This window comes from Streptomyces sp. NPDC002935 (genome assembly GCF_040611295.1).
Lineage (GTDB): Bacteria > Actinomycetota > Actinomycetes > Streptomycetales > Streptomycetaceae > Streptomyces.
The window spans coordinates 59434-115321 of sequence record NZ_JBEXNW010000011.1 but is presented as its reverse complement, the minus strand read 5'-3'; the positions used below and the strand labels follow the sequence as shown (position 1 = coordinate 115321).

Below are 55888 nucleotides of genomic sequence, written 5' to 3'. Positions count from 1 at the left end.
CCGCTGCCGTACGCCAGCGGTGTTCGACGCCGTGGCCCGGTATCACCGTCCCTGATGTCGAGCCCGCTGTTTCAGCGCCTCCGCCAGGGCGGGGAGTTCCTCGTGCGCCAGCCGTCCCAGCAACGCGCCGGCGAAGACGACGACGCCCACACCGACCAGCCAGGACTGGACGACCAGGACGGTACCGAAGGGTCCGTAGGTGACGGCGCTGGACGCGATCAGGGGTGAGAAGACGAGACGCGAGAAGGCCCGAAGTCCCAGCAGCCCGAGAGCCGTCAGGGCCGCGCCGGGCAAGAGGGCGCTCAGGGCGATCCGTCCGCCGAGCAGCATCCACTGCGACCACCAGAAGAACAGGACGGCGCTCAGCGTCGCGGTCAGCGTGCCGGCGGCCGAGTGGCGCCATAGTGTGGTGGTCGCGGTGACGTAGAGGGATCCGATGAGCACCGCGAGCCACAGCACCTGGCGCCATCTCGCGTACCAGCGGGCCGGAGGCAGGTTCCAGACCTTCTCGTAGCCGGTCTGCACCGCCGCCCCGAAGCTCAGTCCGAAGACGGCGAGAGCGGCGAGGCCGAAGGCGGTCGTGGTCTGCAGGACCTGGCCGGGCCGTGCGAACAACTGCGCCACCTGCTGTCTGGCGGCCCTCGATACGCCGAGCCCGTCCCCCAGCCACTGCGCGAACCCCCGTCCGTGCGCCGGATCGGCCGCGGAGACGACGATCAGGAGGGGCACGAGTGTGAGGAATCCGAGCGCCGCGAAGCTCAGCGACCGCTGCCCCAGTTCGATCTCCCGGCTCCGCCGCCATCCCCGGCCGACGGGGGATTCGCGCAGCACGCGACACAGCCGTACCCGTGCGGACGGGAGGTCGTGGTCGTCGGCGGCGGTGGGAGCCTTCTTCGGCATGCAGGTCGACTATCACAGATGACGACATCGCCAACAGCCTTACGGGGGAGCCAGGTTGGCTCCGGGTGCCCGGCGAGCCCGGCCGGAAGTGGAGCGGTCCGGCCGGGAGAGACGCACCGACGGGTGATCAGCCCAGTGCGAACTTCTGGGCGGCGGATGCGTTGCAGTCCCAGATCCGCAGGCGGGTGCCGTTGGCCGTGGCGCCGTCGGGGGAGTCCAGGCAGCGGCCCGACTGCGGGTTGAGCAGGGAGCCGTCGGCCTGTTGCTGCCAGATCTGACCACCGGCCGCGTTGCAGTCCCAGAGTTCCACCTGGGTGCCGTTGGCGGTGCCGTTGCCGTTGATGTCGAGGCAGCGGCCCAGCGTGTGCAGCCGGCCGTCCGAGCTGTGGAACCAGTGCTGGTCGACCGCGTACGACTGGCAGCTCCACAGCTGTACGGCGGTGGCGTTGGACCCGTTGTCGTCCCCGGCCACGTCAGCGCAGGTGCTGCCCGGTCCTATGACGGGCGCGCCCGCGTTGACGGCGAACTTCTGGGCGGCGGACGCGTTGCAGTCCCAGATCCGCAGGCGCGTGCCGTTGGCCGTGGCGCCGTCGGGGGAATCCAGGCAGCGGCCCGACTGCGGGTTGAACAGCGAACCGTCGGCGCGCTGCACCCACTTCTGGCCTCCCACCCCGTTGCAGTCCCAGAGTTCGACCTGGGTGCCGTTGGCGGTGCCGTTGCCGATGATGTCCAGGCAGCGGCCGATGGTGGCGAGGGACCCGTTGGCGTTGTGCGTCCAGTGCTGGTCCTCGGCATAGGACTGGCAGTTCCACAGCTGTACGGAGGTGCCGTTCACCCCGGTGTCGTCCGCGGCGACGTCGACGCATTGGTTCCCGGGTCCGGTGATGGTGGCCTGCGGTCCGTTCGGGACGTTGGTCTGGCCCGAGTAGCCGACCGAGACGATGTTCGCCTGCACGGCGTTCTCGGCCGCGTCGGTCGGATAGCCCGACACCATGACGCCCTCGAAGAATGTCCCCATGTTCCAGTTGCTGTTGTCGCCGCCCGTGCCCAGGATGATGCCGCCCTCCTGCTGCATCGGCCGGTACCCGCCCCGCGAGGGCAGCGCGCCGTCCCACCAGGTCGTCAGACCGCCCGACTGCGCGTTGCCTCCCTTCAGCGCGTACGTGGTCTGCCCGTTGTTCTTGAGGACGGCCGTCACGTACGTGCTGTTGTTGCCCTTGTTCGCGGTGTTGGAGCCGTTGTCGCCCTGGAACATGCCGTTCTCCAGGTCGGCTTCGATCCAGGGCCCGGAGCCGGAGCAGGGCGCGAAGTAGCAGGTGGTGGCGATGGACACGGCGTCCATGTGGCCGTTGCCCGTGTCGGCCGGTGTGGCCTCCGCGTTGCCGTAGTCGAAGCAGCAGGCGGAGCCGACGTGGGTGCCACTGGCGACCATGTAGGCGCCTTCCGGCTGCCCGTTGACGGCGGTGCCCGACGCGGCGCCGTGGGAGCGGTAGCCGACACCGGGGGAGACCCAGATCCCGTACACCTTGTGGCCGCCCGCGGTGACCGACAGTTCACTCGCGTCCGCGCCCCGGTCGGCGCCCATCCCGGCCGTGCCCGCCGGGCCGGGGAACAGGTCGTTGTGGCGGGACGTCTGGTCGTACACCTCGGAAATACTGCACGTGCTGTTCGCGCAGAAGGTGTCCTGCCGCTCGGCGTTCGCATAGCCGCCGGCCGACAGCGGTCCGATGTCGGTTCTCGCGCCGTCGGAGGCGCGGGTGACTTGATAGAGCGGGCCGTTGTAGGCCGAGAACAGCGCACGTGTCGTGCTGTGGGCGGCGACGCACGGGGTGCCCGCGCCGGCGTAGATGTCGCAGGGCTGTGATCCGGCCGCCTGGGCGACGCCGGGCAGGCCTACCAGGAAGGTCACCAGGAGGCCGACGGCGGCGGCGACGGACAGCAGGGCGCGACGCAGCCGACGGAGTCGGGGTACCGGCCCGGTCGCCGGAGACGGGATGAGACGCGAGGAGGCAGATCTTCTTCTGCGCATGTGTGCTCCCGGGGTGGAGGGTGGAGCTACAACTCGCCCTCGGAACAGCCGAGTTCAGGCTGCCTGACGACTGTGACGGAAGTTACGCGCGCTGGTCGATTGCGTCAATATTTGTTGCTTTTCTTTTTGGTCGCCTCTTTCCTGTGTCCGAACATGTGGCTTTGCGCGACCGGCGGCCGACGCGGCGGCCTCCCTGGCGCATCCTCCGCGCGACGCCGGAGCGCCGGTGCGGCGAGGACGTATGCGGTGGTGCCGACGGGTGCCGTCGGCCACGGACCCCTCCCTGACCGGTGCCGGGTCGGCCCGCCCTGCCCTGACGGTCGTGCCCGGCATCGATCCCCGGAGGTCGTGATCAACGGCCGCGAACGAGTCGGAAATTGAAAAGGATACGACGACCGAAAAACGCCCACGGCGGCCCGCCGGAGTTCTTTCGATCAGCATCGCTGTGCAACATTCGGACGAGGTCGAGTAACACCCTTGGAGGGGAAACGCGTTGTCGCCCACCACGGGATCCGAAAACCGATCCCTGAACGTTCTCACGCCGTCCAGTGACGAACGGCTCACCACTGAATGGGCCGGTGGAAAAGGGAAGAACCTGCACACCCTGACCGTGTCCGGATTTCAAGTACCGCGATGGTCGATCCTCGGTCTGGACGTATTCGCCGAATTCTGCCGTGGCAGCGGACTGGACGAGCACCTGGCACGGCTCCTCGACGACGGCTGGGAGTCGAGAGCCCGTCAGATCGCCACGGAGATCGCCCACCTGATCGAGGCCGCACCGCTCGACGACCGCCTCACCGACGCCATCGGACTGGCCTACGGGCTGGCCGGCGGAGGCGCGGTCGCCGTCCGCTCGTCCGGCTCGCAGGAGGACGGCGCACGGCACTCCTTCGCCGGACAGTTCGACAGCTTCCTCAACGTCCGCGGACTCGGCGAGGTCATCGACCACGTCCGCCGCTGCTGGGCCTCCGCCTTCTCCGAACGCTCCCTGCGCTACCGCGCGCAGCACGCGCTGCCGCCCGACGCCGGTGGCGTCGCCGTCATCGTGCAGCACATGGTGGCCGCCGAGCGCAGCGGCGTGCTGTTCACCGCCGACCCGACGACCGGCCGCACCGACCGGCACGTCGTCAGCGCCGTCCACGGTCTGGGGGAGGGGCTGGTCTCGGGCGCGGTCGACGCGGACACCGTCGTCCTGGACGCCGCCACCGGCGAGCCCCTGACCACGGTGATCGGCGACAAGCAGGAGCGCCACGACGCCGGATCCGGACCCGGCTGCCGGGTGTCACCCGTCGCCGACGAGGACCGCGCCACGCTGTCCCTGACCGCCGTTGACCTGGCCCGGCTGCACGAGGCCGGGGTCCGCGTCACCGCGCACTACGGTGCCCCCCAGGACATCGAATGGGCCATCGCCGAGGACACCCTGTGGATCCTGCAGAGCCGACCGGTCACCACCCTCGCCCCGGCCGCCGGTCCCGCCCCGAAGCCCGGGGGAGACCTGCGGATCTGGGACAACTCCAACATCATCGAGAGCTTCAGCGGCGTCGTGTCGCCGCTCACCTACAGCTTCGCCGCCGACACCTACGCGAAGGTATACGACAGTTACGCCCGCGCCCTGGGCGTCCGCGGCGAGCAACTGCGCGAGGTGCGGGAGTGGACCCCGCACCTCCTGGGCTATGTCCACGGACGGGTCTACTACAACCTGTTCCACTGGTATCGCATGGTCCGCCTGGCGCCGCTGTACCCGCTCAACCGGCGCGTCCTGGAGAAATCCCTCGGCGTCGCGGAGAGTATTTCCGACGAAGTCGCCGACACACTCCATCCGTTCACGCCCCGGTCCGGACTGCGCGGCCGGCTCTCGCGTCTGGCGCGCACGGTGATCTTCGTCGGGAGATTCCTCACCATCCGGAAATCCGTGGAGATGTTTCGGCGGGATTTCTATCGCGCGTACGCGGTATTCAACAATGTCGACTACGACGCGCTTCCCGGTGACGAGACCTATCGTCGATTCCGGCGGCTGCAACGGGAACTCATCGAGAAATGGGGCCCGTTGCAGACTCTGGACGCGACCATCCTCCTCTCCGTGGGTCTGCTGGCCCTGCTCACCCGCAGATGGCTTCCGGCGGCCCCCGAGTGGTTCACCTGGGCCGCGGCCGCCCCCGGCGGCGCCGTGGAGTCCGCCGAACCGGTGTGGGCACTGCGTGAGCTGGCCGCCCTGGCACACGCCGACACCCAGATCCTGCACCTGCTGGAACACGTCCCCGACTCCGAGGTCCACCGGGCGCTGCGCGACGCCGGACACACCCGGTTCCTGGCCGCCGTCGACAGGTACATCGCCGACTACGGCTACCGCAGCCCCGACGAACTCAAACTGGAGGTCCCCGACCTGCGCGAGAACCCCGCGGGACTGTTCACGCTGCTGCGCGACGCGCTGCCGGACACCGTCGACGGCCGCGCGCCTGACCGTGGCGGCGAGGCCGACGCCTACCTCGACCAGCACCTGCGCGGCCCACGCCGCCTGGTGTACGAACGGGTGCGGGGCAAGGCCAGGGCGGCGCTCGCCGACCGGGAACGGCTGAGGTTCTGCCGTACCCGCGCGTTCGGGGCGGCCAAGCGCATGCTGCGCGCCCTGGGCCGCGATCTGGCGCGCGCCGGTGCCATCGACGCCTGGAACGATGTGTTCCTGCTGCGTCTGGAGGAGATCCGGGGCGCCTACGAGGGCATGATCGCCCACACCGAACTGCGGGACCTGGTCGTGCTGCGCCGCAGACAACTGGCCGCCGACACCGCCCTGCACGCCCCGTCCCGGTTCACCACCCGCGGCGCCCCCTACTGGTCGGGCAACCTGGAACGGGCCGGCTGGACCAGCGGCCCCGCCGCCCGCACCGGTGCCCGCGAACTGCGCGGCGTCCCCTGCTGCCCCGGCCTCGTCGAAGGGGCCGCCGTGGTCACCGACACCCCGCGAGACATCGGCGGCGGCATCCTGGTCGCCTACCGCACCGACCCGGGCTGGGTGACCGCGCTGCCCTCGGCCTCCGCCCTCGTCATCGAACGCGGCAGCCCCCTCACCCATGTCGCCGTCGTGGCCCGGGAGTTGGGCATTCCGACCGCCGTACAGGTCAAGGGCGCCACCACCGAGATCCGCACCGGCGCCCGGCTGCGGGTCGACGGCGCCGCCGGGACGGTCACCGTACTCGCCGACCCACCCGGCGACAGCACGACCGTCGCGCCGGACAGCCCCCGAACGGAGACACTTCCGTGATCCTCACCGAGGACCGACTGCAGGACCTGCTCGACAAATCCCTCGCCGAACTGCCCTGCGGCAGCGAGTGGGCCGTGACCCTGGAGGGCTCCATCGCGGAGGGCTTCGGCAACCCCTCCTCCGACATCGACTTCCTGCTCGTCGGCCGCTCCGACGACGACCTGCCGACCATGCCGTCGGTGCTGTTCGTGGACGGCCGACGCGTGGAGATCCGCACCCGGTCGGTGCGTCAACTCGCCGACCAGTTGCGCGCGGTGGAAACGGGAGCCGTACGGCCCGGCCGACTCTCCGAGGATCTCCTCAACCGCTGCCAGCGGGTGCTGCACAGTCATCCACTGCGCGGCCACGCCCTGGTCGAGGAGGTGAAGGCGAGGCTGCCCGTCGAGCGGTTCCGCCGGATCGCCGCCGACTGGTGGGCGCACCGGGCCCGTCAGTCCCTGCGGCACGCGATGGCGCTGCTGTGCCTCGGCGAGAGCGACGAGGCCGTCGACTGGACTCGCTCCGGACTCGTGCAGAGCGTCAAGTCCTGGGCGGCCGGCCTGGGCGAGACCTATTTCGAACCCAAGTGGCTGTCCATGCAACTGGACCGGACCGGCCGGACCGACATACGCGACCGCTACTGGGAGCTGGAGACCGCGGTTCCTCGGCCCGGTGACGCCGACGCCGCCCACGCTCACCTGACCGCCTGCCTCGCCTTCACCGAGGAACTCGGACTCACCGGCGTACCCCGCCAGCCCGAGCGGCTCACCGTCGAACGCGTGGTCGGCGTCACCACCTGGCAGACCGGCGAACGCGTCCACGTCATCCGCGGCCGACGCGACGTGTTCGTCCTGGGCGACGACGCCGGAGCCGTCTGGCGCTCCCTCGTCCTTCGCAGGCCACTGCCCCGCGTCCTGGCCACGACCGCCGACACCGGCGTCGCCGACCCCGGCCCGCTGCTCGCCGCCTTCCTGCGCTACGGGCTCATCCGCCTCGCCTGGAAGGGCGGCGGCACCGTCACCCCCTCACTGCCGCTCGCCGCCCCGCCCGGCCCCGTGACCCCGCCGCCCTCCACCGCACAACCGCTGCTCTCGGTGCGCGGCGCGGCCGTCGACGGACCCCGCGCCATCGACCTGATGCCCCTACCGGCCGACCGGTTCGCCGCCGCCGCCATGGCACTGGTGTGGTCCAACGTGGTCGTCGAGAACGCCGTCGAGGATCTGACCGGCGCCCTGCAACGCGGCCAGTGGCGGGTCGCCGAACTCACCGCCCGCCGCGCCGTGCACGCCGTGCTGCGCGGACTGGCCAGCGCCCACGGCGTCAACCCGTTGCCCGCCGACTCCGACCTCGTACGCCGCATCGACCTGCTTCCGCCCGCCACCCGACCGATCGGGGTACGCGCCGGGGAACTGCTCAGGCGCGGCGTGGACTCGGCGGAGGACGGCGACACCCTCCTCACGGACCTGCGCTCCTACATCGCGCTGGTACGCGGCGCCATGGGCGCCGACTCCTTCCCGCTCTCCTTCGAATCCGCGGACACCTGGCGGGCGACCCTGAAACTCGGCCACGACTGGCTGCGCGTCGGCGCCCATCTCGGCGCGGAGCTGCCCATCGAAGAGGCCCGCGACCTGCTGGCCGGCCAGGGAGCCCAACCCCACCTCGCACGGTGACGCCACCAGGACCCCGGACCGCACCGCACCCGACGTTCCGCTCGGAGGTTCCATCGATGTCCGATCCGATGACGGTACTGGTGACCGGCGCCAGCGGCTTCGTTGGCGCGGAGGTGACCGCCCGGCTCACCGCCGCCGGCCACACCGTGCTGGCGCTGCTCCACCGCAACGGCGACCTCGTCCGCAACAACGGCAGAAAGCTCACCCCCGGCCCGGGCACGCTGACCCGGCTCACCGGCGACATCACCCACCCCGCCCTCGGCCTGACCGAAGACGACCGGCGCCTCGTCGCCGCCGCCGACCGGATCGTGCACTGCGCCGCCGTCACCGACTTCGGCCTGCCGCAGGACCGGTACGACCACATCAACGTCGAGGGCACCCGGCACATCCTCGGCCTCGCCCTGACAGCCCGAACTCCCCTGGTGCACGTCAGCACCGCCTACGTCTGCGGGGAACGCGACGGCACCGCCCGCGAGGACGAACTCGACCTCGGCCAACGTCCCGGCAACGGCTACGAGAAGAGCAAACTCGCCGCCGAGACCATGGTCCGCAAGGCCGCGGCGGACGGCCTTCCCGTCACCGTGGTGCGCCCGAGCATCGTCACCGGCGCCACCCGCACCGGCCGCGTCCGCGACCTCAAGACCATCTACCCCGTTCTCCGGGTCCTCACCCGAGGGCTGGTGCGCACCGTGCCCGGCCACTACGACGCCGTCCTCGACCTGGTCCCGGTCGACCGCGTCGCCGACCTGGTGACCGAGGCCACCACCCGTTTCCCGGACGCCGAGGGCCACACCCTGCACGCCGTCGGCCACGAGCTGACCCTGCGGGACATCTCCGACGTCCTCGCCGAGTACCCGTCCCTCCAGGTACCGCGGTTCGTCCCCCCGTCCGCGTTCTCCGCCTCGGCCCTGCCCGACCGCGAACGCCCCTACTACGACCGCGTCGTCTCGCTGTACGACACCTACTTCCGGCGGCGTGTCCGCTTCGACGACACCCAAGCCGCGGCCTTCGGCCGCCGTCCGGCGCCCGCGGGCGGACGGCCCTACCTGCGCCGCCTCCTCGACCACTGCCTCGCGACCGGCTACCTCGGCCCGGCCCCGCGCCGGCAGCCGGCCGCCGCCCGACCCGACGGGAGCACCCACCGATGACCCCCGCCCACCTCGCCGAGTCCCCGCACGGCATACCCGTGTCGCCTCTGCTGACCTGCCACCCCGCCAAGCAACGGCTGTACGGCGCCGACACCTTTTACCAGGAGAGTCACGAACAACTCGCCGCTCTCACCGACGACATCACCGGCTTCGCCCACCGCCACGCCGCGCTGCTGCTGAAGCCGGACGCCGTCGTGGCCCGCAGGCTGGACGCCGCTGTGGACTGGCTGACCGGGCGGGGCTTCAGGATCGTCGGCGCGGCGGTCACCCGGCTGACCCGCACCATGATCCGCTCGCTGTGGTACTTCCAGTGGAACCTCGCCACGCTCCACCGCAGGCGGCTGGCCGCACTCTTCCTGGAGGACGCCGACGCCCTCGTGCTGCTCGTCCGCCCCGACCGCGACCTGGACATCCCCGCCTCGGTCGAACTCACCCGGCTCAAGGGGCCGACGGACCCGGACGCCCGGCAGCCGGGCCAGCTGCGCCACCTCCTCGGCAGTTACAGCTACCTGCTGAACCTGGCGCACACCCCCGACGAACCCGCAGACGTCCTGCGGGAGTTGGCCGTCCACTTCGACGACACCGCACGCGACCGCCTGTTCCGTTCCGCCCTCGCCGACGAGGACCGCACCGCGGACGCCCTCGATCTGACCGGCCGGCTGTACGCCGACACCAAGCCCCGGGACCTGGACTTCGATCCCGCCGTCGCACGGCTGCGCGACGCCGTGTCCCGGCACCGGGGCGCCGACCCCGCGGCCACCCCGCGCGCGCTGCTGGAGACGGCGTGGCAGCAGGGGATCGACCTCGACCCCTGGGACACCGTCATCGTCGGTTCCAAGGTGCTCCCCATGCGGCAGCCCGGCCGCGCACCCGTGCTGGACGGGGCCGACGTGGACACCTGGCGCCGCCACCTGGACACCGTCCGCGCCACCCCGAGCTGAGGAGCGGCCCATGCAGTTCACCCGGACACTCCCCAAGGAACTGGTGCACCGCTCCGCGGCCGCGGAGGTCTTCCTGACCGACGCCGAGCGCCACACCGAGGACGAGATGCTGCTCGCCGCGCGGCTTCCCCGCCGCCACGCCTTCTACGACGACACCATCGGCCCCCGCGTCCACCACGATCCCCTGCTGCTGTTCGAGGCGTGCAGGCAGGGCATCTTCGTGGTGGCCCACCGCTATCTCGACGTCCCCCTCGGGCACAAGTTCCTGCTGCGAGCGGTCGAGTTCGAGGTGCAGGACCCGACAGCCCTCACCCACGGCGACCGTCCCACCGAGGCGGTCATCACCACCCGGGTCGAACACCGGTTCCGCACCCGGGCCGGGGTGACCGGCCTGCGACTGCGCTTCACCCTGACCATCTGCGGACGCGAGGCCCTGCTGGCCGGCATCGACTACTCCTGGATGCCCCCGGTGGAGTGGACGCGTCTGCGGGCCGGACAGCGTCGTGCGCTCGGCCTGCCCGCGGTGCCCGTCGCCCTGACCGGGCCGCACGTAGACCCCGCCCTCGTCGGCCGACGCGCCCCGGCCAACACGGTCATCTCCCCGCCCCGCACCACGAACGACGGCACCCGCACGGCAGACCTGGTCGCCGAGACCACGCACCCGACCCTGTACGACCACTGGGTGGACCACGTGCCCGGCATGCTGGAGCTGGAAGCCTTCCGCCAACTCGCCCTGACCGCCGCCGTCGCCGCCGGTACCGTCCGCGCCCCCAGCGCGCTGCCGATCGCCCTGGCCGCGCGGTTCCGCTGCTTCGCCGAGATGGACCTGCCGCTCGAGTGCCGGACCGCTCCGGTCCTGCCAGGCGCCGACATCGAGTGCACCCTGCGCCAGCCGGGCGCCCTGGCCGCCGAGGCCCGGATCAGGCTCGCCGACCCGGACACGGCCGGACTCGCGCGCGCTCATGCGGCACCGGCGGGCCACGGTGCCGCATGAGTCCGGCCCCACCCACCCGAAACGCACCCGACCGAAGAGAGCCGCAGTGACCACCGTCGCCGCTCCCCAGGTGCCCGCGAGACTCGGCCGCTTCGTGCTGCGCATGTTCCGGCCGCACATCTACGTGACCTACGGACTGCTGTGGGCCCTCGCCCTGGAGAGCTCGGCGGTGACGGTGACCGGCACGGTTTGGCGTCCGTCCGGCGCCACCTGGGTGCGGGTCGTCAGCGTCGTACTGGCGCTGCTGTTCCTGCGGATGGTGGACGAGCAGAAGGACCTCGCGCACGACCGCGTCCACCACCCCGACCGGCCGCTCGTCACCGGCGCGATCACCGTGGCCGAACTGCGCGGCGCGATGGCGGTGATCACCGCGGTGGTGGCAGGCCTCAACGCCGCACTGTCGGCCACGGCCGCCCTGCTGATCCTCGCGGCTCTCGGATACGGGCTGTTCCTCGCCGTGCTGGAAAGGCTGTCAACCGCCGTACGCGACCGGCAGCTGCTCAATCTGGCGGTCACCTACCCGGTGCAGGTGCTGCTCGGCGGCTACGTCTACGGGTCGCTCGTCGCCGAGGGCACTGTCACCGCGGACTGGCGCGGCGCCGCGCTGCTCGCCCTGTGCGCCGGTGTCTTCCTGCACTTCGAGTTCGCCCGCAAGACGGCCTGGGAGGCGCCGCCCGGTGGCCGCCTGTACTCGGCGGACCTCGGCCCGCGCCGCAGCGCCCTGGTCACCGCGGGCTTCGCGGCCGGGGCGGTCGGCTGCCAGGTCCTGCTGTTCGCCCCGCGGGGCCCGCTCGGGCTGCTGCCCTGCCTGGCGGCCGTCCTGCCCGCCTGGGGCACCCGGCGGTTCCTGGCCGCAGGCCGTGGCGCATGGCCTGTGCCGGCCGCGACGGGCTTCGTCGTGATCACCTACCTCGCGCTGGTCGTCCGGGCGGTGTTGCAGCCATGACCGAGGAACAACCTCTGTCCTGCGAAGAGTTGCTGACCACCACGCGATGCGTGCGGCGCGGCCTGGACCTGGACCGGGCAGTGGACCCGGACCTGGTCAAGGACTGTCTGCGCGTCGCGCTGCAGGCCCCCAACGGCAACAACCGGCAGAACTGGCGATGGATCCTGCTCACCGATCCACGGATCCGCGCGGACGTCGCCGAGGTGTACCGGGCCGCGTTCCACGACCGCAACGCCGCGAAACTGGAGCGACCGGCGGAGCTGCCCGAGGAGACACGCTCCGTGATGACCGCCGCCCAGGCGCTGGCCGACCGGCTGCACCGGGTGCCCGTCCTGGTCATCCCCTGTCTCGAAGTGGCCGACGGACGGCTCCCGGCGGGCAACCAGGCGGGCCTGTGGGCATCGTTGCTGCCCGCCGCCTGGAGCTATGCGCTGGCCGCCCGGAGCCGCGGTCTGGTCACCGCCTGGACGGCGGTCCACCTGGACCGTGAGCGGGAGGTCGCCGACCTGCTCGGGCTGCCGCCCACCGTCCGGCAGGGCGCCCTGCTGCCGACGGCCCACCCGACGCGCGCCACCTTCTGGCCGGGGCCACGGCTGCCGCTGGAACAGGTCCTGCACCACGACGGCTGGCAGGGCACCCGACGGGCGTACACGGCCGGGTGAGGCTCCGGCGTTGCGACGGGATGAGCCCGCCGGTCCCGTGCCCGCCCCAGCCTTGTGCGGGGCCTGGGTGGAGGCCTGACGGCGTTCCTCGACGGGCAGCCGCCGGCCCGCGCCGATCAGCCGACCGTCGGGCTGGGCGTCGGGGAGGCTGTGTTCACGTTCAGGTCGGGCCGGTCGGTGAGGACGACGACCGGGGCGCCCGGCTGAGGCGGGGGCGGTGTGAGCTGGTCCTTGGGGAGCGTCGGCGGGGCGCTCTGCTGGGCGATGACCTGGCCGAAGTTGATGGTGCCGGTCTTCTCCATCACCGTGATGTGGTCGAGGACCGTGTCGTTCGCGAGGTTCGCGAGCTCGCGTACGAGCGAGTTCTCGGTGGTGGCGCGGACCTTGGCGATGACCGAGAAGATACTGCCGTGCGTGACGCGCAGGATGTTGGCGGTGGTCGAGTCGAACTGCTTGCCGTTCAGGGCCGCGGAGGTCGCCACGAACTGCTGCTGCTGCGGAGACGCCTGGTTCGGCAGAGTGATGTTCAGCTGTAGGGCGACCTTGCGGTCCAGCTCGTCGAGGCGGGCGTGTCCCACGATCAGGTGCTTGCCGGCCTCCCGCATCGCCGCGGTCGAGCCCTTCTTCAGCGCGATCTCGCCCAAGGGGTACTCCCACAGCCCGGCCGCGCGGACCTTGACGACGAAGTCGCGGTCGGCCTCGGTGAGCGGGCCCCACTGAGTATCCGCGATGACGCGGGTCTGGGCGCTGGACGTGGTCTGGACGCCGAGCATGGCGGGGTAGGCGAGCGCGGCGAGGGTCAGGGTCAACGCGCCGCCCACGAAGACCGTTCCTGCCAAGTTGCGTGAGACGGGCATGATGCCTCCTGACGTGAATATCGGATACCGCTGTGGATACGGCCGCGACGGGCCCAGTGATCATCGCCCTGGGCAAAAATTTGACCCTGCTGTGTGTTGTGCGCCACAAGCGGCTGGGCGTGCGGGGACCGGTCGACGATTCCGGCGCACGTGAAGCGGTCGGAGGTCAGGTCACGGCAACCCGCCGACGCCATCGAAGAGTCCTCCATCAATCGATTGATCGGCGCGATCCAGCGGCGTATTCTCCCGGCCATGTCCGACTCGCCACCCGCCGACCCACCACCCGCCGATGCCAGTCGTGAACGCATCATCGCGGCCGCCACCTCCCTCTTCGCCGACCACGGCTACGACGGCACCAGCACCCGTCGGATCGCCGCCGAGGCGGGGCTGAACATGGCCACCGTCGCCTACCACGTCGGTGGCAAGCCGGACCTCTACCGGGAGGTCATGCTCCGGGCCCACCTCGCCGAGCAGCGGGTGCTGACGGACGCGCTGGTCGCGTTCCGGGCGCTCGCGCCCACCGATCCGGCCGGAGCCGTCACCGGCCTGGTCGACCGGTACCTCGACTTCTGTCTCGACCAACCGCACATCCCGGCCCTGTGGATGCGCCGCTGGCTCTCCGACGCCGCCGAGTTCGCGGATCTGGAGGCCGCCTATGCGCGCCCCCTGATCGAGTCGGTCCGTGACACGGTGCGCGAGGTCGTCCTCGCCGCACTGCCGACCGGGTCCGCCGCGCCGGCCGACGTCGAGATGACCGTCTGGACGGTGCTGTGGAACACCCACGGCTTCTGCCGCTCGGGCATCCGCGCCGAGGTCCCGCGCTTCCGCGCCCACCTGCGCGCCCTCGTCCTGCGTGATCTGGGGCTCGATGCCCAGGATTCCCGCGACCAGGGGCGCGGATGACGACGGCCCTGGTCCCCCCGACCACCGACGGCGAACTCACCCGACGCCGCCTCTTCGTCTACGGCCTCGGCTCGGTCGGCACCGGCATCTTCTCCACCGTCCCCGGCCTGCTCCTCCTCTACTTCATGACCGACGCGCTGGGCGTCCCCGCCGGCGTCGCCGGACTCGTGGTCACTCTGCCCAAGGCCTGGGACGCCGTGTTCAACCCCATGGTCGGTGCCGCCAGCGACCGTGAAGCCGTCCGCACCGGCCGACGTACCCGCCTGCTCGTCGCGGGCGCGCTCGCCCTGCCCGCCGCGTTCGCGGCGATGTTCCTGTCCCCGATGACCGGCACCGGTGCGGCGGTCTGGGTGACCGTCACCTTCGTTCTGGCCGCGAGCACCTTCTCACTGTTCCAGGTGCCGTACGTCGCCCTGCCCGCCGAGATGTCGTCCGTACCGGCCGTCCGCACCCGGATCATGGTCTGGCGGATCGTCTTCCTGACACTGGGCATCCTCGTCGCGGGCGGCGCGGCCCCCCTCGTGGTCAGCACCGCAGGCGGTGGCCGTACGGGATACGGAGCGATGGGGCTGACCGTGGGCCTCGTCATCGCGGCGGTCCTGTTGGTGCCCGCCCTCGGTACCCGCTGGGTGCGCTCACGACCCGGCCCCGAACCCCTCGGCCTGGTCGCGGCCTTCCGCACCGCACGGGGCAACCGCGCGTTCTTCGCGTTGCTGGCCTCCTTCGTGCTGCAGGCGGCCGCCGTCGCGATCATGCTCGCCGCCGCACCGTACGTCGCCACCTACCGCCTCGGCGGCTACCGCCTGACCTCGATGCTCTTCGTCTGCCTCGTCGCACCCAGCGCCGTCGCCGTCCCGCTCTGGGCCAAGGCCGCCGGACGCTGGGGGCGGCTGCGCTGCCTCACCTTCGCGACCTGCGGCTACGCCGTCGGCGCGGCGGCCCTGCTCCCGGCCGTCGGCAGTGGCAGAGGCACCGCGGCGGTCGCCTCGACGCTCGCGCTCTGCGGGCTGCTCGGCGTCTGCTACGCGGCCCTGCAGGTCCTGCCGCTCGCCCTGCTGCCCGACACCGTGCACGCCGACACGGCCAGGACCGGCCACATCCAGTCCGGCGCGTTCACCGGACTGTGGACCGCCGGTGAGACCGTCGGCCTCGCGGCCGGGCCCGGCGCCTACTCGGTCGCCCTGGCCGCCACGGGCTTCGTCTCCTCGACCCTGGACCATCCGGTCGCCCAGACCGCCACCGCGCGAACCGGCATCCTGCTGGGCTTCAGCCTGATCCCCGCCCTCCTCATGCTGCTCTCCCTGCCGGCCCTGCGCGCCTACGGCCGCCGCCGCGCCCAGCAGGAACACGAAACGGAAACCACCTGATGACGATTCCTCAGCAGGCTGCTCCCTCCGCCGGTGCCGCCCACCCCGGCCTGCCCGAGACCGGCCGCACCGGCGCCGACCTCCTCGCCGAACTCGCCGTCCTCACCGCAGCCGACCTGCCCACCCGAGGCGGACACACCACCGCCTACGTCTACGACAGCGGCCGTCCCGAGGTACGCGACGCCGCCGAGCAGGCCTACCTGACGATGATGGAGGTCAACGGACTGGACCCGACCGCGTTCCCCAGCATCGTCGCCCTGGAACGCCAGGTCGTCGGCGCGACCGCCGCCCGTCTCGGCGGCGACGACGCCACCCCGGGCATCTTCACCAGCGGCGGAACCGAGTCGATCATTCTCGCGGTGAAGGCCGCACGGGACGCCCGCCCGGACATCCTCGCCCCGGAGATCGTCGTCCCGGTCACCGCCCACGCCGCCTTCCACAAGGCCGGCAGCTACCTCCGGGTCACCGTTCGCAGCGCACCCGTCGACCCCGCCACCTACCGGGCCGACCCCGCGGCCATGGCGGCGCTCTGCAACGAGAACACGGTTCTCGTCGTCGCCTCCGCCCCGTCCTACGCCCACGGCGTCATCGACCCGGTCGCCGAGATCGCCGCCGACGCCGCCGCCCGCGGCATCCCCTGCCACGTCGACGCCTGCGTCGGCGGCTGGCTGCTGCCCTGGCTCACCGAGGCCGGGGCTCCCGTACCGGCCTTCGACCTCTCCGTCCCCGGCGTCACCTCCCTCTCGTGCGACCTGCACAAGTTCGGCTACGCCCCCAAGGGCGCCTCCGTGCTGCTGTTCCGCGACGAGGCCCTGCGCCTGAACGCCTACTACGCCTGCGCCGCCTGGCCGGGATACACCGTCGTCAACTCCACCATCCAGAGCAGCAAGGGGGCCGGACCCCTCGCCGGAGCGTGGGCCACGCTGCAGGCCCTCGGCGCCGACGGCTACCGCGAACTCGGCCGCGCCGCCCTGGCCGCGACGCGCCGGCTGATCACCGGTGTCGAGGCCATCGACGGCCTCACCGTCCTCGGCACCCCCGAAGCGACTCTCGTCGCCATCGGCACCGACCCGACCGCCGACGCCCCGCTCGACCTCTTCGCCCTCGCCGACGAGACCCGCGCCCGGGGCTTCTTCCTCCAGCCCCAACTCAGCCTCGACGGTCTCCCGGCCAACCTGCACCTGACCCTCACCGGGGTGAGCGAGCACGGCGTCGAGAACCTGCTCGCGGTCCTGCGGGAATGCGTCGACGTCGTCCGTCCGCTGGGCCCCCCGACGCCCCCCGCGGACATCGTCGACCTGCTCCAGCAGGTGGATCTGACCGAACTCGACAACGCGTCCTTCGCGGCACTGCTCCCCGCCGCGGGTGTCGACCTGACCGGCGACAACGCGGCCCGGATGGCCCCGGTCAACCGCCTCCTGGACGCCCTCCCGGCGGCGACCCGCGAGATCATCGTCACCCGCTTCCTGTCGGCCCTCTACAGCCCGTACTTGGGCGACTGAGAGCCACTCCGACCGAGCTGTGACGGTGCGGGCTGCCGAGCCGCGAGGGCCACGACCGCCCCGCGACGGCCGGGTACGGCGAGGACGTACCCGGCCGTGATCGTTCGCGCCCGTCCTCCTCGCCGGGACAGGGAGGCGACCGCCGGGCTCACCGGGCGACGCGGTGCTTTCGGCCGCCGCGGCGGAAGCGCAGGCCGGCGTAGGCGAGATCGGCGAGCAGGACGAGGCAGCCGATGATCAGCAGGTAGAACAGGCCGTGGGCAGCGAACCCGATGATGCCCAGCACGAGGGCCACAAGGATCAGGAACAGGAACAGGGTCATCGGCTCTCCCGGCGGCTACGGCGGCTTCGGAGGATCAGCGACGGGCGAGCCGGCGCTCGCCCTTGGCGCCCGGCGTGTAGTCGAGCTCGTAGTGGGCGAAGACCGCCGGCTCGTCCTCGGCGGGCAGCACACCGTCCGTGTCGATGAAGGGGGCCTTCTTCACCAGGCTCTTGTCGTGGACGACCCTCAGGTAGCCCGGCCCGACGGTGGCGCCGTCAAGGGGTACGAACACCAGGCGACGGCGCGTGGGCAGGCCCACGGTCACCGTGGCGAAGGAAGGACTGTCGGTCGCCGTGTCGACGTAGACGGACTCCAGTACGCCGATCCTGTGGCCACCGGCGTCCACTACGTCGTGACCACGCCATTCGCGGATGTCACCTGCCTCGAACATCATGAACCTCCACAGGGGGAGTACCCCCGATCGCGGGCCTGACGCCCAGGTCTCCCTCGTCGCGCCGCCGGGGAATCGGCGGTCATGCCCATCTGAAGTCCCGCCGGGCGTGTCCTGGCGGGGCTTTTGCGTGAGGTACCTGCTGTCTCACGCTCGTGCAATTGCTGTGCCCGGTGGACCCTCAGCGGGTGGAGGCAGCGGGTGGGGAGGGCGATGCGGCGTTCGGAGGTTCGCCTCGACGTTCACCGACCTCTTGGCCCAGGCCGAACTCTTCACCGAACGCGTTCCACAGTCGGCTTCCACCCGTTCAAGTGCCGTTCAGCGCACAACCATCAGCCGTTGTCGCATGTCTCGCAGGTGAGTCACATCCGCGCGCACGCGTCTCGACATCGCGCGCGCCTGAAGGAGGAACCGTGGGCATCCGCCGACCCGCCATATCGACCGCCGTAGCCGCCGCGCTGATCGGATCGTTCAGCGTGCCGATCATCGCGGGCACCGCATCAGCGAGGGACGGCGTCGCCAGCGTGCGCGAGGACTTCAACGGTGACGGCTACCAGGACGTCGCCGTCGCAGCCCCCGGCGGAACGGTCGGTGGCCATACGTGGGCCGGCTACATCACGATCAGCTACGGCTCGGCGCACGACCTCGACCCCGCCCGCACTACGGTCATCACCCAGGACACCCCTGGTGTGCCCGGCGTCTCCAGCGACAACGCGCTCTTCGGCTATGACATGATCTCCCGCGACCTGGACGGCGACGGCCTGACCGACCTGGCCCTCGTCACCCGCGAATACCGACCGGAGAACAACATCGGCGGATCGGTGATCGTCCTGTGGGGCCGAAAGCTCGGCATCTCCGGCCAGGGCGCCGTCCGCATCGACGCACCGGCGAACGCCCAGGTCGGCGAAGACATCACCGCGGGCGACTTCGACAGCGACGGGCACACGGACCTGTTCATGGGCAACAGCGAAGACTCCTACGACTACCACGACGTGCTCTACGGCCCCATCGACCGGGACGGCTCTCCCGCCCGCGAGCAGCGGGTGCAGGTGTACAGCACCGACAACACCATCGACTCCACCGCCGCGGGCGACTTCAACGGCGACGGCATCGAGGACCTCGCGACCTTCTACGTCTACGAGAACCACGCCGAGGGCGGCAAGCTGTGGCTCGGCACCAAGGACGGCCTGTCCACCGTCCCGCAGCGGCTGACCTCCTCGGCCGGCACCGCCGTCGCCGACTTCGACCAGGACGGCTACGCAGACCTCGCCACCCGGATCTTCCCCAACGGCGACACCGAGAACGAGGAAGACCCCGGCACTGTCAAGATCTACTACGGCTCGCCGTCCGGCCCCAGCCAGACCCGTACACAGACGATCACGCAGAACACGGCGGGCGTGCCCGGGGTGAGCGAGAAGAGCGACCAATTCGGCGGCCGGCTGAGCGCGGGCGACGTGAACGGCGACGGATATCCCGACCTGGCCGTCGGCGTCCCCGGCGAGGCGATCGGCTCGAAGGCGAAAGCCGGCGCCGTGGTGCTGCTCAAGGCAGGCAAGGACGGGCTCACCGGCACGGGCGCGCAGGCGTTCCACCAGGACACGGCGGGCGTGCCGGGCGTCGCGGAGTCCGGCGACCTGTTCGGCGGTTCTGCGCGACTGCTCGACGTGACGGGCGACGGCAAGGCGGACCTGGTCGCGGGCGCGCCGGGCGAGAACCTGGGTACCGTCGTGAACGGCGGCGCGGTATGGCTGCTGCGCGGCACCGCCTCCGGCATCACGGCCTCGAAGTCGGTCGCGGTGAACCCGATGGATATCGGGGCACCGGCGGCGAAGGCGTTGTTCGGCGAGAACCTGAGCGGTGACAACGGCCTCGGAATGGTGATCCCCTAGAGCTCATGGGGAAGGCAGCCGGGAGACGTGCGGGCTGAAGCACTTTCGCCATCCCTGGTGGTCGGGGACGGGACCGAGGACGCGAATCCGGTACAGGGTGTGCACCTTGAAGACGGACCTCAGTGGTCATTGCTGCTCGTGGTGACGTGGCCGACTTCGGGGAGTCCCTTGTCGTTCGCCGAGGTAGGGGCCATCCGTGTCACCGCGTTGGGCATCGCGCCGACTGTGAACACGCGGACCAGGTCGTCGACGGCGACGGTGATGAAGGAGGCTTCGAACGGCACCCGGCCGGGCAGCGGGATCACGTGGAACCCGGCCTCGAGATTGCCGTCGAAGACCCGCATCGAGGTGCTCTTGGGCTCGGGAGGCGTGAAGGAGGTGTGCCATAGAGCCTCGACGGTGACGTGCGCGCGTTCTTTGAGTGTGAGCTGCGCGCACCGGCGGACGGCGGCGTAAGCAATCTCCACACCGTCCGGGCCTCGTCGCTCGTCGGAGGTGACGGCCTCGACCTGGGCGGCGATGAGGCCGGCGATGCCGGCGAGTCCCTGGACGAAGCTCACCTGCGGGTTGCGCTTGGAGACTTCCCCGCGCAGGTATTGCTTGGTGTCGGCCGGGACCATCCCGCCGAAGACCAGTACGTCGAGGTCGGTGACGTCGTAGTCGTCGAGAACATGGTCGAACTGGTTGGTCGCGTCGGCGGTGTAGCCCTTGGCGCGCAGGATGTCGACGGTGGCGACAAGGACGCTGGGGCTGCGGCCGACCACGAGGATGCGATCGGGCTCGTTGGTGGGCGTGGTGTTCATCGTCAGATCTCCTTGGCGCGAGTAGAGGGTGGCTGCGTGCCGCGCCGACTTCTATGTTGACTCGGCCAATGTTGGCCCTTCCAACATAGACATTGTTGGCTGTCCCCACAATTGCTAATCTGAAGGCATGCCTGCGCATCCCGTTCAGCCCGGCCGTACGCCGGATCGGCTCAAGGACCGCCCGACCTGGCTCATCAGTCGCGCCTACGCGCGCTCCGCGGCATTGCTCGCCGCCGGCTTCGAAGCCAAGGGCAACGGCCTGCGCGGGTACCACTACCGGTTGCTCGCCGCACTCGAACAGTGGGGGCCCGCGAGCCAAGCCGACCTCGGCCGCGACACCGGGATCGACAGGAGCGACGTCACCGCGGCACTCAACGAGCTCGAATCACGTGGCCTCGTCCAACGCAGGGTCGACCCCGACCACAAGCGTCGAAACATCGTGACGATCACGCCTCAGGGCCTGGACATCCTCGTCGACCTCGACGCCGTGATCGACCAGATCCAAGAGGCTGTGTTGGCACCCTTGACGGCTGCGCAGCGACGTCAGTTCGTCAGCCTCATGTCACGACTGTTCGTCGTCACCTGATGGTGTGGGTTCGGTCGGATTCGGCTGGTCGCCGACGCTGGGAGGCTGGACTGAACGGGTGGGTGAGCGCAAGCGGTTTCGCGGTCAGTTCGCTGCCGCTGCCGCCAGTGGTGGTGGACCGTCTGCCACGGCGGCAGGTCGTGCGGCAACAGTCAAAGAAGTGTGGCGCACCATCCGGCCGGCCATCAGCAGCAACGCAATGACCATCAGGCTCTGCGTCATCATCCTGGCGGCAACCCTCGGCCTTTGGCTGATCGCAAAGGCGTGACAGCACCACGTGTGACTGAGCCGGGAGTTGTGTTCTCCACGTTCCGTGCGGTGGGCCGCCGACGGGTTCCTTCCCCGTACCGGATCGCCGGTGCGGGGGACCTGGCCGGCGTGACCGACGTGCATTGGCCTGTTGTCCAGACGTCCTGGGCCGACAGTCGGTGGTCTGCCGTCGTGTGGGTCCCCCTCGGGCAGAGAGGATGTTCAACTGGCCGGGTCGTCTTGTGGCTGCCAGTGCCGCGGCCAGTTCCCCGACGGGGGCGGGGGGCCTGCGACCCCGAGTTCACGCCGAGCGCATACGTAGAAGGCGTCGCGCCGTTGGCTCACACGCTGGGAATCGCGGATCCATCCTTGCGCGTCGTGGCGTTGTTCGCGCACGTGCAGTTCCAGTGTCCAGATGGCCTCATGCCAGGAACGCGCCGCTGTGATGGTCTCCACGTCACCGACCAGCAGAACGGACTCCCATACCGCGGCCCGCCGGGATTCTGCCGCGGCGAGGAGTTCGAGCCCGTCGGCCGGCGACAGCGGATCCACCACGTGGGCATACCCCAGCGCCGCGCCTATGCGTTGGGTGATCCAGATCTGCTCCTTGAGAGTGTTGCCGTAGCGTGCGTACACGTCGAACTTCTTCTCGTGCCAGCGGTCTGATTTCTCCCGGCGCCACCGTGTCCGATCCGTCAGTGTGGTGGTGGCGTAGGAGCCGGCGGCACCGACGGCCACCGCCAGTAGCGTGGCAAGCTGATCCACGAACATGCAGATCTCCCTGTGCGGTTGACGGCTGGGTGAGCAAACTGCCTCGACCGACCCTTCCCGCGCCAGGCCCGGGATACTGCCGAACCTAAACCGCTGCCTGCTGGACGGATGGCGGGGGAGACGCGGAGATCGGCCGGGCCGTCCACGCGCCCAAGGAACTGTGGACGAGTGCCGTGCCCTGGTGCAGCGCCTGGGCTGACGCCGAAATGGGGGCGAGGACGCCCGGCCGCGGGCGGTGCCACATCGTCACGAACCGTGCCCGCACAACGGCGTGCGGGGCCATGCTGCCCACGCTCGTTTCGCCCTGGCTCGCTACTCCACGAACGGTGCCCTGGACACGAGCTTCGACGGCGACGGCAGGGTGCTCACCCCCGGCGGCAGAGCCGCGGACGTGAAGCTGCAGCCGAGCGACGGCCGGATCGTCGTCGCCGGGAGCAACGGGCCCGGCGGAAACCTCGCCGTCCTGCGGTACAACCCCGACGGCGGTCAGGACAGTGGCTTCGGTACCGGAGGCGTCGCGACCGCGGACTTCGGCGGCAGCGACGCGGCCCGTGGCGTGGCCCTCCAGTCCGACGGCAAGATCGTCGCCGCCGGCGGGGGCGGACCGAACAGCTCCTTCGCCCTGGCACGCTTCGAGGGCGGCGGCACTACACCGCCGCCACCGGCCGGCGTGGACCTGTCGGTGACGAAGTCCGGGCCCGCCACGGCCAGCATCGGTGACCGGCCCACCTACAGCGTGCGGGTGACCAACAACAGCACCACGACCTCCGCCACCAATGTCTCCCTGTCCGACACGTTCAGCGGAGTCGCCGCCTCGGTCGTCTCGGCGACCACCAGTTCGGGGACCTGCACCACCACCGCCACCGGCGCGAGCTGTTCCCTGGGAACCCTCGCCCCCGGAGCAGCTGTGACGGTGACGGTCGCCGCCGAGCCCCGCGCCACCGGCACCCTCACCGACCGGGCCACGGTCAGCGCCACGCAGACCGACCCGAACGCCGGCAACAGCACCGCCACGGCGACCACCACGGTCAACAACGCCCGTGGCTGCACCCGCGTCGGCACCAGCGGCAACGACACCATCACCGGCACCTACGGCAACGACGTGATCTGCGCCCCCGGCGGCGACGACACCGTCGACGCGAGCTACGGCAACGACACCGTCCACGGCGGGTACGGGAACGACCGCCTCGACGGCGGCTTCGGTAACGACACCCTCAACGAAGGCCCTGGCAACGACAACCTGATCGGCAATTACGGCACCGACAACCTCAACACTGTCGACAGCGTCTCCGGCAACGACACCGCCAACGGCGGCTTCAACTCGGACACCTGCACGTCGGACGTGGGCGACATCCGCATCAGCTGCCCCTGACCCGCACGACACACCGACGGCAGCGGGCCCCGCACGACGAAGTGCGGGCCCGCGCCCGTTCGTCGAGCCCCCTCGCCTCAGCCCCGCGTTTCACGCGCGCTGGGCTCCGCCCCAGCAGTGCTGTCGAGTTGCCGATCCTGGCTGTCGGGCGCGGCCCTGCTCGCCGCTCTAGGTGCGCTGTCCGGGCCGGATGGTGACGGGTGGTCACGAACTGGGGCCCCGATCCGCCCGTGCGCCGCGCCAAAACGGCACGCCGCCGCCGGACGCACCGGGGGCGGGCTCACTGCTGCACCGGTTCAGCCGCGAGGGCGTCCAGCTGCTCCTTCGACCACGAGAGCCTGTCGGCTCGCAGGTCTTCGGTCACCGCGCGCACCCACTCCAACTCCGCGGCCGTCACGGCCCGCACATATTCGGTCTCCAGGCGGGTGATGCGCGGCAGACCCTGCTCCGCCTCAGCGGCCAAGGCCACGTCCAGTCCGTCGACCTTCTCCGAGAGTGCGTCGACCCGCCGCTCCAGTACGTCCGCCATCTCCTCCGGCGTGAGCAGCAGCAGATTCGAGAGCGCAGCCGGGAACTCAGGGAACTCCTGCTTGGGCGCGGAGAGCATCTCCACCATCCAGGCGCGGGCAGTCTCGCGCCCCGCCTCAGTGACCTCGTACACGGTCCGCTCGGGGTACTGCTGATCACGCTCGGTCTCGCGGACCGCGATCAGCCCGTCCCCGTTGAGTCGCTCGATCGTGCGGTAGAGGCTCGCGCGCTGCCTGACGTTGACGACCTGCTCCTTGCCCCAGTCCTTGACCAGGCGCTGGATGCCGTACGGGTGCAGCGGCTTGTAGTGGAGCAGAGCCAGGACGGTCAGGGCGAGGGGGGAGCTGCGGGGAGCAGATGGGGTCATGGACTCGATTTTAGCCTCGGAACGACTAGTTGACGAGATACTAGTTTCAATGCAACTATCAAATCGTCGACACAACACCACTGGAAAGGAACCGCAGAGATGTCCCTCACCGAGCGCATCCACTCCGACCACGACCTCGTCAAGCACCTCGGCAACTGGACCGAGGCCGGCCACTTCGAGATCAAGGCCCGCCAAGGCGCCGCCGTCCTCGACCTCCGTTCCCCCGGCCTCCCCGACGACCTCGAGATTCACCTCGACATGGACCGCGCCATGGTCAAGCTCCTGGTCGACGACGCCACCGCCATCGACCACTGGAACCTGAGGTGGACCGACCGCGGCAAGATCAAGGACTCCCAGCCCTCGTCCACTCGCGACAAGGCGGCCGGCCGCCGTATTCATCTGTCCGGCTCCGCAACGAACAGCGAGATCCGCATCCACCGCGGTGGCATCGCCGTCCTGTCGGCGATGTTCTCCCGCGCGTATCTCCAGGACGTGCGCCGCGCCCACAGGACCGGCGGCGTACCGACGATCGACAATCCGGCCAGGGGGCACCAGTCATGATGCGCATCGGCAAAGCCGGCACCGCGCTCGTCATCGGAGGCGGTATTGCAGGCCCCATCGCCGCGATGGCCCTCCGCCAGGCAGGCATCGAGGCCACCGTCCACGAGGCGTACGACTCCACGGCCGATCAGGTCGGCGGCGGCATGACCATCGCCCCCAACGGCCAGAACGCCCTCGACGCGATCGGCGCGGGCGACCTCGTCCGCGCCATCGGCACACCGGTCACCGCCATGGGGCTGCGGAGCTGGACGGGCAAGCACCTCGCACAGTTCGCCCCGCCCTCCCGCCTCCCGTCCCTGCAGTTCGTCTGGCGCGCAGATCTCTACCGGGCGATTTACGACGAGGCGGAACGCCGTTCGGTACCCATCCACCACGGCAAACGGCTGACCGGCGCGACGGACACCGACGCGGGCGTCACCGCGCACTTCGCGGACGGTTCGCAGGCGAGCGCCGACATCCTGATCGGCGCCGACGGCATCCGCTCCACGGTCCGCCATCTGATCGACCCGGCCGCACCACAGCCGAACTACGCCGGCCTGGTCTGCTTCGGAGCGCGGATGCGCGGATCCGGGCTGCCCTCCACCAACGGCGTCATGTACCTGTGCTTCGGGAAGCGCGCCTTCTTCGGCTACCAGGTCTTCGACGACTCCTCTGCGGTGTGGTTCGTGAACCTGCCGCACCGCGCCCCGATGACAGTCGCCGAGGCCCAGGCGATCGGCGCGAAGGAGTGGATGCGCACCCTGCGGACGGCCTTCGTCGACGACCGCACCCCGGCCCTCGAGATGATCAGCCGTACCGACGCCGGCCAGCTCCTCATCACGGGCCCGATGGAGAACATGCCAAGGGTCCCGACCTGGAGCCACGGCCGCATGACCCTGATCGGCGACGCGGCCCACGCCGCCTCGTCCAGCTCCGGGCAGGGCGCCTCCATCGCCACCGAAAGCGCCGTCGAACTCGCGCGCTGCCTGCGGGACCTGCCCTACAACGAGGCTTTCGCGGCGTACGAACAACTGCGCCGCCCCCGCGTCGAACGCATCATCAAGCTCGGCGCCCGCACGAACAGCAACAAGACCGCCGGCCCGGTCGGCCGCGTACTGCGCGACCTCGTGATGCCGGCGGCCATGAAGTTGATCAACCCGGAGAAGACGGCCTGGCAGTTCGACCACCACATTGACTGGGACGCGACGGCAACTCCGCTCACCTGAACTCCAGCCCGTCCTCGGCCGAGACGGGAACGGGCTGGTGCCTGTGTCAGCTCCGGCACCGCGCCGCAACGGCGGGCCCCGACCGGGACGACGACTTCAAGAAGAAGTTCCAGGCCCCACAGCCCGGCGGCCGCCGCCGACCGCGCCGTCACTCCGTACCGCGTGCTCCCCTGAGGTCGCGTCCGGTGACCATCTCGGATTCGATCCGCACGAACACCGTGTTCCGCAAGGGCATCCAAGAGGTGAGGCCGACCTGCGACAGGCGCTCCTGTTCGGCGGGATCGGTCATGACGGTGGCCCGTCCGGTGACGACCACGCTCCAGCCGGACCGGGTCGCCGCGTCGAACTCGTCCGCCTCGAAGGCGACCACGACGCCGTCGATGGCGCGGACGAGGTCCGAGTCCGACGAGGTGCGCAGCAGGACGGAGGCGTCCGTGTCCAGGCGGAAGTTGACGGGCAGGACCGCGGGCAGTGCCTGTCGGGTGTACACCACACGGCCGACCGGGACCTTGGCCAGAAGGCGTAGGCACTCCTGCCGGTCGAGTTCGTGAAGGGCGTCGTCCTGGGACATCGGCCCATCGTCTCTCCGTGCGCCGGGACCGTGTAGGGCCGGTCGGCCCTACTCCTGGGCAGGCGAAGAAAAGGGGCCTTGTCGCGGTACGGCCGGGTCCGAATCGGGGACTGTCAGCCTGTCGGCAGGGACTCATGGCCCATGTGCGGGGTGCGCCCGTACGTCGGCAGCCGCAGCCGCGACACCGGACTCGGCACCCGTGCACCGCGCCGCGGCCGGCAACGAACGGGGTCCGGAACGAACTGTCCACCGACTCGAACAGGGGGTAGGGCGTAGGGAGGACGGTCGTGGCCTGCCCCGCCGACGGTCACCACGCCCCCTCAAGAGCCGCGCACAGCCGGGAGACGGCCGCCGGATCCGGGGCGCTGCGCAAGGAGGCAACGACCTGGTGGCTCGCGAACTCGCGTTGCGCGGCGGTCACGGTCGGATCGATTGCGCACTCGGCCTGTACGTGGATGAAGTTCAAGACCGTCGCGAAGAGCATCGCGAACGACTGCGGTCCCTTGACGGTGGCGGGACCTCCGGCGCTCCGATACGCCCGAGCCAATCGCCCGGCGGAAGCCATGGCCGTCCGGTCGTGGCCCGCCCATACGTACAGGGCACGGGCGAGCTCGCGTTCCGCCGAGGCGGGCCCGGCGTTGTCCCAGTCGAGGAGGACCGGTCCGTCCGGGCCGACCAGAACGTTCTGGGGCTGCAGGTCGAGGTGCGACATCACCAGATCACCGGGGTCGGACGGGGTCACCCAGTGCGCCAGCTCGGCCGCGGAAGTGGCGATGAACCGGCCCAGCGCGTCGGACCACGGCAGACCGGCCTTCTGAACCCTGGTGTGCAGCTCTTGCCACTCGGCGTCCCGGGGGCACCGCTCGTACCAGGAATCCGGTGTCTCGCGCGCGCCCTCTCCCGCCCGGTGGAGGAGCGCCATGGTCCGCCCGAACCAGTCCAGGATGCCCGGATCGGACGCGTCCGCCGTGGTGCCGTCGATCCAGTCGTACAACTTGATGTGGGATCCGCCGGAGGAGGAGGCCGGCTGCGAGACATACGCACCGTGGCGATTGGGGATGAGCCGCGGTGACGCGATGCCCAGCCTCTCCGCGGAGTGCCGTAACGCCGCTTCCCGGCGGACCTGCGTTTCGTCGCAGCCGAAGAGGAGTTCCTTGACCGCCCACGAGGAGCCGCGTCCGGACAACTTCCAGATCTGGCCCAAAGCGCCACGGGTGACCGGCGCCAGCGTCCAGGGCCCGGCACCGAGGCCGTAGGTCTCCGCGATGGCTTCGGCTGTGTCGCGCATATGGGTACGCCTCCGGAAGCTGATGGCCGGCGCTGATCATAGGACAACCCCCTGGACCGGGTAAGGCTGCGACGTCGGGCGGTCGGTCGGCCACCGGCGTGATCCGGCCCATCTCATGCAGTTGCCTGCAGCGCGGCGGCATCGCCCTCTCCTGATGCGCCTTCTGCGCATCAGTGCGCTGCCCGCACGCCCCCTGTCGGGCGTGGAAGGCCGCCTCCGCCGGAGCGAAGGCGCGGGACAATTCGAGGGTTTCCGACTCGGGGGTGGGCGGATGGCGAACAGGAACCGCACGGTTCGGGAGCTGCGCAAGCGGGTCGAGGAGTTCCGGAAGGACGGCGACGTCGCTCACGTACTCCCGCTCGTGGTCGCCCTCAAGGCCATGGAGCTGTGGAACGACATCGACCAGGAATCCGACCTGGAGGCGATGGACGTCCTGGCCAACCTGTTCTGGGCCCGCTACGAGGCCCAGCCCCACGGGCGACGCATCGACGACCTCGGCAACGCGGCGGCCGCCTATCTGCGCGTCCACCGACTCGATCCTGAACGGGTGCCCGAGCCGCTGAACCTGGTGTACGAGTATGCGGACCCCGACACCGCCGCCCAGGCGCTGGCCCTGCCCCAGGACCCGCAGTGGCCGCCGATCGTCTTCGCGCTCGGGAACTCCGGGAATCCGCAGGCCGGTGAGCTGGCCCTGGACATCCTGCGCGAGGCCTCGATCTTCGACTGGGATCCCTACCAGCCGCTGTACCTCATGATGCTCAGCCAGATCGCGCGATCCATGTCCCTCGGCGCGGGGCCGGACCTCGTGGATCCGGGACTCCTCGACGAGGCGGTGACCGCGGCACGCGCTGCCGCCGCCCTGCGGGTCGAGGACCTCCCCATGGCCCGGTCCATACGGTTGGTGCTGGCAGACGCCCTGCGGGCCCGCTTCCTTGCCCTGGACGACCTCGACGCGCTCGCCGAGGCCGTCGAGGAGTACGGCTCGGTGCCGGATCTCGATGCGGATGCCATGGCGGCGGCCGCGGATGCCACCTGCGCCCTGGCGCTGCGGACGGGGGAGATCGACCGGCTGGAACAGGGCATCGACTTGTGGCGTGCCTCGGTGGAGCTGACCCCGCCCGACAATGCCTTCTACGGCAGGCGGTTGTCGGGACTGGCCGTCGTACTCCTGCGGCTCTCGGAGGCGACGGACCGCGCCGAAGTCCTCGACGAGATGGTGTCTCTGTCGCGCGGCGCCCTGGAGACCCTGCCGGTGTCCGACCCGTACCGCACGGGGGTGTTGCACAACCTGGGATCCAACCTCGGTTCCGCAGGCACGCAGTTGGGTGACGAGTTGCTGCTGCAGGAGGCGATCGAGACCCTGGAAGCGGCGTTGGCCGAGACGCCGAACGACGATCCCGAGCGGGTCGCCACCCTGTTGTCCCTCACTGGGGCCCTGGGCGCGCGCGTACGGCTATCGGACCACCCGGTTCTCCTGGCACGGGCGCTTGAGGTCGCGGACGAGTTGCTCGCGGAGGCGCCGCCCGGCCACCTGCACCATGCGAGGGCCGCAAACAACGTGGCCAATCTCCTGCGTGACCTGAACCGCCTGGAGCCCGACCTGACCATGCTGCGCAGGGCACGGGTGCTGCATCGGGAGAGTCTTGAGGGTTCCCGGCTGACCGCGACGGAGCTGGCGGAATTCACCGTCAACATGGCTGCGACAGCGACCGACATCGCCATGGCCACCCGCAGTGCGGAGGATGCCGACATCGCCCGCGAGGCCCTCGCCGAGGTCGGTCGGCTGGAGGCCGCCACCGTCGAGATGCGGTTGGAGTGCGCCCAGGCCCTCGCCAGGCTCGAAGACGCCATGGGCAGGCCCGCACAGGCGCTCCAGGCCTTCGAGGAGACAGCCGCGCTGCTCCCGTACCTCATCCCCTTCCGGTTGGGCCGGAATCTGAGGGCGCGGCAGTTGCGCCGGGTGCGGAACTTCGCCACCGACGCTGCTGCCGGCGCAGTGTCGGCGGGCCGCCCGGAACGCGCCGTCGAACTCGTGGAGTTGGCGCGTGGTGTCCTGCTCGGTGAGGAGATGAGCGCACGCGGCGACCTGGCCCGGCTCGCGGAGCGTGACCCGGACCTGGCCCATCGCTTCGAGGCGCTGCGCATCGCGCTGGACGCGAGCGACCCGCCGGGTGAGCGGCTCCAGCAGCAGGTGTTCACCGACCCCTGGCAGCAGGTGCACGAGGAGGTGCGTCGGCACTCCCGCCACCACCTGGAGCTGACCCAGAGGATGGAGGCCCTGCTCGTCGAGATCCGAGCCCTGCCCGGCCTGGGGGACTTCATGCTGCCGCCACCGCTGGATCGGCTTTGCGCGCAGGCCTCCGAAGGACCCGTCGTCATCGTCTACGCGGGCAGGGAACGTGGTGACGCACTCATCCTGACCGGATCCGCCGACCGTCCCGTCGAAGTGGTGGCCCTGCCGGGCCTGTCCTTCTCGACCGTCCTGGAATGGTTGGGCCGCTCCGGCGAGGAGGAGACTCTGGGCGAGTTGTGGGACGTGATCGCGTCGCCGGTGCTGGCCGCGCTCGGCCCACAGGACCGGATCTGGTGGAGTCCGGTCGGCGCGCTGACGTACCTTCCGCTGCACGCGGCCGGCCGGGGCGAGGACTCCGTCCTCGACCGTGTGGTCTCCTCGTACACACCGACCGTACGGGCGCTGGGCTACGCCCGGGAGAACCGTGCCACGGAAGGAGCCGGGGGCACCCTGCTGGTCGGTATGCCGGACACTCCGGATGAAGAGCAACTGGCATGGGTCGAGCGGGAGTTGGAGCACGTCGAGCGGCTTGTGCCGGACGCAAGCGTGCTGACCGGTCCGGAGGCGACCCGGGACGCCGTGCTGAGCGCGCTGCCGGGCTGCGCCGTGGCCCACTTCGCCTGCCACGGGTACGCCGACATCGACGCCCCCGCCCGCAGCCGTCTGCTGCTGCACGATCACCGGACCGCGCCGTTGCTGGTGGGCGACATCGGCCGACTGCGCCTGACGGGGGCACGGCTCGCGGTGCTCTCGGCATGCTCCACCCACCGCACCGGCCCGACCCAGGTGGACGAGGCGGTCAGTATCGCGGCGGCGTGCCAGATCGCGGGTTTCCAGCAGGTGATCGGCACCCTCTGGGAAGCGGGCGACGCGATCGCCGCCCGGTTCGTACGGGAGGTGTATGCGGAGCTCACCGACGGCGGCACCCTGCCCCTGCGTGCCGAGCGCGCCGCGTACGCGGTCCACCACGCCGTACTCCATCTACGGGAGCGGTACCGGGGGCAGGGCTCCCCACGGGACTGGGCGCAGTTCATCCATGTCGGTGTCTGACGGGGGCCATCGTGCACGAGGAAGCTGTGGACCTGCTGCGCAGCGCGCTGAGCTGGCGTTTGACACGCCAGGGCTGGTGGGAGGTGAACCTGGCGGTCCGGACGTTGGCCGGGTCGGCGGATGTGGAGCGGTACCTGCCTCTGCTGGAACTCGCGGCGCCCAAGCGCATCGCGACCCGCGTGCCCGACGAGTCCGGCGAACCCGTGGATCCGACGACGCCGATCCCCGACGCGGTACGGGAGCGCGTCAACGAGCTCATCCACCGCCTCCACGCCGAGCCCGAACCTGATGCGGAACCACCCGACGGGCAGTCCTGAGGTGTTGCGCCCCGCGCTGGTCGTGCACGTGTACGTCGCCGTCACCGGACCCCGGGCGGTCGAGCACCGGCGCCGCCTGGATGACCTCTGGCATCGCCTCGGAACAGAGCTGGACGCGCCCCCACGCAGTCTCGGGCGGATCGAGGTGCGCACCGCCCCCGGAGAGGTCCTGCGCCAGGCCGTGCTGCGCACCGAGCACGACATCCACTGTTTGAGCGTCGCGTTGACCGGAGGCACCTGGCAGGAAATCGACGCCCTGTGGAATCGCTGGGCCGGGAACACACCGGACTGGGCCCTGGGCGTGTGCCGACTGTTCGTCGCCCACGTGGACGGCAGCCCGGGCCCGGACCTGACGCCCGGTGTCCTGGCCGTGCTGCCCGGGTCGTACACCTACGGTCGTACGACCGCGACCGGCGACTTCGCCCTGTGGGAGGTGGACATCGACCGGGACGACCGCGTCCTGCGCACCTTCGCGCTCCTCGCCCCCCTCGCCGCCGAGCGTCAACTGGACGCATGGGTGTGGAGTGCGGGCGACGACCGGATGGCACCCTTCGCCAGGTATCTCATGCACATGGCGAAGGTGCGCTACGAACTGAGGGTGTACGCGCAGGGAGATGGCTTCCGGCGGGCCAGGCAGGGAGTCGACGACCAGGTCGACGTCATGCTGGGCATGCTCGACACGGACGAACTGCCCGCCTTCCGGGTGGAGCTGGCCGAAAAGCAGGCAGCGACAGCGGGGCTGATCCGGACCATGACCCGGCTCCGCGAGATACGTCGGACGGTGGAGATCGCCCGCCACAACATGCGGGACGAGGGACTCCAGGACGACATCGCCCTCACCGACTGGTTCATCCTCCGCCTCGACGACGACATCGCTTACGCCGAGGCGACCCGCGAACGCGCCCGGGAGATCGGCGCGATCGCCGATCTCGTCATCGGGGAACGGCTCCAGCGCAGGATTGAGCATCGGGAGCGGCGCTGGGAGCGCCTAGCGGTACTGGAGGCAGCCGTGCTGGGCACACTGCTGATGATGCTGACCGCGATCCAGGCTCTCAACTACCAAGTACCGATGCCGGATCAGGTCAAGCCGTACGTCGTCCTCGGTCTGGGTGTGACGGCATTCGCGCTGACCGCCGTGGGCTATCTGCGCTGGCGCAGGGCACGTTGACGTTCGAGTGAGAGGCCGGGCGGAGCGCATGCGCCGCGCCCTTCTCTCCGGGGAAGCCACCTCGGCGCTCGTCGGGCGAGCGGGCGCATCATGAACGTAGGGGTCGGACAGCCACGCCCGGGCGGCGAGCATCCGCAGGGCCCCGCTCAGCCGGATGTCCGCACCAGGGCACAGCGCTTCCTCCGCCGCGTCGAACATCTTGTCCACGATGCCCCAGGCGGCGGCTTGGCGCATTGGCCCGTCGATGTGTGCTGCGCCCAAGCGGCGGGGTCCCCGTCCCTACACGGACGTGGACGACGGGGCTCCTTCTCCGGAGGTGGTGTCGAGCGTGTTGAGGAGCTCGCGTTCACTTGGTGTCAGCGGGGGCTCCGACAGTGGGGGCAGCGGGGATCCGTTGAGGGCGGCCAGAACGGTCCCGGGGCGCAGCAGACGGGCAGGACCTGCTTCGAGCCCGGTCACATCCCACAGGGCGGAAGCGGCGACGTAGGAACCGGTGGCAGCCCTTGTGAGGCGGCGCGCGTACCGGCCGGCGATGCGGTCCGCAGCGGTCCGCTTCCCGCCACGGACCTCCGGGTACATCCCGTCCTGGCTGACCGCGATGCTCCACGCCGGCTCGACGATTTTGGCCGCGGCGCGCTGAACCTTGCGGGTGACGCCGGGTGCGGCCAGGTCGGCGTGCGTCAGTTGCCGGCGGAGGGCCTGGGCGCCCAGTGCGGCCACCGACATGCCCTGGCCGTAGGTGGGGTTGAGGGTGGCGAGTGCGTCGCCGAGGACGACGAGGCCGTCCGGCCATTCGCGTGCCTTTTCCAGGTAGCGGCGGGAGTTGCTGGTGCTGTGGCTGACGAAGACATCGGTGAGGGGTTCGGCTCCGGAGATCAGTTGGCCCACGATGGGGTGAGGCAGGTCGAGGGTGTAGCGCAGGAAGCCTTCCGTATCGGCCGGGGGCTCTCCGCCTCTGGAGCCCCCGAGGCTCACCATCCAGCGGTTGTCCTCGATCGGGACGATCACCGCGCTGCGGCCCGGCTGGGACAGATAGGGGTTGGCCTGCACCATCGTCAGCGGGAAGTCTTCCGCGCCCGGCGGGGTGCGGTAGATGCGGGTGGCGTTGACGAGACCGGTGTCGACTCGTTTCTCGTCTATGCCGACGATGCCGAGGGTGGTCAGCCAGGTGAGGATGCGCGAGCCGCGTCCGCCGGCGTCGATGACGATGTCGGCGTCGAGTTCCGTCGGGTCTGTGGGGGTACCGATGCGGACACCGTGGACGCGCCGGGCGGTGCCGATCAGGTCAACCACCTGTGCGGTGCGGATCTCGACGTTTCCGGTGTTGTCCACGACCGCCGAGCGCACGGCCCAGTCCAGGAGTGCCCGGCTGGAGGTGATCATGTGGTGGCTGCTGTGGCGCCAGCGGCGGAACCAGCCCTCCGGGCTCAGGGCCACCATGCCCGAGCTGAGTGATATTTCGTGGGCGCCCGCGGCGAGGAGGTGCTCTCTGACGCTGATCTTCGGAACCAGGTCCTCCATGGCGGCCAGTCCGCCAGGCATCAGTAGATGGGCGTGACGTCCTTGGGGGAGCCCCTTACGGTGCTCCGGCCCATCGGGCAATTCGTCACGGTCCAGCATGATCACCTCGTCGACGACAGGAGACAGCGCCGCAGCCGCCAGTACACCGCCCAGTCCGGCTCCGATGACGACAGCTCTACTCATGGTGCTCCTTGAATTCAGTCACGGGATGCTGTCACCGATCCCTGACGGGCTGCGGCGACGACGGGCGATTGCCCCAGTGCCTGGGCGAGTTCCACCAGTCCCGTTGTGCCGAGGGCGTCGGTGGCGTGCAGGCGGTAGGTGCTGGGTTCCTTGAGCTGGTGGTCATCGGGGGCGGCGGCCTGGCGCGCGGCGTCGGCGAGCATCGCTGCCTCCGCTACCACGCGGGCCTGGCGAGGCGGCAGGCCTTCGTCGAGGGCCGTCGCCAGCGAGGTCCGGCGCACCCGGTCGTCGAAGAGAGGCGCCAGGGCGAGGAGGGCGTCGTGAATGGATACTTCCAGCCATTGGAGCCGCGCGTGCGGGAGTTCCCACCACGAGGGCGAAGGCTTTGGGGCGGCCGCTGCCCGCTGCACTTCCATCCACAGCGGCGTCAGCCTGCGGTAGTCGCTCAGGCTGCGCCAGTGGGTGATGGCCGGCGGCAGGAGTCTTGGGAGCGTGAAGCCGGCGGAACAGAACAGTGCGCCGAGAGAGACCACGGGCGGGGCGACGGTCGTGGACAGAAAGTCGAGGTCGTGGCCCAGCCAACGTGCCACGACAGCGGTGATCTTGGCGATCTCGAAGCCGACGATGTCCAGCAGCAGTCCGAGGAGGATGAGGCGAAGTCCGGTCCGGAGCGGGCCCGTTACCTCACGCAGCCATCTGAGGCACACGGCACTCATCACCAGGATGCAGGCGCCGTGGCCGATCAGGTACAGCACGATCATCTCGCGCATGTACGGCGTGTTCGCGTAGTACGTGTCGAGGTCGTTGAGTCTCTCGGTGCGAGCGTCCGCCAGGGTGAACAGGACGATGATCGCGGCGACCAGCAGGCCGTAGACGATGACGCTCTGCAGGGTGCTGCGCCTGACCGACTCGGGTGGGCCGCCTCTCCACTGGATCAGCAGAATGATCCCGGAACAGCTGTACGCGGAGATCATGCTGTAGGTCAGCGGGGCGCCGAAGTTGGGTATGCCGGTCAGGCGGTTGACCGCGGCCAGGGTGACAGGCGCGGAGCATGTGAAGCACAGCGCGCCGATCGAGACGGTGGCGCAGGTGGAGGCGGTCAGCGGGTTACGCAGCGCCGCGCGCGGCCGGCGGAACAGCAGCACGGCGGATAAGGCTAAAAGGCTGGCCGCCAGGTACACGACAAGACTCATGGGTGAGAACTCCGTTCAGCGCCCGGCGTGGTGGAAGGTGGGGCCGGTGCTGTCGGCGTGTGTTTCATGCCGCGCCTCTGGTGGCGGCCCCGCGGTGAGCCCGGGCGTCTGCACCGGCGCCGGACACGGACAGGGCGTCGGCGATGCGAACGAGAGCAGAGGCATCCGGTGCCGGAGGCCTGCGGTCGGCCCCGTGCGAGGAAACGGGAATCGGCCGTCCGTTTCGCTCCTGCCTCATGGCCGCGGCGATGATTGCGGCCCAGCCGGCGGCTTGTGCCCGCTCCTGGTCTCCGGTCGCTCGCAGGGCCGCGTCATGAGTCTGCTCGTACAGATCTCGGTTGAACAGTTCATCGAGGTAGCCCAGGGCGTTGTGGATGCTGGTCTGGCGCCACATGAGCAGGGTGGCGGGGGAGGACGGCCGTGGACGCGGCAGCCGTAGATTGCGGTGGGCGAGTACGTCGTCCAACTCGCGTTCGAGCGGCGCCAGGCGCACGTAGGTGCGCCACGAGAGGAACCAGGCCGTCAGGCCGGGGCCGGCCCAGGGGATGAGGATGCCCGTCACCGTCAGCAGGGCGCCGAGGCCCGCCAGTCCGGGCGAGAGTTCCGTGTCGAGTGCCGACCAGTCCGGCCCGCACCAGCGTGCGACCACGGCCGTGAGCTTGGAGACGCTGTACCCGGCACCGATGACAGTGCCGGCTCCCATGGTGAGCAGGCCGGCACGGAGCCACCCATGGACCTCGCGCGCCCAGCGCAGCGACCACAGCGCGGTTGTCACCACGGCGGTCAGGTGAGCGAGCAGATACAGCACGATCATCTCGGCGGTGAAAGGGGTCGCCGCGTAGTACGTGTCGAAATCGGTACGGCGCTCCAGGGGTGTGTCCCCGAGCGCGAACAAGGCGGCGATGCCGACGAGTACGACGGAATAGACGCTCATCAGGCAGCGGACGATCCGGCGTCCGCTCGATCCGCCCTGCCAGTAGACGATCAGGACCAGTGACATCGCGCTGTAGGCGGTGATGGAGGCATAGGTCAGGGGCGCGGCGAGATTGGGGATGCCGCTGACGCGGTTGATCGCCCCTACCGTGGGCGGCGCGCCCAAGAAGAAGCAGAAACTGGCGAGAGCCATGACCGCACAGATCACGCGCAGGATGGGATCACGCCAGTGACGTACGAGATCGGGCGCCCGCACAGCCACGCCGAGCCACAGCACGCCGCAGCTCACGTAGTTGATCAGACCGCTCATCGACGTGTCCCGCGGTAGTTGAGGGCAGCCCCGATACGGCCGGCGAGATCGTCGGCGCTCTGCGCCCCCGACGCGAAGACGGAGTGGTCCGATGCCTCCAACAGCGACCTGAGGCGCCGCCCGACCAGCATGCCGAACAGATCGGCCTCCTGCTCGGCCCGCAGGCTGAAATCGGTGCGGGCAGCGGTTGGTTGGGAGCCGGGAGAGGCGCCCAAGCGGTGAACTGGAGCGGCGTCACCTTGGCTCATGTGCCACACCTCGTGACCAAAGATCACGATCTGGTGCCACACAGCGGCGCGCTCTTCGATGATGACGTCGTCATAGGTGTCCCGTTCGAGCCAGAGCCCGGTCGCGGTGTGCGGCGGAAAGGCCGCCTTGTGCACGACGACCTCGCGTCCCCGCCAGTGATTGACCGACGAGACGAGCGCGGCGAACAGTTCCTCAGGGTCTGCGGGAAGCGTCACCCGGATGGGATCGATGAGCGCGTCGGCAAGCCTGCGCATCTCCTTGCTCCTACGCACCGTTCTCCCCATGGTCGCTTCCGGTTCCTGGGGACCCGAGGCGGCCGCGGTTCAGCATGCGGACGACGGCATCCGTGGGGCCGGCGGTGCGGTCCGGAAGGCCTTTGACGAGAGCGTCGGAGAGAGGACCTTGGCGGCCGGTTGCGTGGGTGATGCGCTCCAGGGTTTCGGCGAGTTGCGCGTGAGCATCCGCTGCCACCGAGCGATCTCCAGGACGCTTGTAGTGATGAGGAGTTGAGGACTGCATGACACTATCGGGCCTCGCTCAGGATGTTAAGTTTTCCTGCATCTCCCGGCAGGAACGGTCGACACGAACGGGCGGGGGCCGCCTCCGTGCACGTAGCCGCAGATCTACGCCACTTTCCGTGGTGAGCGAGGCCGCGGCGCGCGATCCGGGTCCGCCGACCCGGACAGCTCCGACGTCGAAGCCGTGGCAGTGTGGAAGTAGGCCGACGGAGACCTCGACGAGAACCCGCGGGTGTTCGGCCGCCCCGGACAGCTCGCGGGTCGGCGCGAGCACTGCGCTCACCTTGCCGGCGTCCCCGTGCGAGCGAGCCGAAGGAGATCCGGTCATGACCACATTCCCCACCGCTCGAGCCGTCCGGACAACCCCGGAGGGACTCCTGTGGGAGCCCAGCGAACGCTGGGTGCGCGGCCGCACCGGCGATGTCACCGTCGTCGACAGCAGGCACCCCGTCCTCGTGTGGGAACCCGGGGTACCAGTGCCGCTGTACGCCTTCCCGCGCGAGGAGGTCCGCGAGGACCTGCTCCGCCCTGCGAAGAACCCCCCGACCGGCACGCACAGCGGATCACAGATCTTCTACGACCTCGAGCTCGGCGGTGAGCTGCTGGCGAACGCGGCCTGGACGTTCCCCGCAGCGGACCTGGCCGGTCACATCGCCTTCGAGTGGTTCCGGCGCGTCGGCCGAGGCCTCGACCACTGGTACGAGGAGGAGGAAGAGATCTTCATCCACCCTCGCGACCCGCACAAACGGGTGGACGCCATGCCCAGCAGCCGCCACGTCCAGGTCAAGATCGACGGCACCCTCGTGGCCGACACCCGCCGCCCGGTCCTGCTCTTCGAGACCGGCCTGCCGACGCGGTTCTACATCCCGCGCGAGGACGTCCGCCTGGAACTGCTCGCTCCCACCGACCACCACACCGGGTGCCCCTACAAGGGCACGGCCAAGTACTGGTCGTGGAGGGGTGAGGCCGGCATCCCGCCGAACGTCGTCTGGAGCTACCCGGAGCCGCTGCCCGCGGTGGGCGCGATCAAGGACCTCCTCGCCTTCTACAACGAAGCGGTCGACATCACCATGGAGGGCGAAGCCCTGGAGCGCCCCGTCACCCCGTTCACCAAAGCGCTCTCGGAGCAGACGCCGACCTGACGACACAGGCCATGGTGGTCACCACTGGCGCCGCACCTGGGGATCGGCGGTGTGATTCGCCGAAGTCGCCTGGGAAATACAGCAGTTGGAGTTCGACCAGAGGAGCGCCCGACGCGCTCAGCCGTGGCCGGATGGGAGAGTCAGCGACCGGTCGGCTACCGGAACGACTCGTAGTCGGTGCGGAGGCAGGGGACTTCACGAAGCGGAGAAGGCATGATCCGGGCGTGATCCTCACCGCGCGACAGCTCGTCCTGGCCACCCTGGACCGTCAGCTGCTGCTCGAGCGCCGGCGCCTGGATGTGGCGGAGGCGGTCCGCCAGGTCTGCGCGCTGCAGGCGCAGACGCCGGCGTCACCGTACCTGGCTCTGTGGAACCGAGTTCAGGACTTCGTGCCCGAGGACCTCGACGCGGCGTTCAGGGATCGCCGAGTGGTGAAGGCGACCCTCATGCGGATCACCCTGCACGCTGTCCACGCGGAGGACTACGCGCCTTACCACGCAGCCATGTTGAGTACTCTGCGGGCGTCGCGGCTGTACGACCGCCGTTTCACCTCGACAGAGCTGACCGATGCCGATGCGGACGCGCTGTTCCCACAACTTGCCGGGTTCTTGGTGCGGCCCCGCACCGGCGCCGAGGTCGAGGAGGAGGTCACGAAGCGGTTCGGCGAGCACGCGCACCGCTTGTGGTGGGCGCTGCGGACGTACGCGCCGCTCCATCATGTGCCGACCGGCGGCCCGTGGTCGTTCACGCAGCCGAACACCTACCTCGCTCCCCCCGCAGCCCCCGGGTCCGTGGCGCAGGAGGCGGCAGCCGGGGTGCAGCAGCTGTTGCGCGCCTACCTGCGGGCGTTCGGGCCCGCGTCGGCCCAGGACTTCGCCCGGTTCACCTTGCTGGGGCGCCCGGTGATCACCCAGGCGCTGCACGAGCTCGGAGACCAGGTGGTGCGGGTGACAGGCCCGGACCGCGCCGACCTGTTCGACCTGGCAGGCGCCGCGGTACCCGCCGAGGACACCTACGCGCCGCCGAGACTGCTGCCGATGTGGGACAGCACGCTGCTGGCCCACGCCGTCCCCGGGCGGGTGATGTCCCAGGAATACCGGTCGCTGGTCGTCCGGCGCAACGGCGACATGCTGCCCACCCTGCTTGTCGACGGGCAGGTCGTCGGAGTGTGGCGCGCAGCCGACGGCGGGCTCGAACTGACCGCCTTCCGTCAACTGGGCAAGGCCGCGTGGCAAGGTCTGACCGAGGAAGCGGAGAAGCTGGCAGCGCTGCTCGCCGACCGGGATCCAGCCGTGTACCGACGCTACGGACATTGGTGGGACAAGGGGTTTCCCGGTGTCGAGAGCACGGTGGTCAGGGGCTGAACGCGCCGCCACGTTGTGTACTGACTCACTTCAAGTCCGGCTGGGGAGGAGTGCAGCTCATGCGGTCCACAGCTGTACGAACCCGTCGGTGCCGGTGACGGCAAGGGTGTTGTCGTTGCCGTTGGCGAAGGTGACGCTGCTGAGTTCGCCTTGGTTGGTTTCGCGGGTGAGGACGCGTGGGTTCATGAGGTCGCTCAACTCGTCCCATACGCGAACCGTTCCGTCGGAATTGCTGGCGGCCAGAACATATCCGGGGGTGTTGAAACTGAGGTCGTTCGTGTAACCCACGGCCCGAGCCGAATCGACACGGTGAGGGTTGGCCGGCTGCGAGACGTTCCACAGCTGCACCGATCCGCGTGAGGTGCCGATGGCCAATGACTCCCTGTTCGCACTGAAGGCCAGCGCGGTGACTGACGCGCCGGTCGCCAACTGGCTCCCTTCAATGGTCCGGGGCTTCGCGGGATTCTCCATGTCCCACAACTGCACCGTCCCGTCGGTGCTGCCCACGGCGAGAACGTTGCCGACAGGGTTGAATGCCAAGCGAGTGACCGCATGTTCCCTGCTCGGGGCGGCCAAGGCCACCGGGCGTTCAGGCTTGGAAACGTCCCAGATCCGGACCGTGGAGGTTGAACTGGCCACGGCGAGGAACCTGCCGTCCGGACTGTAGGCCAGGTCGTTCACAGCGCCGCCGTACTGGCCGTCCTCCCTCATCGGCAGTGTCGCAGCGGGACGTTGAGGGCTGTTCATCGGACTTCGCCAGAGGCGCACGGTCCCGTCATCGCTGCCGACTGCCAGGACAGAACCTTCCGGGCTGAAGACCGTCCGGGTGACAGGACCCGCACTGGTGTTTCCGAGTTCCACCTTCTCTTTGGGGTGGCGCACGTCAAGGACGGTCACGCTCCCGCGCGCGGTACCGATGGCAAGGGTTTCGGAGGGACCGAACGTTGCCCCTGTGGCGGCGCTTCCCACGTCGATGACCTGCTGTACGTTCGCCGTTGCCGGTTGAGCTCCGTACGGAGTGGCCGGTTTGTTGGCCCAACCCGTCCAATATCCGGCCGAGACACCGACCACGAGTCCGGTCATCAGGGACACGGCAGACGTCGCACGATAGCGATGGCGGACCGAGGTCTCAGGGGTGTGGGTACGGCTGCCGCGCCACGTGGCCGCGTCCGCGTGCCGCTGTGGTGGTTGAGCGGCAAGTGCCGCGAGCAATGTGTAGCGGGACCGCGTGTCTGCGGGCTCGATGGTCTCGGGGCCACCGAGCGCATTCAAGGCTTTCAACAGCAATCGACTACTGGTCTGCACTGCTTACCCCCGTACCATCGATGATGCCGCCCGCGGAGCCGCTTTCCGGCGCTCTCGCTTCAGGAACGTGCCCGGCACCGTCCTGAGACGCGGATCGTTCCGTGACGGTTCCTGAATCCTGGAGCGGAAGACCGCCAAAGAATCGATACACGAGAGACTGGGCGATTGTGGCGAATTTCGCCATCATCAACGGTGCGGTGACCCCGACCAGGAACGCTGTGGATGCATCCGAGATCACCTGTGTGTCCGCAAACGGTGCCGCGAGAGCACCCCCGACACACAGGCGCACGACGATCGCAACGCAGTACAGGCGCATCTCCGACGGTGTCTTCCAGGGCCACGCCAACTCTTTGCCGCCGGACTGCGGCCGCACCGCCCCGAGGAACAACGTCATCTCTGCGGCGCCGCCCCCGAGGAGTGCCCAGAGCACTGCCTCCCGAATTTCCATGAGAGTTACGCTAGCAATCCGTCATCACGTGTCGCCACTCGTTCAGCGGTTAATCACACTCGTACCATTGCCCTGTCGAGTCTGATCGTCCGGCATTTTCGGATCGTCAATAAAGTGAAAGAGAAATGTTTCTTCGCGTGTGGATCAAGAGCGAATGAGCATAACTTGATCAAGGGGTTGAGGTTGGGCTGGACCATGTGACCCCGGCGTCCCTGACCGCCTGGTCGAAGGGTCCCTTGCGGGCTCCGGCAGGTCGGTGGTGAGCGGCTGAACTGGGGTGAACCCTTTGGCGCCGGGCAAGTGTTGGACGATTTCGAGGTCGATGCCGAGGGTGGCGGCGTGCTCGACAAAGTGCTTGCGGTAGCCGCCGTCGGCCCAGGCCTTGCGCAAGCCGGGAGGGTCGGCGGCGGCTTGGTCCAGGAGGGTTTGCCCGGCGGTGGAGTCCTGGACGCCGGCGGCGGTTACCAGTACAGCCGGCGGTAGGCCGAGGGTGTCGGTGATGATGGTGTGTTTGCGGCGACACCCTCGTCGAAGTCATCGGTCCACCCGACGACCCACTTGCCTGGCGCGGGTGCGGGCAGCGGTCCGCGCTGCAAGCTTGCAGGTCGGAGCGTAATCTGGAACCTGACCGCGCTTGCGGAAGTGCGGCATTCCTTCACCTTCCGCATCACCCATCCAGTTCCTGCGTCAACCTCTTGGCGCGGTCGACCGTGTGCCTCGGGTCGGAGGTACGCGGGAAAGAAGCGCTGACGCCTCTCAGAAGGCGGGGCATCACATGGTTTCGTACGCGTTCCCGGAACAGGTCGAGATCGACGTCCGGGACGAACTGCTGGAACCCGAGGACGAAGCCGGCGGAGAGCAGCGGATCGTCGATTACACGACGTTCTTCTTCCCCGCGCACGGCGTTTTCGCTAGGCGGCTCATCTGCGGCCCCGCTCTCAAGTCGTACAGCCGGGCGTTCGTGTCGCTCTGCGAAGTCGACGGGAACAACGTCCCGTTCCGAGGGCTGGCAACGATGAGCGTCGCCAACGTCGTTCCGCACGACGACGGCATCCTGGAAATAGTGGGCTCCATCCAGTGGAACTCCGACATCAAGGTGCGGGCCAGCGTGTTCTGGCAGTAACCGAGCCTTGAGCAAGGAACTTTCCGGAGCGAACAGTGCCCGACGAGAACGGTGCAAGTGAACAGCGGACACAGGAAAGCCGCCTGCTGGACCGGTTTCCCGGGCTGCGTGAGTCCGTCGCGTCGCTGCCGGAGTTCATCGCCTGGAACGACAGCTTCCCCCTCGTCGAGGTGGACGCCGAGTCGTTCCGAGTCGCCCGGGGCGACCAACTCATGGATCGTGACCAGATGATGGTCGAGTGGGTCAGGCTGTTCCGGCCGCAACTGCTCGAAAGAGGAACAGAAAATGACAGATAGCTCAGACGTGCGGCGCCCCGAGATCGCCATCGACGGCCAGGTGTTCTACCGGGTGGAGGGTGACCTGCTGCTCGACGCCGACGAACTCGATGTCTACATCGAGGCGCAGAGGGCACTGCGGGCAGAGCGCGAGGCCGCCCGGCTGCTGGCACAGACAGGGGTCGGCACCATCGGCAGCGGAATCAGCCCGCTCGGGCAGCCGAGCAGCGGCCTGCTCGGCATCATGCAGGACGGCAAGATCCTCCGCTGGGATCCGGGCACGGTCCTGAAGTACTGCGTCCTGCGCAAGACCTTCCCGGAGCGGGAGTGGTACGAGTCGGTCGTCGAGAACATGCAGCGCGCCACCGACGCCTGGTCGGCGACCTGCGGCGTGCAGTTCGAGCACGTCGAGGCCGCCGACGAAAGCGATTCACTGCGGCCGCCCGAAGTCGTCTTCCCGGTACGGCACCTCGACTCCGGGGGCCAGTTCATCGCCGCGGCGTTCTTCCCGAACGACCCGGAGAACCGCAGGCGCGTCTTCATCGACCCGTCCTACCAGACCACCAGTTTCGACCGCGTGGGCGTACTGCGGCATGAGTTGGGCCATGCCATCGGCTTCCGGCACGAACACATCCGCTCAGGCGCGCCCGCCGTCTGCCCCGACGAATCCACCGACGGAACGGTGGACCTCACGCAGTACGACCCGCAATCGGTCATGCACTACTTCTGCGGTGGTGTGGGTTCGCGGGAACTCGCCATCTCCGAACTCGACCGGGTGGGCGCCCAGAAGGTCTACGGACCTCCGCTGTCCAGTTTCAACCTCCTGGCCGCCTGACGGCGTTGACCGCGGCGCCGTTCGGCCCGCCAGGACCGGCTCGATCAGTTCCCCGCGGGCATCGGACAGATCACTCGGATAGGGCGACATCGCGGAGGGCGATGGCCGACGCCCGATGAGACGTCGGCTCCAGCGCGGGCAGCGATGCCTCAGCCCCTCAGATGCCCCAGCACGGACCGCACCGCGCGTTCCACGGCGTGGCTCGCCTGCTCGGTACGGTCGATCGTCTCGAAACCGTGGTGGCCCTGCGGGACGTCGATCACCTCGACATCGGCGTCGCACTCCTTGGCGGCGGCCAGGAACTCCTCGACCGTCACCGCGATCTCCGCGCGCTCCAGTTCCACCCGGGTCAACACGATCGGCAGCCGCCCCGCGGAACGAATCGAGGCGGCCGGGCGGAAGCGGGACTCGACAAGCCCCCAGTTCGGCATCGGGGCGAGGATCGGATAGGTCGCCGCCACACACCGCAACCACGGCGGGGGCGCCGCGAGCCAGTCCGCGGACAACAGCCCGCCGGCGGAGAAGTACCACAGCGCCACGCGGTCCTCGTCGACGCGCGGGTCGGCTCGTACGAGGTCGACCGCTTCGGCCACGTCCTCGGCGGCCCGCCCGTAGTCGGCGAGATCGTGCAGCCGATGGTCCAGCGTCACGCCGACCGCTCCCATGGCGGCCACGTACCGGCCGTAGCCGACGAAGGCCGGCCAGTCCCGTGGAGTCGGCCGGACGTCGGGGTGGACCGGGCCTCCGTGGACGAACACCACCGCGGGGCACGGGGCTTGGGCTTCAGGGAGGTCGTCGGGGAGGTAAAGATCGACCCGTCCCACCCGTTCGGGATGCCGCTCCGGTACGTCCAACAGGAACGGGAGCAGGTGAGACGGCTGTTCCGTCACTGTCGCGCTCACCCGGTGCCCTTCTCCCGCGGCGGCCCGGAGCAGTACCTCCGTCACTTCGTCGGGGCACGAGAGCATCGGCCAGTGCCCGGTGTCGAGTTCGAAGAAGGTCACCCGGGGGTCGGTGAGCACCTGGAGTCGCGGGTCCCCCAACCGCACCAGGCCCTCGACACTGGCGATGCTCGAGCCGTTGGCGACGCAGAGGACGCCGGTCGCCGGCAGCTCGGAGACCGCGCCGGACAGACGGAGCGGCTGGGTGAGCGTGCCCACCGGCTGCGGAACGGCGTTCTCCGCCAGCCGGGCCAGCACGCTCGGCGGGAGCCCCGCGACGCTGCCCCAGCGCTGCCACTCCTCATGTGACGGCGGCGGGATCCGCCAGCCCTCCTCGGCCGCGTCGGCTCCCTCGGCCCCTTCAGCGGCATGGACCTCGTGCAACAGCCGGTCGCGGACCGCCTGGTCGGGCACCAGAGTAAGAGCCTGATCGCCGTTCTGGGGCATGCCCGCGTCCAGGTGGACGATCCGCGCGATCCGCTCCGGGCGCCGGTCGGCGGCGCCGAGCACCGGATGGATGCCGTAGCAGTGACCGACCAGCACCACTTCCGCCGCATCCACCTGGTCGATCAGCCGCAGCAGATCGCGGATGTGCGTCTCCAGGTCCGTGTCAGGTCCCGCGGCACGGCCCTCACCCATGCCGGTGAGCGTCACCGGATATGCCTCCGCCCCCGACCTCCGTAGCCGGTCGGCCACCTCCTGCCAGATCCAGCCGCCGGTGTGGGCACCCGCTACCAGGATGAATGCCGTCATCGCTGTCTCCTCGCACACTGTGGTCCGCGGGGCCGCCCGTACCGGCGCTCCGCGCTCGCCGGTACGGTAGGAACTCCCCCTGAGGGAGGTTCAAGCCGTGTCCCCCGAGAGCATGTGGAGCATCGGAGAGCTCGCCGAGCGCGCGGGCGTCACCGTCAAGACCGTCCGTTTCTATTCGGACCGCGGTCTGTTGCCCGAAGGCACCCGCAGCAGCGGCGGCCATCGCCGGTACGGCCCCGAGGCTCTCGACCGGCTCCACCTGATCCGCTCCCTGCGCACCCTCGACCTGCCGGTCCCCGACGTAGGCCGGGTCCTCGACGAGGAGGACACGCTGGAGGACGTCGTCGCGGCGCAGTTGCGGCAGATCGGCTCGCGACTGGCTGCCCTGCGCTGGCAGGAGGCCGCCCTCCAACTGCTCCAGGACTGTGCCCCCGAGGAACGCGCCGAGCGGCTCCGGCTGATCGGCGCCGTGCCCGTTCCGCCCAGCACCGCGGCACTGGCGCGCTTCTGGCGGCGCTGGCTGCCGCCGCGTCTCCCGGCCCGGCTGGTCTCCGCCATCGTCGAACACGCGGTTCCTCAGCTTCCCGAAGGCCCGACTCCGGCCCAGGTACTGGCCTTCACCCGGCTGCACGCCTTCGTCTCCGCCCCCTGCCCTGGCACCGGTCGCGGACAGCCCGCCGCACACGGGCCCGACGGGGGCCGCCCGGCTGTGCTCTACGACGGTCTCGCCGAGGCGTACGCGCTGGCATCGCCGCAGTTGCGGGCGGAACGGCCACCGCACGAGGGCGAGGCACTCGACTGTTTCGTCTCCGCCTACGCCCGCTCACGCGGCACACGAGACACTCCCGCCTTCCGACGCAGGCTCCGTGCGCTGCTGGCCGCGGACCCGCGTATCGACCACTACTGGAAACTCACCGCCGAGATCTCCGGCCCGTCGGAACCGACCCCCGGCGCCACCCACGACTGGCTCTGCGCCGCGCTGGACAACCAGATCGCCCTGTCGGCGGGCTGATCCGGGTGGCTCCATTCGGTGACCGGAGAGGGGCGTTCCCGTCCCGGGGTTCCCCCCGTCAGGCCGGCGCTTTCCCTCACGAATGAGGCACCCGATCCGTCCGGCACCCCATGGGTTGCGGGGGGACTCAGTCACACCCGCAGGCCCGTGGAAGGCTTGTTGCTCAGAACGCCCACCGCGTATGGGTGTAGACCCCGTCGTCGCGACCGAAGCCGTACGCCGTGGCCGGGGCCACCGCGAAGACCACCACGTCCCCTTTCCGGAACGCGCCCCCGATCCCGTGGAAGGTGCCTTCCGGCGCGGTGATGTGCGACCCGTACTTCGCCTCGTACGCCGCGATCACCTCCTCCAGCACGGCCGGATCGACAACCGGTTCCGCCTTGCCCTCGACCACGAGGTCGAGCCCTTCCGTGAGCGAGTTCCCCCCGGTGGTCAGCGCGCAGTGCCCGTCCTGAGCGAGGTTCCTCGCCTTCTGCTCCCCTGCGCCGGTGGAGAAGTACAGCACTCCGTCGTGCCAGGCGGCGATCACGGGAGTCACGTGCAGTCGGCCGTCGGGCCGCACCGTGGACACCCAGAAGATCTCGGCGGCCTTCAACTGCCGCTGGGCCTCGGCCCACTCGGTGGCGGTGACTTCCGCGGCACCCGGGCGGGGATTGAGCGCGGAGCTGTAGCGGGCATCGAGCTCGGTCGTGGGTTGCTGTGCAGATTCCTGTGCAGGCATGGCGGGACTTCCTCTCTCCGATGACGTCTCTCCGATAACGACCGGCTGCGCGCGCGGAAATCATCGCCGCGCCCGTTCGTGTCCCCGCCTGGACGCCCGTTCAGGGCGAGGATGTCCGTACGCTTGCCGACGGCTCGGCGGACATCGAGGAGGTCGTCGGCCCCGGCGACTACCGCGGCACGATCGATCGAGCGGTGGGGTGATCGAGAGCCGGGGTGGAGTCGGATCAGGTCGCGACCATGGCGTTCAGTCCGTAGTCCAACTCCGAGCCGTCGACCAGCAGCGCCTCGACCGTGCGCGTACGAGGGTCGATGTCGGCCACGATCCCGTCCCCGGCGTAGCGGGGGTAGCCCGTTTCGCCTGTCTCACCGGTCGCTTCGACGACCGCCGACCGTACCGCTGAGTCCTGCGCGGAGACGGCGTCCTTGTTCTCGACGAATTCGGGGACCAGCAAGATCGTGAAGCGCTGCGGCTCGGTAGTCATGCTCCGGTATTTAAGTGCCTCTCCGGCCAACCCCTGCGCAGGCGCACGGTAGGTCTTCGCACACTGGCTCCATCGCCCGGGAGGCAGCGTCGTGTCCCGGCACGGGTGCCGACTTCTCCTCCGAAACGGCAGGCAACTCTCATTCCGCGCACGGTAATCTCGGCGAGGTGAACGGTCCCGCACCCCTTGGTCCGCCGGAAGTTCTCGCGGCGCTCGGCGTGTCCTTCCGGCTGCATGAGCACCCTGAATTCACCAACCCCCGGGACGTGTGCGCCGCGTTGGGTGTTCCCCTGGAGCGCACCGTGAAGACTCTGGCATTCGGCACCGCCGAGGACCGTCTCCTGCTGGCCGCATTGCCCGGCCATGCGCGGCTGCAGTACGGCGCCTTGGCCCGCGCAGCCGGGATCCGGCGCAACGACCTGTCTCCCGCTGACACAGGACGGCTGGCGAGGGCGGGGATGCGGCCGGGCGGTGTGTGCCCCGTGTCCGCCGACCGGGCCGCGATGGTCGTGTTCGACGAGACCGTCAGCAGCCTGCGGCGTGTGCACTGCGGCAGTGGCCGTCCCGGCAGCAGCATCGAGATCGAGGTGGCGGAGCTCATGGCCGCCGTCCCGACAGCCGCTACAGCGCCGATCGCCGGTCTCCCGGCCGACGAGTCGGCATGACGATCCGCGACGCCACATTCTCGGACGCCGACGACATCTACCGCCTGCTGAGCGGGTTCGTGACGAGCTACCGGCCCGATCGGGCGGACTTCGACGCCGTCACGTTGCCTCGGATCATCGAGGCCGCCGCGGAGGGCAGAGCCGAGTTCCTGGTCGCCGAGCAGGACGCGCGCGTGGCCGGGTACCTGCTCGCGCTGCGCCTGCCCACCCTCTTCGCCGGCGGAACGATCCTCGAACTCCTGGAACTCACCGTGGACGCGCCCGTGCGTGGCCGCGGTACGGGTTCCGCGCTGATCCGGGCCGCGCAGACGAGAGCCCGAGAGGCGAACGACATCGAGGTGACCGTGCCGACCCGCAGGGCGGCCGCCTTCTACCAGGCCCTGGGCTTCCACGAGACCGCCGTCCATCTCAAGTGGTCCACCACCTGACCGGAGATTCGGGTCCGATCCGCCTCGACATCGCCGGATCCCGGGTCGGCCGAGCGGGCGACGGCAGTGGGATGTACCGCGTCATGGGGGAAGGCATCGATCATGCCGCCAACCTGGTCGCTGCCGTAACCCACGACGGTGTCCTGCTTCTCTGGACCGCCGGCCGTACCAGCGGTGCCGCTGCGCGCCTGGACGGTGGCAACCGTTTCCGCAGACGGTTCGACACCGTGCCGGCCGTCGAGAACAGATGGGTGCAATCGTGAAGCGCAGGACAACGGAATCACGTACGCGCCGGACGGCACCTGCTGTCGGCCGCGCAAGGGGACGGGCCCGGCGGCTGGCGGCTGTCACGGGGTTCCTTCTGGCCTGTGCGCTGCCGATGGGACCGGCGGGCGCGACACAGGAGGATGTCCACCCACCGGCCAGGCCACGCCTGCTCGTTTCCGACTACGGCAACGACCGGGTGGTCAGACTGCCGGCCAACGGGAGCGGTCAGACGACGGTCCCTCTCGACGGAGTGGTGCGCCCGACCGGTCTGGCAACGGACACCGCCCGCAATCTCTACGTCTCCGACACGGGCGACAACAGGGTGGTGAAACTGCCGGCGAACGGCGGAGTTCAGTCCACCGTCCCGACTGACGGGCTGTCACGCCCCCTGGGCCTCGCCGTCGACGCCCGCGGCAACCTCTACATCGCCGACAGCTTCAACGACCGCGTCGTGAAGGTGCCCTCCGACGGGAGCGGTCAGACCACCGTTCCCACCACGGGCCTGCTCCATCCCTGGGGCCTGGCGCTGGAGAGCGACGGGGATTTGTACATCTCCGATTTCGTCAACGACCGGGTCGTGAAGGTGCCCGCGGACGGGAGCGGTCAGAGCACCGTCCCCACCGTCGGCCTCTCCCAGCCGACCGGGCTGGCGCTGAACGCCGCAGGGGACCTCTACATCTCGGACAGCGGCAACAACCGTGTGGTGAAAGTGTCCGCGGGCAGCGGTACCCAGAGCACGGTGCCCACGACCGGTCTGAGCGATCCGCTCGGCCTCGCCCTCGACGGCCGCGGCAGCCTCTATGTGGCCGATGCCTTCAACAACCGTGTGGTACGAGTCCGGGAGACGGGCGGCGGACAGGTCACGCTTCCCTCCTCCGGCCTCAACACTCCAACAGGTCTCGCGTTCCCGCTGACGGACAAGCGGCCCGGGGGGAAGTGAGGTCCGGCAGGGTAAGGCGCGGGCTGCCGACGCAGGATCCCGGCATCACGGCCCGTCCGGTACAGGCCCACCCGCGGGCTGCGGGGACGTGGAACCGGCGTACAGCCCGGGGACGGAGCCGCCGCGCAGTTCCGGTGTCTTCGTGCCGACCCAGACGACCGCGAGCAGGCAGAGGAGGCCGCCGCTGACCAGCGCGGTCGCCCCTGAGGTCCAGCCCGCGACCACGCCGCCGCGCAGGTTGCCGAGGTTGGGGCCGGCCTGGCCGACGATCTGCTCGGCCGCGGTCACCCGGCCCAGCAGGGCGTCCGGCGTGTGGGTCTGCATGATGGTGCTGCGCGAGATCACCGAGACGGCGTCGGCGGCTCCGGCGAGGACCAGGAGTCCGAGCCCGGCCCACGGATCGCGCACCAGGCCGAAGGCCGCGAGCGCGACCCCCCAGATCCCCGCGCCGCAGAGCATCACCGGTCCGGGCCGCCCGAGCCGTGTGACCGCGCCGGACAGCGCGGACGCGGCAATGCCGCCGACGGCGAGCGCGGACAGGAACAGACCGAGGGTGCGCGGACTGCCGCCGAACCGTTCGGCGTTGACCAGGGGGAAGAGGCTGGTCGGCATCGAGAGCACGGTGGAGGCCAGGTCGGTGATCAGGGCACCACGGACCGCCCGGTGACCGCCCAGGAAGCGGAGGCCGTCCAGCACGCCGTGCAGCCCTGCCCGGGACGGTTCGCCCGCGGGCGGCAGAGCGGGCAGTCCGAACGCTCCGTAGAAGGCGAGCCCGAAGGACAGGGCGTCGATGAGGTAACACGTGCCGATGCCGGCCCAGCCGAGCAGGATGCCGCCGAGCGCCGGACCGGCGAGCATCATCGCCTGACCGGTGACCTGCTGGAGCGCCAGCCCGGCCGCGACCTGGTCCTTCGGCAGCAGCCTCGGCACGAACACGCCCGCCGCGGGACCGCCGACCGCCGAGCAGCTGGACTGCGCGGCGACCAGGGCGAGCACGCCCACCACCGGGACGTGACCGGTGAAGCCCTGTACCGCGAGCAGCAGAGAGACGGCCGCCTGACCGACCGTGGCGAGCAGGAAGATACGCCGACGGTCGCCGCGGTCCACCCATGATCCGGCGATCAGCCCGAACACCATCATCGGCAGCGCCTGCGCCAGCCCCACCGCGCCGGTCCAGACCGTGCTGTGCGTCATGTCCCAGACCTGGTACATGACGGTGACCATGGTCATGAAGCTGCCCAGCACGGACACGGTCCGGCCGATCAGCAGACGCCTGAAGACGGGGGACGTACGCAGGGGCCGGACGTCTATCAGGGTTCGGGCGAGGTTCATGAGGGACGGCGGGGCGCGCGGGGGTGGTTCACGTCGCGGAGGGTAACCGGCGCTCTTCAGACAGGGCGAATCCTTTGTTCCCGCTCGGCGTCGGTGAAGACCGTCGCCTCCCGCCACGCCGCGACCAGGTTCAGCCGCACCGCGGTCTCGCTGGCGGCCGCGGCCTCCTTGGTGTGCATGTCGACGCATACGGCGCAGCCATTGACCTGGCTCACGCGCAGCGCCACGGGCTCCTGCGTCGCGGGCGGCAGCGGCGATTCCTTGAGCGCCCTGCCCGCCGAAATGAAGTACTTGAGTGCCTTGCAGGCGGTCGGGCCGGCGAAGTCGCTCAGCCGCGGGTCCATGGTGGCTCCTCTACGGGCGTCGATGGTCATACTCCTGACACGAGGTAGCCCGACTTCCTGTGACATGAGCTGCGACACGAGCGCACGTGGCCTGCGAATCCCCACTGGCGGCGCGAGGCGACCGACGGAGCCACGACCGTCGACGGTGCCGCCCGCCCGCGCCGGTCGGTGAGGCGCACTGGCCCTGGACGAAGTCACCGTCCAGCAGCCGCAGTTGCCCCCTTCCCGCCGAGAGGAATGTCAGTGCCCGGCAACATACTGACGTCCATGCGGATCACTGAGCACACGCTCGAACGCGCCTGGCACCAGACAGCCGCAGGCTCCGACCTGCTCGACGACGCCATGCTCCCGCCGACCGGCACATCACCCGACCAATACGTACCGCGCGCAGGCGATCCTGACGGCCTGTTCCTCGTCCTGGACGAGGACGGCACCGTGCGCGGCCACCACAGCCCCCACCAGGAGATCTTCGCGACCCAGGATCTCGACCAGGTGCTGTACTTCGCTGCCGAGGAAGCGGTCCGTCGGCTCGCCGAGCACATCGTGGCCCATTCCCCGGGCAACGGCCCGGTCACCAACCTCGTCACTGGGCAGGCCGAGCTGCTGGACCGGATCAACCCCGCTTGGGGGAGCAGATTCCGCGGCGGCGGCATGAGCGGTACGCGGACGGCACAGCCGTGCGGACGCGACCCTCTGGCGCGCCTCGCCTGGATCGCCGGCCGATGGCGCGACCAGGACCCTTACACCAACCTCGCCTTCTTCCGGGGCGACGGCATCAGCGCCGAACAGATAGCCCTTCTCCACGGAGCCGACCCCGAACAGACAGCGGGCGGTACACGCCTGGCGGACCTGCGCAGCATGGCCGGCACGGGCCGCGACTACGGGGAGATCGAGTGGGAGACCGCCTGTTTCGGACAGGTGGGCGACTGGGCGTTCCTGATGTACCACGAGACACCACCGGGCATCCGGGCCGACAGCGCGGCTCTCTCCCGGCTCGGAGTCACGGAGACGGTGTACCTGAGCGCCTGCTCCGCGAAGGCCATCTACACCTTCGACTACACACGTGACGGCCGCCGCATCGACGACGACCAGGGTGTGCTGGAGCTGATCTGGTACGACCGGGGCCGCGCCCCCTACTACCGGGGCGGCCAGCTCGAGTTCCTCAACCAGGCTCTGCGCCGCGCCGAACTGGACCACCCCGAACTGACCAGCGAGTTCGAACTGTACTTCCACGCTCTGGAAGACGCGCTCGGCCTCGAACTGCCGCAGCAGGCCATCCAGGACGGGACGGTTCGCGCGGCACGGTGGGAGCGCCGCAGCTGAGGCCTGGCCTTGGTGATTCTGCGGGGCATGTTCACCTTCCTGCGCGCCGGGCGCCTCCGCCCGGTACGGCAGGGGTGGCGGTCGGCCCGGACGACCAGCCCGAGCTGTGGGCGCGGGTTCGGGCCGCCGCCGAAGTCGCGGGGCAGAGGCCGCCGGACGAGTTGTACCTCGACGCCGAGGCGAACGCGGGAGTCGCCTCGGCCCGTAACTTCATCCGGCCCAAGATCTTCGACGGGCTCGCCGGCATGGTCCATCTGCACCTCGCCCAGGCCGGACACGCCACCCCGGACATCGCCTGGTCGGGGCGGCCCAGACTCGCTCTGCCGGAGGAGTGGGAAAAGGGCATGGACGACGCCCTCGACGCGGCCGTCGCCGACACCTGCGACACGGCACCGCTGCGCTCCTTGCTCGCGAGTTCGGACTCCGTGCGCGCGTAACCCCGCTCGGAGTCCGAACACCCCGCTGCTGCCCGCACCAACGCCCGGGGCGCGGACCGTCACATCATCGGCCGGACAGGCCCTAGGCGGCCGGCTGAGCGATCACCGTGACCGGATGCCGGACCACCGCGTCGAAGAGGTAGCCCTGGGTGTTGGGGGTGGTGGCGTCGGGCTGGGTGCGGCCTGTGGTGTCGGTGGCCCGGGCCAGCAGGGCGGTGGGTCCGGGCGTGGTGGGGTGCCAGTCCAGGGACCAGCGGGACCAGGCGGCGGCGCGGGGGCGGTCATGGAGATCGGCGCGCTGCCAGGTGGCGCCCGCGTCGGTGCTGACCTCGACGTGCCGGATACCGCCGGTGCCCGACCAGGAGCGGCCGGTCAGCCGGTGCCGTACCCCCGCGTCGAACGCGGCGCCCGCGCCCGTCTCGAAGGCGCTCTTGAGGGTCTGGCGCGTGAGCGGGGCGCTGCCCTCGGGCGGATGGGCCGGACCGTAGAGCCGGTAGAAGTCGGTGTTCCAGGGCGAGTAGAGCGGCTGGTCGGAGACCTCGATGTCGCCGACCCACTTGATGTTGGAGATGCCCACCCAGGAGGGGACCAGGACGCGGACCGGGTGCCCGTGGTCGTAGGGGAGCGGTTCGCCGTTCATCTCGTACGCGAGGATCACGTCGTCCAGCGCCTTGGCGACCGGCAGCGGCCGACGGACCCGGCCGAGACTGACGCCGCCGGTCACGTACTCGTCGTCCAGGCCCCGGGGCTGGAGATCCACCGCGTGCCGGGTCAGCCCGGCGAGCCGCAGCACGTGGGACAGCCGCACGCCCCGCCAGCGAGCGGCGCCGATCGCGCCGAGTGTCCAGGCGGTGCCGGTCACGGTGTCGCCCTGTTGGGTGGTGAAGTAGCTCCGGCCGTTGCCCGCGCATTCCACGAACGCGTCGAGCGTGACGGAGGGCAGCCGCCGCAGGTCGTGGAGGTCGAACTCGACCGCCCGGTCGAGCCCCGGCGCCCCGCGCAGGCCGCTGCCCCACACCTTGAGGCGCCAACTGGCCGCGTCCAAGCGAGGGGTTGAGGTGTGGTTGCGGACGAAGAACCGGTCCACGGGCGTGTGGAAACCCGTACCGCGCAGAGCGGACCAGTTGGTCTCGGCGTTGGTGCCCCGGATCGTGAACAGCTCCGGCGGCAGCGGCTTGACGATGCCGGAGCCGGGCGCGGGGGTGTCGGCGTACGCACGGGCGGGGCGGCCCGCGAGGGTCGTCAGCACGCCCGCCGCGGTGGCCAGCCGCAGCAGGTCGCGCCGGGACACCCCCTCGGCTCTGGCCTCACCGGCCAGCCATTGGCGCAGGCGGCGTCGATCGTATGCGGACTCGTCGATAGGCATGGGCGACTGCTCCCTGGGAGATGGCGGGGGACAGAGCGGTGCCCGCGGGTCGCCGTACGGGGACATGTGCGGCCGACGGCGGATGCGCGGGAGCGGGCTTCGGCCCGCGGAAGGAGAACGATCCGACGATCAGGAGATCCCGCTGGGGCAGCGGGTCGAGAGGTGAGCGGATCGACCCGTCACCCGATCGGAAATCGTCGGATCAACGCGTCAACAACAACAGCGGCCGTGCGGCATGAGGCGGCACACGGCGGAGGTAGGGCTGTTGGCGACCACGTAGCAATCGTAGGTGCGGGCGTGCCGCCGCGTCAGCCGTACGGGCGATCTGCCGCTGCCGGGGCCGTTCGTCCACGCGACTCGGACGAGAGGTACGGCGGGACGGCGCGGCGACCGCTGGTCACGATGCGGGGGAGAGCGATGGAACCGGTCGTCGACGACGGCTCGCCACCGGCCGCAGGCGAATTCAGGTGTATCCTCCATGGTCGTCAGCGGTCGTCAGCGGTCGTCAGCGGTCGTCAGCGGTCGTCAGCGGTCGTCAGCGGTCGTCAGCGGTCGTCAGCGGTCGTCAGCGGTCGTCAGCGGTCGTCG

General features: G+C 70.0%; 52 protein-coding genes and 2 pseudogenes. 31 read left to right on the top strand and 23 right to left on the bottom strand.

What is annotated here, in order from left to right; all coding sequences use genetic code 11:
* Nucleotides 1–42: 42 nt before the first annotated feature.
* Together ABZX90_RS17200 and ABZX90_RS17195 are read right to left on the bottom strand one after the other, a co-directional pair.
* Entirely contained in the window at nt 43–900 is an 858-nt protein-coding gene (locus ABZX90_RS17200; protein ID WP_351121096.1) for a ribonuclease BN, read from the bottom strand.
* A 127-nt stretch (nt 901–1027) separates the two neighbouring features.
* A complete protein-coding gene (locus ABZX90_RS17195; RefSeq protein ID WP_351121098.1) occupies nt 1028–2929 on the bottom strand; it encodes an arabinofuranosidase catalytic domain-containing protein in 1902 nt (633 codons plus the stop codon).
* Nucleotides 2930–3422: 493 nt separating this feature from the next.
* Here ABZX90_RS17195 and ABZX90_RS17190 point away from each other — a divergent pair, with 493 nt between their 5' ends.
* Genes ABZX90_RS17190 through ABZX90_RS17160 form a run of 7 tightly spaced genes read left to right on the top strand, consistent with a single transcriptional unit; the run spans nt 3423 to nt 12528 of the window.
* The gene (locus tag ABZX90_RS17190) at nt 3423–6188 is read left to right on the top strand and encodes a phosphoenolpyruvate synthase (protein ID WP_355205670.1); all 2766 of its coding nucleotides are present in this window, start codon (nt 3423–3425) and stop codon (nt 6186–6188) included.
* Nucleotides 6185–7837: a hypothetical protein gene (locus ABZX90_RS17185; protein WP_355205667.1), complete on the top strand. Its 1653-nt coding sequence runs from the start codon at nt 6185–6187 to the stop codon at nt 7835–7837. Before ABZX90_RS17190 ends, ABZX90_RS17185 begins: the two co-directional genes overlap by 4 nt.
* A gap of 56 nt (nt 7838–7893) precedes the next feature.
* On the top strand, nt 7894–8985 hold the full coding sequence (locus ABZX90_RS17180; protein ID WP_351121104.1) for an SDR family oxidoreductase: 1092 nt from the start codon (nt 7894–7896) through the stop codon (nt 8983–8985).
* Complete coding sequence (locus ABZX90_RS17175; protein ID WP_355205664.1) at nt 8982–9926, top strand: nucleoside-diphosphate kinase; 945 nt, start codon at nt 8982–8984, stop codon at nt 9924–9926. The genes ABZX90_RS17180 and ABZX90_RS17175 overlap by 4 nt, the downstream gene beginning before the upstream one ends.
* A gap of 10 nt (nt 9927–9936) precedes the next feature.
* On the top strand, nt 9937–10920 hold the full coding sequence (locus ABZX90_RS17170) for a ScbA/BarX family gamma-butyrolactone biosynthesis protein (RefSeq protein ID WP_351121108.1): 984 nt from the start codon (nt 9937–9939) through the stop codon (nt 10918–10920).
* 46 nt (nt 10921–10966) lie between these two features.
* Nucleotides 10967–11866 carry a hypothetical protein gene (locus ABZX90_RS17165; RefSeq protein ID WP_351121110.1) on the top strand — a complete coding sequence of 300 codons (900 nt, stop codon included), beginning with the start codon at nt 10967–10969 and terminating at the stop codon, nt 11864–11866.
* Nucleotides 11863–12528: a nitroreductase family protein gene (locus ABZX90_RS17160; RefSeq protein WP_351121112.1), complete on the top strand. Its 666-nt coding sequence runs from the start codon at nt 11863–11865 to the stop codon at nt 12526–12528. Before ABZX90_RS17165 ends, ABZX90_RS17160 begins: the two co-directional genes overlap by 4 nt.
* 116 nt (nt 12529–12644) lie before the next feature.
* Here ABZX90_RS17160 and ABZX90_RS17155 read toward each other — a convergent pair whose 3' ends face one another.
* Nucleotides 12645–13385, bottom strand: a complete 741-nt coding sequence (locus ABZX90_RS17155) for a DUF4142 domain-containing protein (RefSeq protein ID WP_351121114.1) — start codon at nt 13383–13385, stop codon at nt 12645–12647.
* A 252-nt stretch (nt 13386–13637) separates the two neighbouring features.
* Between ABZX90_RS17155 and ABZX90_RS17150 the strand changes: the two genes are divergently transcribed.
* The 3 genes from ABZX90_RS17150 to ABZX90_RS17140 are packed head-to-tail and all read left to right on the top strand — an operon-like array spanning nt 13638 to nt 17157.
* Nucleotides 13638–14288, top strand: a complete 651-nt coding sequence (locus ABZX90_RS17150) for a TetR family transcriptional regulator (RefSeq protein WP_351121116.1) — start codon at nt 13638–13640, stop codon at nt 14286–14288.
* Nucleotides 14285–15655: an MFS transporter gene (locus ABZX90_RS17145; protein ID WP_355205659.1), complete on the top strand. Its 1371-nt coding sequence runs from the start codon at nt 14285–14287 to the stop codon at nt 15653–15655. Before ABZX90_RS17150 ends, ABZX90_RS17145 begins: the two co-directional genes overlap by 4 nt.
* A complete protein-coding gene (locus ABZX90_RS17140; protein WP_355205656.1) occupies nt 15655–17157 on the top strand; it encodes an aspartate aminotransferase family protein in 1503 nt (500 codons plus the stop codon). The genes ABZX90_RS17145 and ABZX90_RS17140 overlap by 1 nt, the downstream gene beginning before the upstream one ends.
* A 148-nt stretch (nt 17158–17305) precedes the next feature.
* Here ABZX90_RS17140 and ABZX90_RS17135 read toward each other — a convergent pair whose 3' ends face one another.
* Both ABZX90_RS17135 and ABZX90_RS17130 read right to left on the bottom strand, forming a co-directional pair.
* Entirely contained in the window at nt 17306–17479 is a 174-nt protein-coding gene (locus ABZX90_RS17135) for a hypothetical protein (RefSeq protein WP_351121122.1), read from the bottom strand.
* A 34-nt stretch (nt 17480–17513) separates the two neighbouring features.
* Nucleotides 17514–17870, bottom strand: a complete 357-nt coding sequence (locus ABZX90_RS17130) for a PRC-barrel domain-containing protein (protein ID WP_351121259.1) — start codon at nt 17868–17870, stop codon at nt 17514–17516.
* Between the two features lie 413 nt (nt 17871–18283).
* Here ABZX90_RS17130 and ABZX90_RS17125 point away from each other — a divergent pair, with 413 nt between their 5' ends.
* Nucleotides 18284–19759: an FG-GAP-like repeat-containing protein gene (locus ABZX90_RS17125; protein WP_355205653.1), complete on the top strand. Its 1476-nt coding sequence runs from the start codon at nt 18284–18286 to the stop codon at nt 19757–19759.
* Nucleotides 19760–19878: 119 nt separating this feature from the next.
* Here ABZX90_RS17125 and ABZX90_RS17120 read toward each other — a convergent pair whose 3' ends face one another.
* On the bottom strand, nt 19879–20562 hold the full coding sequence (locus ABZX90_RS17120) for a hypothetical protein (protein ID WP_355205650.1): 684 nt from the start codon (nt 20560–20562) through the stop codon (nt 19879–19881).
* A 127-nt stretch (nt 20563–20689) separates the two neighbouring features.
* Here ABZX90_RS17120 and ABZX90_RS17115 point away from each other — a divergent pair, with 127 nt between their 5' ends.
* Complete coding sequence (locus ABZX90_RS17115; protein ID WP_355205647.1) at nt 20690–21148, top strand: MarR family transcriptional regulator; 459 nt, start codon at nt 20690–20692, stop codon at nt 21146–21148.
* Nucleotides 21149–21206: 58 nt separating this feature from the next.
* The gene (locus ABZX90_RS17110) at nt 21207–21416 is read left to right on the top strand and encodes a hypothetical protein (protein WP_355205644.1); all 210 of its coding nucleotides are present in this window, start codon (nt 21207–21209) and stop codon (nt 21414–21416) included.
* Between the two features lie 203 nt (nt 21417–21619).
* Here ABZX90_RS17110 and ABZX90_RS17105 read toward each other — a convergent pair whose 3' ends face one another.
* On the bottom strand, nt 21620–22168 hold the full coding sequence (locus ABZX90_RS17105) for a hypothetical protein (protein WP_355205642.1): 549 nt from the start codon (nt 22166–22168) through the stop codon (nt 21620–21622).
* Nucleotides 22169–22439: 271 nt separating this feature from the next.
* Between ABZX90_RS17105 and ABZX90_RS17100 the strand changes: the two genes are divergently transcribed.
* Nucleotides 22440–23540: a hypothetical protein gene (locus ABZX90_RS17100; RefSeq protein WP_355205639.1), complete on the top strand. Its 1101-nt coding sequence runs from the start codon at nt 22440–22442 to the stop codon at nt 23538–23540.
* Nucleotides 23541–23820: 280 nt separating this feature from the next.
* On the opposite strand, the gene ABZX90_RS17095 is transcribed toward ABZX90_RS17100, so the two are convergent.
* On the bottom strand, nt 23821–24435 hold the full coding sequence (locus tag ABZX90_RS17095) for a PadR family transcriptional regulator (protein WP_351121134.1): 615 nt from the start codon (nt 24433–24435) through the stop codon (nt 23821–23823).
* 99 nt (nt 24436–24534) lie between these two features.
* On the opposite strand from ABZX90_RS17095, the gene ABZX90_RS17090 reads away from it, so the two are divergent.
* Both ABZX90_RS17090 and ABZX90_RS17085 read left to right on the top strand, forming a co-directional pair.
* Nucleotides 24535–24996 (top strand): hypothetical protein, encoded by a 462-nt coding sequence (locus ABZX90_RS17090; protein WP_351121136.1) that lies wholly within the window; start codon nt 24535–24537, stop codon nt 24994–24996.
* The gene (locus ABZX90_RS17085) at nt 24993–26201 is read left to right on the top strand and encodes an NAD(P)/FAD-dependent oxidoreductase (RefSeq protein WP_351121138.1); all 1209 of its coding nucleotides are present in this window, start codon (nt 24993–24995) and stop codon (nt 26199–26201) included. The genes ABZX90_RS17090 and ABZX90_RS17085 overlap by 4 nt, the downstream gene beginning before the upstream one ends.
* Nucleotides 26202–26349: 148 nt before the next feature.
* Here the strand turns inward: ABZX90_RS17085 and ABZX90_RS17080 are convergent, their stop codons facing one another.
* The gene (locus ABZX90_RS17080) at nt 26350–26772 is read right to left on the bottom strand and encodes a pyridoxamine 5'-phosphate oxidase family protein (protein WP_351121140.1); all 423 of its coding nucleotides are present in this window, start codon (nt 26770–26772) and stop codon (nt 26350–26352) included.
* Between the two features lie 307 nt (nt 26773–27079).
* Nucleotides 27080–28060: a phosphotransferase gene (locus tag ABZX90_RS17075; RefSeq protein ID WP_355205634.1), complete on the bottom strand. Its 981-nt coding sequence runs from the start codon at nt 28058–28060 to the stop codon at nt 27080–27082.
* 271 nt (nt 28061–28331) lie between these two features.
* Here ABZX90_RS17075 and ABZX90_RS17070 point away from each other — a divergent pair, with 271 nt between their 5' ends.
* Genes ABZX90_RS17070 through ABZX90_RS17060 form a run of 3 tightly spaced genes read left to right on the top strand, consistent with a single transcriptional unit; the run spans nt 28332 to nt 32888 of the window.
* Nucleotides 28332–31403 carry a CHAT domain-containing protein gene (locus ABZX90_RS17070; RefSeq protein ID WP_355205631.1) on the top strand — a complete coding sequence of 1024 codons (3072 nt, stop codon included), beginning with the start codon at nt 28332–28334 and terminating at the stop codon, nt 31401–31403.
* A gap of 11 nt (nt 31404–31414) precedes the next feature.
* The gene (locus tag ABZX90_RS17065; RefSeq protein ID WP_351121145.1) at nt 31415–31720 is read left to right on the top strand and encodes a CATRA system-associated protein; all 306 of its coding nucleotides are present in this window, start codon (nt 31415–31417) and stop codon (nt 31718–31720) included.
* Complete coding sequence (locus tag ABZX90_RS17060; protein ID WP_355205627.1) at nt 31692–32888, top strand: CATRA conflict system CASPASE/TPR repeat-associated protein; 1197 nt, start codon at nt 31692–31694, stop codon at nt 32886–32888. The genes ABZX90_RS17065 and ABZX90_RS17060 overlap by 29 nt, the downstream gene beginning before the upstream one ends.
* Nucleotides 32889–33167: 279 nt before the next feature.
* Here ABZX90_RS17060 and ABZX90_RS17055 read toward each other — a convergent pair whose 3' ends face one another.
* The 4 genes from ABZX90_RS17055 to ABZX90_RS17040 all read right to left on the bottom strand — a co-directional run bounded on the left by ABZX90_RS17055 (nt 33168) and on the right by ABZX90_RS17040 (nt 37531).
* Complete coding sequence (locus tag ABZX90_RS17055; RefSeq protein WP_355205624.1) at nt 33168–34592, bottom strand: pyridine nucleotide-disulfide oxidoreductase; 1425 nt, start codon at nt 34590–34592, stop codon at nt 33168–33170.
* 14 nt (nt 34593–34606) lie between these two features.
* Nucleotides 34607–35785, bottom strand: coding sequence for an MAB_1171c family putative transporter (locus ABZX90_RS17050; protein WP_355205621.1), 1179 nt, complete (start codon nt 35783–35785; stop codon nt 34607–34609).
* 64 nt (nt 35786–35849) lie between these two features.
* Nucleotides 35850–37028, bottom strand: a complete 1179-nt coding sequence (locus tag ABZX90_RS17045) for an MAB_1171c family putative transporter (RefSeq protein WP_355205618.1) — start codon at nt 37026–37028, stop codon at nt 35850–35852.
* Nucleotides 37025–37531 (bottom strand): toxin, encoded by a 507-nt coding sequence (locus tag ABZX90_RS17040; protein ID WP_351121155.1) that lies wholly within the window; start codon nt 37529–37531, stop codon nt 37025–37027. The genes ABZX90_RS17045 and ABZX90_RS17040 overlap by 4 nt, the downstream gene beginning before the upstream one ends.
* A gap of 590 nt (nt 37532–38121) precedes the next feature.
* Here ABZX90_RS17040 and ABZX90_RS17035 point away from each other — a divergent pair.
* Nucleotides 38122–38937 carry a DUF427 domain-containing protein gene (locus ABZX90_RS17035; RefSeq protein ID WP_351121157.1) on the top strand — a complete coding sequence of 272 codons (816 nt, stop codon included), beginning with the start codon at nt 38122–38124 and terminating at the stop codon, nt 38935–38937.
* 224 nt (nt 38938–39161) lie between these two features.
* Entirely contained in the window at nt 39162–40301 is a 1140-nt protein-coding gene (locus tag ABZX90_RS17030) for a winged helix DNA-binding domain-containing protein (RefSeq protein ID WP_355205614.1), read from the top strand.
* Between the two features lie 57 nt (nt 40302–40358).
* Here the strand turns inward: ABZX90_RS17030 and ABZX90_RS17025 are convergent, their stop codons facing one another.
* The 3 genes and pseudogenes from ABZX90_RS17025 to ABZX90_RS17015 all read right to left on the bottom strand — a co-directional run.
* Nucleotides 40359–41606, bottom strand: coding sequence for a hypothetical protein (locus ABZX90_RS17025; protein WP_351121160.1), 1248 nt, complete (start codon nt 41604–41606; stop codon nt 40359–40361).
* Nucleotides 41593–42054 (bottom strand): hypothetical protein, encoded by a 462-nt coding sequence (locus ABZX90_RS17020; RefSeq protein ID WP_351121162.1) that lies wholly within the window; start codon nt 42052–42054, stop codon nt 41593–41595. The genes ABZX90_RS17025 and ABZX90_RS17020 overlap by 14 nt, the downstream gene beginning before the upstream one ends.
* Before the next feature lie 270 nt (nt 42055–42324).
* A pseudogene (locus ABZX90_RS17015) lies at nt 42325–42570 on the bottom strand (transposase); the annotation flags it as partial.
* A 259-nt stretch (nt 42571–42829) separates the two neighbouring features.
* Between ABZX90_RS17015 and ABZX90_RS17010 the strand changes: the two are divergent.
* The 3 genes from ABZX90_RS17010 to ABZX90_RS17000 are packed head-to-tail and all read left to right on the top strand — an operon-like array spanning nt 42830 to nt 44287.
* The gene (locus ABZX90_RS17010; protein ID WP_351121164.1) at nt 42830–43177 is read left to right on the top strand and encodes a hypothetical protein; all 348 of its coding nucleotides are present in this window, start codon (nt 42830–42832) and stop codon (nt 43175–43177) included.
* A gap of 35 nt (nt 43178–43212) precedes the next feature.
* Entirely contained in the window at nt 43213–43473 is a 261-nt protein-coding gene (locus ABZX90_RS17005) for a hypothetical protein (RefSeq protein WP_351121166.1), read from the top strand.
* On the top strand, nt 43463–44287 hold the full coding sequence (locus ABZX90_RS17000; RefSeq protein ID WP_351121168.1) for a M57 family metalloprotease: 825 nt from the start codon (nt 43463–43465) through the stop codon (nt 44285–44287). The genes ABZX90_RS17005 and ABZX90_RS17000 overlap by 11 nt, the downstream gene beginning before the upstream one ends.
* 149 nt (nt 44288–44436) lie before the next feature.
* Here the strand turns inward: ABZX90_RS17000 and ABZX90_RS16995 are convergent, their stop codons facing one another.
* Nucleotides 44437–45981, bottom strand: coding sequence for an alpha/beta fold hydrolase (locus ABZX90_RS16995; protein ID WP_355205609.1), 1545 nt, complete (start codon nt 45979–45981; stop codon nt 44437–44439).
* 112 nt (nt 45982–46093) lie between these two features.
* On the opposite strand from ABZX90_RS16995, the gene ABZX90_RS16990 reads away from it, so the two are divergent.
* Entirely contained in the window at nt 46094–46993 is a 900-nt protein-coding gene (locus ABZX90_RS16990) for a MerR family transcriptional regulator (RefSeq protein ID WP_355205916.1), read from the top strand.
* Nucleotides 46994–47156: 163 nt separating this feature from the next.
* On the opposite strand, the gene ABZX90_RS16985 is transcribed toward ABZX90_RS16990, so the two are convergent.
* Both ABZX90_RS16985 and ABZX90_RS16980 read right to left on the bottom strand, forming a co-directional pair.
* Nucleotides 47157–47714: a pyridoxamine 5'-phosphate oxidase family protein gene (locus ABZX90_RS16985; RefSeq protein ID WP_355205606.1), complete on the bottom strand. Its 558-nt coding sequence runs from the start codon at nt 47712–47714 to the stop codon at nt 47157–47159.
* 226 nt (nt 47715–47940) lie between these two features.
* Nucleotides 47941–48198: a hypothetical protein gene (locus tag ABZX90_RS16980; protein WP_355205603.1), complete on the bottom strand. Its 258-nt coding sequence runs from the start codon at nt 48196–48198 to the stop codon at nt 47941–47943.
* A 14-nt stretch (nt 48199–48212) separates the two neighbouring features.
* Between ABZX90_RS16980 and ABZX90_RS16975 the strand changes: the two genes are divergently transcribed.
* From ABZX90_RS16975 to ABZX90_RS16960, 4 genes are all read left to right on the top strand, one after another.
* The gene (locus ABZX90_RS16975) at nt 48213–48863 is read left to right on the top strand and encodes a YbaK/EbsC family protein (RefSeq protein WP_355205600.1); all 651 of its coding nucleotides are present in this window, start codon (nt 48213–48215) and stop codon (nt 48861–48863) included.
* Nucleotides 48860–49291 (top strand): GNAT family N-acetyltransferase, encoded by a 432-nt coding sequence (locus tag ABZX90_RS16970; protein WP_351121176.1) that lies wholly within the window; start codon nt 48860–48862, stop codon nt 49289–49291. Before ABZX90_RS16975 ends, ABZX90_RS16970 begins: the two co-directional genes overlap by 4 nt.
* 83 nt (nt 49292–49374) lie before the next feature.
* A complete protein-coding gene (locus ABZX90_RS16965; RefSeq protein ID WP_351121178.1) occupies nt 49375–49554 on the top strand; it encodes a hypothetical protein in 180 nt (59 codons plus the stop codon).
* Nucleotides 49555–49670: 116 nt separating this feature from the next.
* Nucleotides 49671–50498, top strand: a complete 828-nt coding sequence (locus ABZX90_RS16960; protein WP_351121180.1) for a hypothetical protein — start codon at nt 49671–49673, stop codon at nt 50496–50498.
* 45 nt (nt 50499–50543) lie between these two features.
* Here the strand turns inward: ABZX90_RS16960 and ABZX90_RS16955 are convergent, their stop codons facing one another.
* Together ABZX90_RS16955 and ABZX90_RS16950 are read right to left on the bottom strand one after the other, a co-directional pair.
* Nucleotides 50544–51830 carry an MFS transporter gene (locus tag ABZX90_RS16955; protein ID WP_355205595.1) on the bottom strand — a complete coding sequence of 429 codons (1287 nt, stop codon included), beginning with the start codon at nt 51828–51830 and terminating at the stop codon, nt 50544–50546.
* A gap of 80 nt (nt 51831–51910) precedes the next feature.
* Nucleotides 51911–52174 (bottom strand): annotated as a pseudogene (locus ABZX90_RS16950) (carboxymuconolactone decarboxylase family protein); the annotation flags it as partial.
* A gap of 267 nt (nt 52175–52441) precedes the next feature.
* Here ABZX90_RS16950 and ABZX90_RS16945 point away from each other — a divergent pair.
* Nucleotides 52442–53497 carry a hypothetical protein gene (locus ABZX90_RS16945; RefSeq protein ID WP_351121184.1) on the top strand — a complete coding sequence of 352 codons (1056 nt, stop codon included), beginning with the start codon at nt 52442–52444 and terminating at the stop codon, nt 53495–53497.
* 74 nt (nt 53498–53571) lie between these two features.
* Nucleotides 53572–53934 (top strand): hypothetical protein, encoded by a 363-nt coding sequence (locus ABZX90_RS16940; RefSeq protein ID WP_355205592.1) that lies wholly within the window; start codon nt 53572–53574, stop codon nt 53932–53934.
* Nucleotides 53935–54016: 82 nt separating this feature from the next.
* Here the strand turns inward: ABZX90_RS16940 and ABZX90_RS16935 are convergent, their stop codons facing one another.
* Complete coding sequence (locus ABZX90_RS16935) at nt 54017–55300, bottom strand: sulfite oxidase (RefSeq protein WP_351121187.1); 1284 nt, start codon at nt 55298–55300, stop codon at nt 54017–54019.
* Between the last annotated feature and the right edge of the window lie 588 nt (nt 55301–55888).

Bases quoted from the DNA above. Each gene is read 5' to 3' on its own strand.
- ABZX90_RS17195 (WP_351121098.1), bottom strand. From the start codon at position 2,929: ATGCGCAGAAGAAGATCTGCCTCCTCGCGTCTCATCCCGTCTCCGGCG.
- ABZX90_RS17170 (WP_351121108.1), top strand. From the start codon at position 9,937: ATGCAGTTCACCCGGACACTCCCCAAGGAACTGGTGCACCGCTCCGCG.
- ABZX90_RS17105 (WP_355205642.1), bottom strand. From the start codon at position 22,168: ATGTTCGTGGATCAGCTTGCCACGCTACTGGCGGTGGCCGTCGGTGCC.
- ABZX90_RS16970 (WP_351121176.1), top strand. From the start codon at position 48,860: ATGACGATCCGCGACGCCACATTCTCGGACGCCGACGACATCTACCGC.
- ABZX90_RS17070 (WP_355205631.1), top strand. From the start codon at position 28,332: ATGGCGAACAGGAACCGCACGGTTCGGGAGCTGCGCAAGCGGGTCGAG.
- ABZX90_RS17050 (WP_355205621.1), bottom strand. From the start codon at position 35,785: ATGAGTCTTGTCGTGTACCTGGCGGCCAGCCTTTTAGCCTTATCCGCC.
- ABZX90_RS17130 (WP_351121259.1), bottom strand. From the start codon at position 17,870: ATGTTCGAGGCAGGTGACATCCGCGAATGGCGTGGTCACGACGTAGTG.
- ABZX90_RS17035 (WP_351121157.1), top strand. From the start codon at position 38,122: ATGACCACATTCCCCACCGCTCGAGCCGTCCGGACAACCCCGGAGGGA.
- ABZX90_RS16935 (WP_351121187.1), bottom strand. From the start codon at position 55,300: ATGCCTATCGACGAGTCCGCATACGATCGACGCCGCCTGCGCCAATGG.
- ABZX90_RS17010 (WP_351121164.1), top strand. From the start codon at position 42,830: ATGGTTTCGTACGCGTTCCCGGAACAGGTCGAGATCGACGTCCGGGAC.
- ABZX90_RS17115 (WP_355205647.1), top strand. From the start codon at position 20,690: ATGCCTGCGCATCCCGTTCAGCCCGGCCGTACGCCGGATCGGCTCAAG.
- ABZX90_RS16985 (WP_355205606.1), bottom strand. From the start codon at position 47,714: ATGCCTGCACAGGAATCTGCACAGCAACCCACGACCGAGCTCGATGCC.
- ABZX90_RS16995 (WP_355205609.1), bottom strand. From the start codon at position 45,981: ATGACGGCATTCATCCTGGTAGCGGGTGCCCACACCGGCGGCTGGATC.
- ABZX90_RS17090 (WP_351121136.1), top strand. From the start codon at position 24,535: ATGTCCCTCACCGAGCGCATCCACTCCGACCACGACCTCGTCAAGCAC.
- ABZX90_RS17155 (WP_351121114.1), bottom strand. From the start codon at position 13,385: ATGCCCGTCTCACGCAACTTGGCAGGAACGGTCTTCGTGGGCGGCGCG.
- ABZX90_RS17150 (WP_351121116.1), top strand. From the start codon at position 13,638: ATGTCCGACTCGCCACCCGCCGACCCACCACCCGCCGATGCCAGTCGT.
- ABZX90_RS16945 (WP_351121184.1), top strand. From the start codon at position 52,442: ATGCGGATCACTGAGCACACGCTCGAACGCGCCTGGCACCAGACAGCC.
- ABZX90_RS16965 (WP_351121178.1), top strand. From the start codon at position 49,375: ATGGGGGAAGGCATCGATCATGCCGCCAACCTGGTCGCTGCCGTAACC.
- ABZX90_RS16955 (WP_355205595.1), bottom strand. From the start codon at position 51,830: ATGAACCTCGCCCGAACCCTGATAGACGTCCGGCCCCTGCGTACGTCC.
- ABZX90_RS17180 (WP_351121104.1), top strand. From the start codon at position 7,894: ATGTCCGATCCGATGACGGTACTGGTGACCGGCGCCAGCGGCTTCGTT.
- ABZX90_RS17140 (WP_355205656.1), top strand. From the start codon at position 15,655: ATGACGATTCCTCAGCAGGCTGCTCCCTCCGCCGGTGCCGCCCACCCC.
- ABZX90_RS17135 (WP_351121122.1), bottom strand. From the start codon at position 17,479: ATGACCCTGTTCCTGTTCCTGATCCTTGTGGCCCTCGTGCTGGGCATC.
- ABZX90_RS17055 (WP_355205624.1), bottom strand. From the start codon at position 34,592: ATGAGTAGAGCTGTCGTCATCGGAGCCGGACTGGGCGGTGTACTGGCG.
- ABZX90_RS16960 (WP_351121180.1), top strand. From the start codon at position 49,671: ATGGGACCGGCGGGCGCGACACAGGAGGATGTCCACCCACCGGCCAGG.
- ABZX90_RS17095 (WP_351121134.1), bottom strand. From the start codon at position 24,435: ATGACCCCATCTGCTCCCCGCAGCTCCCCCCTCGCCCTGACCGTCCTG.
- ABZX90_RS17200 (WP_351121096.1), bottom strand. From the start codon at position 900: ATGCCGAAGAAGGCTCCCACCGCCGCCGACGACCACGACCTCCCGTCC.
- ABZX90_RS17045 (WP_355205618.1), bottom strand. From the start codon at position 37,028: ATGAGCGGTCTGATCAACTACGTGAGCTGCGGCGTGCTGTGGCTCGGC.
- ABZX90_RS17000 (WP_351121168.1), top strand. From the start codon at position 43,463: ATGACAGATAGCTCAGACGTGCGGCGCCCCGAGATCGCCATCGACGGC.
- ABZX90_RS17080 (WP_351121140.1), bottom strand. From the start codon at position 26,772: ATGTCCCAGGACGACGCCCTTCACGAACTCGACCGGCAGGAGTGCCTA.
- ABZX90_RS17120 (WP_355205650.1), bottom strand. From the start codon at position 20,562: ATGAACACCACGCCCACCAACGAGCCCGATCGCATCCTCGTGGTCGGC.
- ABZX90_RS17085 (WP_351121138.1), top strand. From the start codon at position 24,993: ATGATGCGCATCGGCAAAGCCGGCACCGCGCTCGTCATCGGAGGCGGT.
- ABZX90_RS17060 (WP_355205627.1), top strand. From the start codon at position 31,692: ATGCGGAACCACCCGACGGGCAGTCCTGAGGTGTTGCGCCCCGCGCTG.
- ABZX90_RS17175 (WP_355205664.1), top strand. From the start codon at position 8,982: ATGACCCCCGCCCACCTCGCCGAGTCCCCGCACGGCATACCCGTGTCG.
- ABZX90_RS17145 (WP_355205659.1), top strand. From the start codon at position 14,285: ATGACGACGGCCCTGGTCCCCCCGACCACCGACGGCGAACTCACCCGA.
- ABZX90_RS16980 (WP_355205603.1), bottom strand. From the start codon at position 48,198: ATGACTACCGAGCCGCAGCGCTTCACGATCTTGCTGGTCCCCGAATTC.
- ABZX90_RS16990 (WP_355205916.1), top strand. From the start codon at position 46,094: ATGTGGAGCATCGGAGAGCTCGCCGAGCGCGCGGGCGTCACCGTCAAG.
- ABZX90_RS17020 (WP_351121162.1), bottom strand. From the start codon at position 42,054: ATGGAAATTCGGGAGGCAGTGCTCTGGGCACTCCTCGGGGGCGGCGCC.
- ABZX90_RS17075 (WP_355205634.1), bottom strand. From the start codon at position 28,060: ATGCGCGACACAGCCGAAGCCATCGCGGAGACCTACGGCCTCGGTGCC.
- ABZX90_RS17160 (WP_351121112.1), top strand. From the start codon at position 11,863: ATGACCGAGGAACAACCTCTGTCCTGCGAAGAGTTGCTGACCACCACG.
- ABZX90_RS17040 (WP_351121155.1), bottom strand. From the start codon at position 37,531: ATGCGCAGGCTTGCCGACGCGCTCATCGATCCCATCCGGGTGACGCTT.